General features: G+C 69.3%; 56 protein-coding genes, 3 tRNA genes and 1 rRNA gene (2 of these 60 cut by a window edge). 35 read left to right on the top strand and 25 right to left on the bottom strand.

All coding sequences use genetic code 11. The features are described from left to right. The 3 genes in view from Q0Z83_RS43180 to Q0Z83_RS43170 are tightly spaced (at most 41 nt apart) and all read right to left on the bottom strand, a layout consistent with a single transcriptional unit that may run on beyond the window. Window positions 1-543 carry the start of a polynucleotide kinase-phosphatase gene (locus Q0Z83_RS43180; protein ID WP_317789253.1) on the bottom strand. 1,953 nt of this gene lie to the left of the window's left edge, so only the first 543 of its 2,496 coding nucleotides appear in the window; the start codon lies at window positions 541-543; its stop codon lies off the left edge, out of view. Further along, window positions 540-1,889 (bottom strand): 3' terminal RNA ribose 2'-O-methyltransferase Hen1, encoded by a 1,350-nt coding sequence (locus Q0Z83_RS43175; RefSeq protein ID WP_317789252.1) that lies wholly within the window; start codon window positions 1,887-1,889, stop codon window positions 540-542. Before Q0Z83_RS43175 ends, Q0Z83_RS43180 begins: the two co-directional genes overlap by 4 nt. Window positions 1,890-1,930: 41 nt before the next feature. Further along, window positions 1,931-2,083: a hypothetical protein gene (locus tag Q0Z83_RS43170; RefSeq protein ID WP_317789251.1), complete on the bottom strand. Its 153-nt coding sequence runs from the start codon at window positions 2,081-2,083 to the stop codon at window positions 1,931-1,933. 198 nt (window positions 2,084-2,281) lie between these two features. Here Q0Z83_RS43170 and fbaA point away from each other — a divergent pair, with 198 nt between their 5' ends. Together fbaA and Q0Z83_RS43160 are read left to right on the top strand one after the other, a co-directional pair. Then, complete coding sequence (gene fbaA, locus Q0Z83_RS43165) at window positions 2,282-3,307, top strand: class II fructose-bisphosphate aldolase (protein ID WP_317789249.1); 1,026 nt, start codon at window positions 2,282-2,284, stop codon at window positions 3,305-3,307. Window positions 3,308-3,418: 111 nt separating this feature from the next. Continuing rightward, window positions 3,419-3,940, top strand: coding sequence for a hypothetical protein (locus Q0Z83_RS43160; RefSeq protein ID WP_317789248.1), 522 nt, complete (start codon window positions 3,419-3,421; stop codon window positions 3,938-3,940). A 4-nt stretch (window positions 3,941-3,944) separates the two neighbouring features. Here Q0Z83_RS43160 and Q0Z83_RS43155 read toward each other — a convergent pair whose 3' ends face one another. Continuing rightward, complete coding sequence (locus tag Q0Z83_RS43155; RefSeq protein WP_317789247.1) at window positions 3,945-4,301, bottom strand: hypothetical protein; 357 nt, start codon at window positions 4,299-4,301, stop codon at window positions 3,945-3,947. Window positions 4,302-4,327: 26 nt separating this feature from the next. Next, a complete protein-coding gene (locus tag Q0Z83_RS43150) occupies window positions 4,328-5,515 on the bottom strand; it encodes a hypothetical protein (RefSeq protein WP_317789245.1) in 1,188 nt (395 codons plus the stop codon). 90 nt (window positions 5,516-5,605) lie between these two features. Between Q0Z83_RS43150 and Q0Z83_RS43145 the strand changes: the two genes are divergently transcribed. Continuing rightward, window positions 5,606-6,595 carry an ADP-ribosylglycohydrolase family protein gene (locus Q0Z83_RS43145; RefSeq protein WP_317789243.1) on the top strand — a complete coding sequence of 330 codons (990 nt, stop codon included), beginning with the start codon at window positions 5,606-5,608 and terminating at the stop codon, window positions 6,593-6,595. Window positions 6,596-6,715: 120 nt separating this feature from the next. Continuing rightward, the gene (locus tag Q0Z83_RS43140) at window positions 6,716-7,138 is read left to right on the top strand and encodes a DUF3151 domain-containing protein (RefSeq protein WP_317789242.1); all 423 of its coding nucleotides are present in this window, start codon (window positions 6,716-6,718) and stop codon (window positions 7,136-7,138) included. A gap of 70 nt (window positions 7,139-7,208) precedes the next feature. Here the strand turns inward: Q0Z83_RS43140 and Q0Z83_RS43135 are convergent, their stop codons facing one another. From Q0Z83_RS43135 to Q0Z83_RS43125, 3 genes are all read right to left on the bottom strand, one after another. Next, window positions 7,209-9,275, bottom strand: coding sequence for a MinD/ParA family ATP-binding protein (locus tag Q0Z83_RS43135; RefSeq protein WP_317789241.1), 2,067 nt, complete (start codon window positions 9,273-9,275; stop codon window positions 7,209-7,211). 61 nt (window positions 9,276-9,336) lie between these two features. Further along, window positions 9,337-10,293, bottom strand: coding sequence for a diacylglycerol kinase family protein (locus Q0Z83_RS43130; protein WP_317789240.1), 957 nt, complete (start codon window positions 10,291-10,293; stop codon window positions 9,337-9,339). Further along, window positions 10,293-11,585 carry an adenylosuccinate synthase gene (locus tag Q0Z83_RS43125; RefSeq protein ID WP_317789239.1) on the bottom strand — a complete coding sequence of 431 codons (1,293 nt, stop codon included), beginning with the start codon at window positions 11,583-11,585 and terminating at the stop codon, window positions 10,293-10,295. The genes Q0Z83_RS43130 and Q0Z83_RS43125 overlap by 1 nt, the downstream gene beginning before the upstream one ends. A 91-nt stretch (window positions 11,586-11,676) precedes the next feature. Here Q0Z83_RS43125 and purD point away from each other — a divergent pair, with 91 nt between their 5' ends. Further along, complete coding sequence (gene purD, locus Q0Z83_RS43120; protein ID WP_317789238.1) at window positions 11,677-12,918, top strand: phosphoribosylamine--glycine ligase; 1,242 nt, start codon at window positions 11,677-11,679, stop codon at window positions 12,916-12,918. Here purD and Q0Z83_RS43115 read toward each other — a convergent pair. After that, window positions 12,908-13,486: a hypothetical protein gene (locus Q0Z83_RS43115; protein WP_317789236.1), complete on the bottom strand. Its 579-nt coding sequence runs from the start codon at window positions 13,484-13,486 to the stop codon at window positions 12,908-12,910. The two genes, purD and Q0Z83_RS43115, sit on opposite strands and share 11 nt — an antisense overlap. A gap of 172 nt (window positions 13,487-13,658) precedes the next feature. Here Q0Z83_RS43115 and Q0Z83_RS43110 point away from each other — a divergent pair, with 172 nt between their 5' ends. Both Q0Z83_RS43110 and Q0Z83_RS43105 read left to right on the top strand, forming a co-directional pair. Beyond that, a complete protein-coding gene (locus Q0Z83_RS43110) occupies window positions 13,659-14,810 on the top strand; it encodes a sensor histidine kinase (RefSeq protein WP_317789235.1) in 1,152 nt (383 codons plus the stop codon). Next, window positions 14,807-15,451 (top strand): response regulator, encoded by a 645-nt coding sequence (locus tag Q0Z83_RS43105; protein WP_317789234.1) that lies wholly within the window; start codon window positions 14,807-14,809, stop codon window positions 15,449-15,451. Before Q0Z83_RS43110 ends, Q0Z83_RS43105 begins: the two co-directional genes overlap by 4 nt. A gap of 29 nt (window positions 15,452-15,480) precedes the next feature. Here the strand turns inward: Q0Z83_RS43105 and Q0Z83_RS43100 are convergent, their stop codons facing one another. Beyond that, a complete protein-coding gene (locus tag Q0Z83_RS43100) occupies window positions 15,481-15,933 on the bottom strand; it encodes an SCP2 sterol-binding domain-containing protein (protein ID WP_317789233.1) in 453 nt (150 codons plus the stop codon). A gap of 129 nt (window positions 15,934-16,062) precedes the next feature. Between Q0Z83_RS43100 and Q0Z83_RS43095 the strand changes: the two genes are divergently transcribed. The 3 genes from Q0Z83_RS43095 to purB are packed head-to-tail and all read left to right on the top strand — an operon-like array spanning window position 16,063 to window position 19,252. Then, window positions 16,063-16,593, top strand: coding sequence for an ArsR/SmtB family transcription factor (locus Q0Z83_RS43095; RefSeq protein ID WP_317789231.1), 531 nt, complete (start codon window positions 16,063-16,065; stop codon window positions 16,591-16,593). Further along, window positions 16,590-17,834 carry an MFS transporter gene (locus tag Q0Z83_RS43090; protein WP_317789229.1) on the top strand — a complete coding sequence of 415 codons (1,245 nt, stop codon included), beginning with the start codon at window positions 16,590-16,592 and terminating at the stop codon, window positions 17,832-17,834. Before Q0Z83_RS43095 ends, Q0Z83_RS43090 begins: the two co-directional genes overlap by 4 nt. Next, window positions 17,831-19,252 carry an adenylosuccinate lyase gene (gene purB / locus Q0Z83_RS43085; RefSeq protein WP_317789228.1) on the top strand — a complete coding sequence of 474 codons (1,422 nt, stop codon included), beginning with the start codon at window positions 17,831-17,833 and terminating at the stop codon, window positions 19,250-19,252. The genes Q0Z83_RS43090 and purB overlap by 4 nt, the downstream gene beginning before the upstream one ends. 81 nt (window positions 19,253-19,333) lie before the next feature. Here purB and Q0Z83_RS43080 read toward each other — a convergent pair whose 3' ends face one another. Then, window positions 19,334-20,008, bottom strand: coding sequence for a S1 family peptidase (locus tag Q0Z83_RS43080; RefSeq protein ID WP_378078459.1), 675 nt, complete (start codon window positions 20,006-20,008; stop codon window positions 19,334-19,336). Between the two features lie 234 nt (window positions 20,009-20,242). Between Q0Z83_RS43080 and purS the strand changes: the two genes are divergently transcribed. The 3 genes from purS to purL are packed head-to-tail and all read left to right on the top strand — an operon-like array spanning window position 20,243 to window position 23,669. Next, window positions 20,243-20,497: a phosphoribosylformylglycinamidine synthase subunit PurS gene (purS, locus tag Q0Z83_RS43075; protein WP_317789226.1), complete on the top strand. Its 255-nt coding sequence runs from the start codon at window positions 20,243-20,245 to the stop codon at window positions 20,495-20,497. Next, the gene (gene purQ, locus Q0Z83_RS43070) at window positions 20,494-21,195 is read left to right on the top strand and encodes a phosphoribosylformylglycinamidine synthase subunit PurQ (protein WP_317797287.1); all 702 of its coding nucleotides are present in this window, start codon (window positions 20,494-20,496) and stop codon (window positions 21,193-21,195) included. The genes purS and purQ overlap by 4 nt, the downstream gene beginning before the upstream one ends. Before the next feature lie 32 nt (window positions 21,196-21,227). Next, window positions 21,228-23,669, top strand: coding sequence for a phosphoribosylformylglycinamidine synthase subunit PurL (purL, locus tag Q0Z83_RS43065; protein WP_317797286.1), 2,442 nt, complete (start codon window positions 21,228-21,230; stop codon window positions 23,667-23,669). Between the two features lie 64 nt (window positions 23,670-23,733). On the opposite strand, the gene Q0Z83_RS43060 is transcribed toward purL, so the two are convergent. Beyond that, a complete protein-coding gene (locus Q0Z83_RS43060) occupies window positions 23,734-25,167 on the bottom strand; it encodes a carboxypeptidase-like regulatory domain-containing protein (RefSeq protein ID WP_317789225.1) in 1,434 nt (477 codons plus the stop codon). Window positions 25,168-25,660: 493 nt separating this feature from the next. On the opposite strand from Q0Z83_RS43060, the gene Q0Z83_RS43055 reads away from it, so the two are divergent. The 5 genes from Q0Z83_RS43055 (at window position 25,661) to amcA (ending at window position 30,392) form a co-directional block, all read left to right on the top strand. Then, window positions 25,661-26,020 (top strand): sterol carrier family protein, encoded by a 360-nt coding sequence (locus Q0Z83_RS43055; RefSeq protein WP_317789224.1) that lies wholly within the window; start codon window positions 25,661-25,663, stop codon window positions 26,018-26,020. Window positions 26,021-26,120: 100 nt separating this feature from the next. After that, on the top strand, window positions 26,121-27,731 hold the full coding sequence (gene purF, locus Q0Z83_RS43050; RefSeq protein WP_317789223.1) for an amidophosphoribosyltransferase: 1,611 nt from the start codon (window positions 26,121-26,123) through the stop codon (window positions 27,729-27,731). 36 nt (window positions 27,732-27,767) lie between these two features. Next, on the top strand, window positions 27,768-28,919 hold the full coding sequence (gene purM / locus Q0Z83_RS43045; protein ID WP_317789221.1) for a phosphoribosylformylglycinamidine cyclo-ligase: 1,152 nt from the start codon (window positions 27,768-27,770) through the stop codon (window positions 28,917-28,919). Window positions 28,920-29,092: 173 nt separating this feature from the next. Continuing rightward, the gene (gene amcB, locus Q0Z83_RS43040) at window positions 29,093-30,196 is read left to right on the top strand and encodes a cyclophane-forming radical SAM peptide maturase AmcB (RefSeq protein WP_317797285.1); all 1,104 of its coding nucleotides are present in this window, start codon (window positions 29,093-29,095) and stop codon (window positions 30,194-30,196) included. Next, entirely contained in the window at window positions 30,165-30,392 is a 228-nt protein-coding gene (amcA, locus tag Q0Z83_RS43035; RefSeq protein WP_317789220.1) for a multiple cyclophane-containing RiPP AmcA, read from the top strand. The genes amcB and amcA overlap by 32 nt, the downstream gene beginning before the upstream one ends. A 130-nt stretch (window positions 30,393-30,522) precedes the next feature. Here the strand turns inward: amcA and Q0Z83_RS43030 are convergent, their stop codons facing one another. Both Q0Z83_RS43030 and Q0Z83_RS43025 read right to left on the bottom strand, forming a co-directional pair. Further along, entirely contained in the window at window positions 30,523-30,756 is a 234-nt protein-coding gene (locus tag Q0Z83_RS43030) for a DUF3073 domain-containing protein (protein WP_093620685.1), read from the bottom strand. A gap of 182 nt (window positions 30,757-30,938) precedes the next feature. Next, window positions 30,939-32,003, bottom strand: coding sequence for a Glu/Leu/Phe/Val family dehydrogenase (locus Q0Z83_RS43025; RefSeq protein WP_317789219.1), 1,065 nt, complete (start codon window positions 32,001-32,003; stop codon window positions 30,939-30,941). A 150-nt stretch (window positions 32,004-32,153) separates the two neighbouring features. Between Q0Z83_RS43025 and Q0Z83_RS43020 the strand changes: the two genes are divergently transcribed. Next, entirely contained in the window at window positions 32,154-32,993 is an 840-nt protein-coding gene (locus Q0Z83_RS43020; RefSeq protein WP_317789218.1) for a hypothetical protein, read from the top strand. Between the two features lie 282 nt (window positions 32,994-33,275). Continuing rightward, on the top strand, window positions 33,276-33,485 hold the full coding sequence (locus Q0Z83_RS43015; RefSeq protein ID WP_014687221.1) for a BldC family transcriptional regulator: 210 nt from the start codon (window positions 33,276-33,278) through the stop codon (window positions 33,483-33,485). A gap of 100 nt (window positions 33,486-33,585) precedes the next feature. On the opposite strand, the gene Q0Z83_RS43010 is transcribed toward Q0Z83_RS43015, so the two are convergent. Further along, complete coding sequence (locus Q0Z83_RS43010) at window positions 33,586-33,963, bottom strand: PPOX class F420-dependent oxidoreductase (protein WP_317789210.1); 378 nt, start codon at window positions 33,961-33,963, stop codon at window positions 33,586-33,588. A gap of 18 nt (window positions 33,964-33,981) precedes the next feature. Between Q0Z83_RS43010 and Q0Z83_RS43005 the strand changes: the two genes are divergently transcribed. The 4 genes from Q0Z83_RS43005 to Q0Z83_RS42990 all read left to right on the top strand — a co-directional run bounded on the left by Q0Z83_RS43005 (window position 33,982) and on the right by Q0Z83_RS42990 (window position 37,253). Then, a complete protein-coding gene (locus Q0Z83_RS43005) occupies window positions 33,982-34,758 on the top strand; it encodes a class I SAM-dependent methyltransferase (protein WP_317789208.1) in 777 nt (258 codons plus the stop codon). After that, complete coding sequence (locus tag Q0Z83_RS43000) at window positions 34,755-35,321, top strand: RNA 2'-phosphotransferase (RefSeq protein ID WP_317789207.1); 567 nt, start codon at window positions 34,755-34,757, stop codon at window positions 35,319-35,321. Before Q0Z83_RS43005 ends, Q0Z83_RS43000 begins: the two co-directional genes overlap by 4 nt. Before the next feature lie 82 nt (window positions 35,322-35,403). Continuing rightward, on the top strand, window positions 35,404-35,982 hold the full coding sequence (locus Q0Z83_RS42995) for a hypothetical protein (RefSeq protein WP_317789206.1): 579 nt from the start codon (window positions 35,404-35,406) through the stop codon (window positions 35,980-35,982). After that, window positions 35,979-37,253, top strand: a complete 1,275-nt coding sequence (locus Q0Z83_RS42990) for a PrsW family intramembrane metalloprotease (protein WP_317789204.1) — start codon at window positions 35,979-35,981, stop codon at window positions 37,251-37,253. Before Q0Z83_RS42995 ends, Q0Z83_RS42990 begins: the two co-directional genes overlap by 4 nt. Window positions 37,254-37,258: 5 nt before the next feature. Here the strand turns inward: Q0Z83_RS42990 and Q0Z83_RS42985 are convergent, their stop codons facing one another. Then, window positions 37,259-37,513 carry a hypothetical protein gene (locus Q0Z83_RS42985; protein ID WP_093620677.1) on the bottom strand — a complete coding sequence of 85 codons (255 nt, stop codon included), beginning with the start codon at window positions 37,511-37,513 and terminating at the stop codon, window positions 37,259-37,261. Window positions 37,514-37,712: 199 nt separating this feature from the next. On the opposite strand from Q0Z83_RS42985, the gene Q0Z83_RS42980 reads away from it, so the two are divergent. Next, window positions 37,713-38,063, top strand: coding sequence for a hotdog fold thioesterase (locus Q0Z83_RS42980; RefSeq protein ID WP_317797284.1), 351 nt, complete (start codon window positions 37,713-37,715; stop codon window positions 38,061-38,063). Window positions 38,064-38,113: 50 nt separating this feature from the next. Further along, window positions 38,114-38,503, top strand: a complete 390-nt coding sequence (locus Q0Z83_RS42975) for a hypothetical protein (RefSeq protein ID WP_317789200.1) — start codon at window positions 38,114-38,116, stop codon at window positions 38,501-38,503. A 6-nt stretch (window positions 38,504-38,509) separates the two neighbouring features. Here Q0Z83_RS42975 and Q0Z83_RS42970 read toward each other — a convergent pair whose 3' ends face one another. Then, complete coding sequence (locus Q0Z83_RS42970) at window positions 38,510-38,818, bottom strand: hypothetical protein (RefSeq protein WP_317789198.1); 309 nt, start codon at window positions 38,816-38,818, stop codon at window positions 38,510-38,512. A 130-nt stretch (window positions 38,819-38,948) separates the two neighbouring features. On the opposite strand from Q0Z83_RS42970, the gene Q0Z83_RS42965 reads away from it, so the two are divergent. From Q0Z83_RS42965 to Q0Z83_RS42950, 4 genes are all read left to right on the top strand, one after another. After that, window positions 38,949-39,428 (top strand): permease-like cell division protein FtsX, encoded by a 480-nt coding sequence (locus Q0Z83_RS42965; RefSeq protein WP_317789196.1) that lies wholly within the window; start codon window positions 38,949-38,951, stop codon window positions 39,426-39,428. A 32-nt stretch (window positions 39,429-39,460) separates the two neighbouring features. Continuing rightward, on the top strand, window positions 39,461-40,024 hold the full coding sequence (locus tag Q0Z83_RS42960) for a calcium-binding protein (RefSeq protein ID WP_317789195.1): 564 nt from the start codon (window positions 39,461-39,463) through the stop codon (window positions 40,022-40,024). Between the two features lie 99 nt (window positions 40,025-40,123). Next, the gene (locus Q0Z83_RS42955) at window positions 40,124-41,326 is read left to right on the top strand and encodes a calcium-binding protein (protein ID WP_317789193.1); all 1,203 of its coding nucleotides are present in this window, start codon (window positions 40,124-40,126) and stop codon (window positions 41,324-41,326) included. A 168-nt stretch (window positions 41,327-41,494) separates the two neighbouring features. Beyond that, entirely contained in the window at window positions 41,495-42,589 is a 1,095-nt protein-coding gene (locus Q0Z83_RS42950) for a calcium-binding protein (RefSeq protein WP_317789191.1), read from the top strand. A 58-nt stretch (window positions 42,590-42,647) separates the two neighbouring features. Here the strand turns inward: Q0Z83_RS42950 and Q0Z83_RS42945 are convergent, their stop codons facing one another. From Q0Z83_RS42945 to Q0Z83_RS42910, 8 genes are all read right to left on the bottom strand, one after another. Further along, window positions 42,648-44,051, bottom strand: coding sequence for a hypothetical protein (locus tag Q0Z83_RS42945; protein ID WP_317789189.1), 1,404 nt, complete (start codon window positions 44,049-44,051; stop codon window positions 42,648-42,650). Between the two features lie 720 nt (window positions 44,052-44,771). Continuing rightward, window positions 44,772-44,845, bottom strand: a tRNA-Phe gene (locus Q0Z83_RS42940). 13 nt (window positions 44,846-44,858) lie between these two features. After that, window positions 44,859-44,932, bottom strand: a tRNA-Asp gene (locus Q0Z83_RS42935). A gap of 57 nt (window positions 44,933-44,989) precedes the next feature. Then, window positions 44,990-45,062: transfer RNA gene (locus Q0Z83_RS42930), tRNA-Glu, on the bottom strand. A gap of 171 nt (window positions 45,063-45,233) precedes the next feature. Next, window positions 45,234-46,280, bottom strand: a complete 1,047-nt coding sequence (locus Q0Z83_RS42925) for a MerR family transcriptional regulator (RefSeq protein ID WP_317789187.1) — start codon at window positions 46,278-46,280, stop codon at window positions 45,234-45,236. Then, complete coding sequence (idi, locus tag Q0Z83_RS42920; RefSeq protein ID WP_317789186.1) at window positions 46,270-46,905, bottom strand: isopentenyl-diphosphate Delta-isomerase; 636 nt, start codon at window positions 46,903-46,905, stop codon at window positions 46,270-46,272. Before idi ends, Q0Z83_RS42925 begins: the two co-directional genes overlap by 11 nt. Before the next feature lie 101 nt (window positions 46,906-47,006). Further along, window positions 47,007-48,488, bottom strand: coding sequence for a phytoene desaturase family protein (gene crtI, locus Q0Z83_RS42915; RefSeq protein ID WP_317789185.1), 1,482 nt, complete (start codon window positions 48,486-48,488; stop codon window positions 47,007-47,009). A gap of 25 nt (window positions 48,489-48,513) precedes the next feature. Beyond that, window positions 48,514-49,584, bottom strand: a complete 1,071-nt coding sequence (locus Q0Z83_RS42910; protein ID WP_378078464.1) for a polyprenyl synthetase family protein — start codon at window positions 49,582-49,584, stop codon at window positions 48,514-48,516. Window positions 49,585-49,653: 69 nt separating this feature from the next. Here Q0Z83_RS42910 and Q0Z83_RS42905 point away from each other — a divergent pair, with 69 nt between their 5' ends. From Q0Z83_RS42905 to Q0Z83_RS42885, 5 genes are all read left to right on the top strand, one after another. Beyond that, complete coding sequence (locus Q0Z83_RS42905) at window positions 49,654-50,541, top strand: phytoene/squalene synthase family protein (protein ID WP_317789184.1); 888 nt, start codon at window positions 49,654-49,656, stop codon at window positions 50,539-50,541. Beyond that, window positions 50,541-51,863, top strand: a complete 1,323-nt coding sequence (locus Q0Z83_RS42900; RefSeq protein ID WP_317789182.1) for a cryptochrome/photolyase family protein — start codon at window positions 50,541-50,543, stop codon at window positions 51,861-51,863. The genes Q0Z83_RS42905 and Q0Z83_RS42900 overlap by 1 nt, the downstream gene beginning before the upstream one ends. 226 nt (window positions 51,864-52,089) lie before the next feature. Further along, window positions 52,090-53,439: a dihydrolipoyl dehydrogenase family protein gene (locus Q0Z83_RS42895; protein ID WP_317789181.1), complete on the top strand. Its 1,350-nt coding sequence runs from the start codon at window positions 52,090-52,092 to the stop codon at window positions 53,437-53,439. Window positions 53,440-53,475: 36 nt separating this feature from the next. After that, the gene (locus Q0Z83_RS42890) at window positions 53,476-54,318 is read left to right on the top strand and encodes a Rieske 2Fe-2S domain-containing protein (RefSeq protein WP_317789180.1); all 843 of its coding nucleotides are present in this window, start codon (window positions 53,476-53,478) and stop codon (window positions 54,316-54,318) included. 559 nt (window positions 54,319-54,877) lie between these two features. Continuing rightward, window positions 54,878-55,703: ribosomal RNA gene (locus Q0Z83_RS42885) — 16S ribosomal RNA — on the top strand; it runs 692 nt beyond the window's last position.

Below are 55,703 nucleotides of genomic sequence, written 5' to 3'. Positions count from 1 at the left end.
CGGCCCGTGCTCGTCCTTACGGTCGTTGAAGAGCTTCTCGTAGCGGATCTCGGCCGCCGCGATCTCGTCCACCCCGCGCAGTACGTGGATCTTGCGGAAGCCCTCCTTGGCCAGCTGGTTGAGAGAACGCCGCAGGTCACGGTGCATCCGGGTGAGGACCTGACGGCCGAAGGTGCGGTCCTCGCGCGCCTCGGTGCGCTCCCAGGCCAGCGACTCCGGCACGTCCAGGACGATCGCCACCGGCAGCACGTCGTGCTCGCGGGCCACCTTGACCAGGCCCGCACGGGCGTGCGACTGCAGGTTGGTGGCGTCGACCACGGTGAGCCGGCCGGCCGCGAGCCGCTTGCCCGCCACGTAGTGCAGCACCTCGAAGGCGTCGGCCGAGGCGGACTGGTCGTTCTCGTCGTCGGCGACCAGACCACGGAAGAAGTCCGAGGACAGCACCTGGGTCGGCTTCCAATGGGTACGGGCGAAGGTCGACTTGCCGGAGCCGGAGATGCCGACCAGGGTCACCAGCGACAGCTCGGGAACATCGATGATCATGCGGACACCTCCAGGATCCGGAAGAGGGCGAGCTGGGTCGGGGCACCGGTGGTCTCGTCGGCCGCACCGACGCCACGGATGGTGACCGAGTAGCCGTGCGCCGCGGCGACCCGCGAGGCCCAATCGGCGAACTCGGCCCGTGTCCACTCGAAGCGGTGGTCCGAGTGACGCATCCCGGTCAGGCCCTCGTAGTGCACGTTGTACTCGACGTTCGGCGTGGTCACGATCACCGAACGGGGCTTCGCGTGCCCGAAGACGGCCGTCTCCAACGCGGGCAGCCGGGGCAGGTCGACGTGTTCGATGACCTCCATCAGCACCGCCGCGTCGAAGCCGCGCAGCCGATCGTCACGGTAGGTGAGCGCGGTCTGGATCAGCTTGACCCGGTCACCCAGTCGTTCGATCTTGAGTTTGCGGGCCGCCTGTTCCAGCGTGCGGGTGGCCACGTCGGCACCGACGATCTCGGTGAAGGCCCGGTTCTTGACCAGCGCCGCGAGCAGGGCGCCCGGGCCGCAGCCCAGGTCGAGCACCCGGGACGCGCCCACCTCGGCCAGAGCGTCCAGCACCGCGTCCCGGCGCTGCTCGGCCAGCGGCGCCCGGCGGGTCACCGGCAGCTCGGCCTCCTCCTCGGTGACCGGCTGGTCCGCCTCCAGCAGCTGGAGGGCGGTCGTGGCCAGGGACTTCCGGTGCGCCAGGTAGCGGCGGGCGATCAGCACCCTCTCCGGGTGCGCGGCCAACCAGCCCTCACCGGAACGCAGCAGCTTCTCGATCTCGTCCGGGGCGACCCAGTAGTGCTTGCCGTCGTCCAGGACCGGAAGCAGCACGTACAGGTGGTTGAGCGCGTCGGCGACCCGTACCTCGCCGGTCAGTCGCAGGTCGACGTAACGGCTGTCGCCACCGATCTCCGGCTCGAACGGGATCGGCGTGGCCGTCACCGACCAACCGAGCGGGGCGAACAGACGGGTCACCAGGGCCGGCGTGCCACGTAGCACCGGCACCCGGATCTCCAGCGGAATCGGCACGGCGGCCAGCTCGGGGCGGTCCTTCGAGGCGCCCCGCAGCGCGGTCCGGAAGACCTTGGCCAGGGCGCTCGACAACAGGCTGGAGGCGGCGTACGGCCGGTCGTTGACGTACTGGCTCAACTCGAAGGCGTCCCGCTGCGCGCGCAACAGTCGAGGGTCGACGTCCAGCAGCAGCGCGGCGGTGCAGCGGTCGTCGTCGGCCTCGGGGTAGAGGACGTACGCCGTACCCGTCGGCACGCTGAAGGAATGCACCTTGCCGGGGTGCTTGACCAGCAGATAGCCCAGATCGGTGGCGGGCCGATGGGTGGTCGTCAGAGTGAGCAGCACCCGTCGATCGTGACAGCGGGTGCGTTTTCCGGCGATCGAATTCAGCGGTAGTCGTCGTCGAACTCGACGATCCGGTCCTGCTCGGCGGACTCCTGCTCATCCGCGTCGTCCTGCCAGCCGGGCACGGTCGTCGCCTGCTCGGCTGCGTCGACCTCGGGCGTCTCAAGGTCGATCTCGTTCATCGGATACGTCATCCTCGACTCCCTTCCACTCGGCGTGTTCGCCTCCATGGTGCGACTTAATCCGGACCGATGCCACGCAAACGGGCATGCGTCGGTGCGGATTTCGAGGCGGTTTCCACTACGCACCGCAACTGCGGAATACTTGCGTCCTGGAGGACAGCGCGGTCCTGCCCTCTCGCAGCCCGTGAAAATGAGCAAGGAGCGCACCCGATGCCTATCGCTTCTCCCGAGGTCTACGCCGAGATGATCGATCGCGCCAAGGCCGGCGCGTTCGCCTACCCGGCGATCAATGTGACGTCCTCGCAGACCCTCAACGCGGCCCTCCAGGGCTTCGCCGAGGCCGGCAGCGACGGCATCATCCAGATCTCGACCGGCGGTGCCGAGTATGTGTCCGGCCCGACCATCAAGGACAAGGTCGTCGGCGCGGTGGCGCTGGCCGAGTTCGCCCACCACGTCGCCAAGCAGTATTCGGTGAACATCGCGCTGCACACCGACCACTGCCCGAAGAACCACCTCGACGGCTTCGTCCGCCCGCTGATCGACATCTCGGCGGAGCGTGTGGCCAAGGGCCAGGCGCCGCTGTTCCAGTCGCACATGTGGGACGGCTCGGCCGTGCCGCTCGACGAGAACCTTCAGATCGCCGAGGAGCTGCTGGCCAAGACCGCGGCTGCCAAGATCATCCTCGAGATCGAGGTCGGCGTCGTCGGCGGCGAGGAGGACGGCGTCTCCGCCGCGATCGACGACAAGCTCTACTCCACCGTCGAGGACGGCCTGGCCACCGCCGCCGCCCTGGGCCTGGGTGAGAAGGGCCGCTACCTGACCGCCCTCACCTTCGGCAACGTGCACGGCGTCTACAAGCCGGGCAACGTCAAGCTCCGTCCGGAGATCCTCAAGGAGATCCAGGACGCGATCGGCGCCAAGTACGGCAAGGAGAAGCCGCTCGACCTGGTCTTCCACGGCGGCTCCGGTTCGCTGCTGTCGGAGATCCACGGCGCTCTGGACTACGGCGTGGTGAAGATGAACATCGACACCGACACGCAGTACGCGTTCTCGCGCCCGGTGGCCGACCACTTCTTCCGCAACTACGACGGCGTGCTGAAGGTGGACGGCGAGGTCGGCAACAAGAAGGCCTACGACCCGCGCGCCTGGGGCAAGCTGGCGGAGAACGGTCTCGCCAAGCGGGTCGTCGAGGCTGCCGAGCACCTCCGCTCGGCCGGTACCTCTCTCGGCAAGTAAGCACTCGATCCAGCGGTGACGGCCGGCCCCCTTCGTGGGGACCGGCCGTTGTCGTCTTGCGGGGTCACACAGAGGCGCGGGTACCATCGACCGATCAAGATCGGCGGGACGGTGGACGTGCTCGGAATCGAGGGCTGGAAACCCGAGTGGCATCACGATGCCGAGGCCCTCGCCGCCACCCATCGACACATGTTCGTGCGGCTCATCGGCAAGAAACTGCGATCAAGTCGGCTGATGTGGGATGTCGCCGAGCGAGGCTGGTTCGCCGACGGTCCGGTGATCCTCGACTTCGGACTCAGTCGCGTCGAGATCACTCACCGTAAATTCGATGAGTGTGCGATCACCTGGGACCAGATCGACACGACCCTCCCGGTGGACCTTTACGAGCACTTCGACTGGCGGTCCGACCCGCACGCCGCGCTGCGCAACGCCCGGGGCCGGCCGCTCCGGGCGGTCAACGTCATCGAGCGGACCACTCCGGCCGACTGGCGGCCCCGGGTGCTGCACGCCGTCGAGTTCCTGTTCGACGGCGCGCGCCTCGCGATCTACAACGCCATGGACGAGAACGGCATCACCGACGTCCCCGAAGGCGACCTACCGGCGGCACATTGGCGCCGTGTGCACGTGGCCTAGCGGATCAGTAGCCGCCGCCACCGCCGCTGTCCCCACTACCCGAGAACGAGCTGCCGCTGTCGCCGCCGCCCCAGGACGAACCGCCGCTGTCGCCGCCACCCCACCAGCTGCCCCCGCTGTCGGAGGACGACGACGAGTCCGACGAGCTCGACGAGTCCCAGGTGCCGCTGCTCCCGTCGGAGTGGTGGTACGTCGAGCCACCGGCCACCCACGCGCCGCCACTACGCGACCGGCCCTTGCCATAGCGGCCCTCGTGGTAGGCGGCCCTGGTGTTATGCCTGATCAGCTTCACGACGAACACCACGGCGAACAACGCGACGACCAGGCCCAGGATCACCGGGACGAACAACAAGGCTTCCATGGCAGCAGTGTGCGGTAGCCGCGCCACTACTGCGAGAGAGCGGCCATCGCTTCGTCCAGGGAGTCGGTGACCACGATCAGATCGGACTGGTCGCCCTGGGGCGAACGGGCCAGCAACGGCCCCAGCAGATCGGTCACCGGCAGCCGCGACCAGTGCTCCACGCCGAGGAACACGTACGCCCCGGACGGGCCGTCGGTGGCATAGAACGTCTTCGTCGCGGCCTGGAAGATCTCCTGCACCGTGCCGGCCCAGCCGGGCGCGAACACGATCCCGCCCCGGGCCAGTCGCAGGATCGAGTCCTCCCGTACCGCGTTGGAGAAGTACTTCCCGATCTGCCCGGCGAACAGATTGGCCGGCTCGTGGCCGTACAACCATGTGGGTAGAGCCAGACCGCCGTGCCGGAGCCGCCCGGCGACGTCGAGGGCGGGCAGCGGATGCGCGGCCCGGACCGACAGCGCGGCCGCCGTGTACGGCTCGTGGTCCATGAAGTGCGGCGCCACCGAGAGCCGGTCGATCGCGGTGGCGAGCTCGGCCTCGTCGAACGAGGCGAAGTAGGCGCCCAGGTTGGCCGCCTCCATCACCCCGGGCCCGCCGCCGGTCACGATCAACCGGTCGGCGGCGGCCAGGCGACGGGCCAGGGTCGCCACCATGCGGTACGGCTCCGAGCCCCGCGGCGCCGCGTGCCCGCCCATGATCCCGATCGCACCACGGGTGCCGTGCACGGTCGCCCACTCGTTGAGCGCCTTGCCGAGTGCGTTGTCGACCCCGGCGTCGTGCAACCGCTGGGCGAGCGCCTCCCGGATGTCCGGAACCGCGCCACCGTGTGCCACGAAATGCTGGTAGACGACTGTGTCGTACATCCCGGAAAAGCCCCTGTCGGCGAAGCCGGCGGAAAGATCCTCGGGTGTGTAGAGCAGCGCCGGATGGGTCGGATAGGGCCGTTCGTCGAACGGCGGGACCACGTGCGCCCCGCGCAGGATCAGGTCGGACTCCACCTCGTGACCGGCCAGATGGCAGCCGACGAACATGGTGTCGCGCACATCCACCCCGGTCAGATCGGGCGGGTCGCGGTCCAGTCGCAGGCCCAGGACGCAGAGGCCGGCCAGGGTGTTCTTGGCCAGGTGCACGTCCAGCTCGGCTCGGGTCTCGATCTCGTCGGCGGTCGCGTCGAAGGGCGCGTCCCCGCCGAGTACTGGTTGCAGGGGATCGGGCATGGTGTCCATCTTGCTCGCCTTGCTCGCCCTTTGTTGCTCGCCCTTCGCTCGAACCGAGCGAGTCGTTGACCGACTCCCTAGAGTTGGCGCATGCGTGCTGCGACGGGTTCACTTCTCGGTCTGGCCTACGGCGACTCGCTCGGGAAACCGACCGAATTCCAGGAGTACGAGACGATCGTCGCCCGGTACGGTCCCGGCGGTCCCCGGCAGCTCGTCGGGGAGCCGGCGCTCGTCACCGACGACACCCAGATGGCGCTCGCCGTCGGTGAATCGCTGCGCGAAGCCGGCGCGATCACTCCCGCAGCGCTCGAACCGGTGCTGCGCCGCCGCTTCCTGGAATGGGCGGCCAGCCCGGAGAACGACCGGGCACCCGGCATGACGTGTCTGCGTGCGATCGGGAACCTCGCCGACGGACGGCCCTGGATCCAGGCCACCCAGTCCGGGTCGAAAGGGTGCGGGGCGAACATGCGGGTCACCCCGGTCGGCCTGCTGCCCGGGCTCACCGACGACCAGCGGTCCGGGGCGGCGCAGTTCCAGGCCGCACTGACGCACGGGCATCCGACCGGGCTGGCGGCCAGCGAGCTCACGGCGTACGCCGTCTTCTGGCTCCGCGGTGGTCTCGCACCGTCGGACCTGCTCGCGGCATTGCGGGAACGCTGTGCCGAGCAGCGCAAGGTCTATCGAGGTGACTGGCTCGGCGAGCTGTGGCACCGCCCGGCGATGACCTCGCCCGAGGAGTTCATCGCCCTGGGCTGGGACGAGTGCGCCGCCGCCCTCGACCGGGTGGCCGCTGCGCTGTCCGGGAGCGATCACAGTGGCGACCCCTGCCTGCGGACCGGCGCCGGGTGGATCGCCGAGGAGGCGCTGGCCACCGCTCTCTACGTCTACCTGATCTCGCCGGACGAGCCGGTCGCCGTTCTCGGCCGGGGAGCCGCCTCCTCCGGCGATTCCGACTCGATCGCCTGCCTGGCCGGTGCGTTCGCCGGTGCGGCCCTGGGCCTGACGGCCTGGCCAGCCGATTGGCAGACCCAGATCGAGTACGCCGACCGCCTCTTCCGCCTGGGCACCGCCTGGGACTGAGCACGATCCGGGCCGGCCTCCAGAGCTGTCGCACGCCCGTTTCGGCAGCCCTGGGGGCCGGCCGGAACTTAAACGTGGTGGCGGCGGAATGAACGCGGCCCGGACGGGTTGAATGGGGGCATGCAGAACCTCCTTCCCGAGCCGCCCGCCACCCGACTGCCCGCCGACGCCGAAGCCGACAAGGCCCTGGCCGAAGCCGCCGCATCGGGCTCCGAGCAGGCCTTCAAGGCGGTCGCCGCCAGATTCCCCGCCTACAGCGCCGCCTGGGCGCCGCTGGCCGCCGCCGCGTTGGCCGCTGACGAGCCGGTGACCGCTTATGCCTATGCCCGTACCGGATACCACCGCGGTCTGGACGCGCTGCGCCGCAACGGTTGGAAGGGTCACGGCCCGGTCCCGTGGGCGCACGAGCCGAACCAGGGTTTCCTGCGCTGCCTGCACGCCCTGTCGCAGGCGGCGGCGTCGATCGGCGAGGCGGACGAGGCGGCCCGCTGCGCCCAGTTCCTCCGCGACAGCGACCCGGCCGCCGCCGACGCCCTGACGTGACGACCGCACCGCCCCGCGTCGATCTTGTGAGGTTCTGCAACCTCACAAGATCGGCCGGGGTGGCCGGATGTCACAGGCCGTCGGCCACCGCTGCGGCGATCTTGAGCCAGGCGTCCTTCGTGTTGCCGGAGAGTTCGCCGTAGCGGATCGGTTCACCCGAGTCGATCAGCCGCTCGTACGGGGCCACCAGCACCGCCCTGGTTCGGGCCGCGAAGTGCTGTTGGATCCACTGGAGGTCGATGTCCTTGCGGGTGGGCGGCATCGTGACAATCGTCACCGCCTGACGGACGAGCCGTCGGCGCCCGCTCTGCTCCAGATGGTCGAGAGCCCGGGCCGCCGTCTCGGCCGAGTCGTTACGGGCCGACATGGTGATCACCAGCTGGTCGGTGGCGTCCATCGCGGCCTGCCAGTTCTCCGCGCGGACGTTGTTCCCGGTGTCCACGAAGATCAGCTTGTAGAACCGGCTCACCACATCGCGGATCTCGGCGAACGACGCCGCGGTCAGCATCTCACCGGCGGTCGCCGATTCGTCCGAGGCGAGCACGTCGAACATGCCCTCGCCCTGGGCCCGGACATATTGCGACAGGTCACCGACACGACCCTGCGCACCTTGGAAGAGATGCAGATCACGCATCATGTCGCGGACCGTCCGAGCATGGAAATCCTGCTGCGCCCGCATCCCGAGGGTGCCCTGGGTCTCGTTGTTGTCCCAGGCCAGGACGTATCCACCGCGCTTCTGCCCGAATGTCATCGCCAGCAGAAGAACGGCCACCGTCTTGCCGGCACCGCCCTTGGGGTTGACCACGGTCACCTGCCGCAGCCCACCGAAGTTGCGGCGAACCATCTCGACGTCCTGCTTGTACTCCAGCTCACGCTGCCCCGGAGCCAGCTTGACCAGCCCGAACATGCCCTTCTGAAGCACCGCCCGAGCACCCATCGTGGCACTCTGCTGGGAGGGCCGGGCCAGCCGCCGCCGCGCGAACTCCTCGGCGGTCGGCGTGCCGTCCACCATCCAGTTCAGCTCCTGGAACGGATCCACCTCACCGCCTGACGCCTGTTCTGTCCCGGTTTGTTGGGCATCGGGCGTGTGCGCTTGCGGCCAGGCCTGCCCGCCATCGTGGGGCGCGGCGTGCGCGTTCGGCCAGCTCTCAGCGGCGCCTTGCGGACGGTCGGTGGGCGCGGCGTGCGCGTTGGGCCAGCCGTCAGTGGCGCCTTGCGGGCGGTCGGTGGGCGCGGCGTGCGCGTTCGGCGGCGTCGCCGGGGCGGCATCCGGTGGTTGCGGATGGGGCTGCGCCTGCGGGGGTACGGCTGTCGCGTTCCCGGACGACCTGAGGTCGACGGACGGTTGAGCGGAAACGGGTCGAGTGACCGGCTGCTGATCGCCGAGCCGCTGGTCACCGGGCGACGGGAAAGTCGGCCGTTGGTCGACCGGTTGTGGAAAGGCGCTCTGCTGGCCAGTCGGTTGCGGGAAGGGGCCCTGCTGATCAGTCGGTTGCGGATGGGTGCCCTGTCGGCTGGTCGGCGAGGGGAAAGCACCCTGCTGGTCGACTGCCTGCGGAACGCCGGGCCGCTGGTCGACCGGCGATGTGAAGACGTCCTGCTGCGGAATCGCCTGGTGCGGGCGGTCCGGCTCCGAGGCGACCGGCTGCGGCGCGGCCGGGGTCGGCCGGTGCAGGGGCTGCGCCCACGGCGAGTCGGCCGTGCTGTGCCCCTCCGGCTGCCCGAAAGGCGCGGCCGGCGGACCGGACTGAGAACCGCCCGGCGGGCCGGACTGCGGAACCGGCTGCGGGCCCGGATCCGGGACCGGCGGCGGGCCCGAATGCGGGACCGGCGGCGGGCCCGAATGCGGAACCGGCGGCGGGCCGGGCTGCGGAAACGGCTGCGGGTGGGCGGGTGAATCCGTGGACCGCTGGCCGGGCACGTGCACCCCGGGTGGCAGTGGCGGACCGTCGGCCGGCCGGAACACGCCCGGCTCGACCTGGACCATCCCGACCGGTGGCACCCGATCAGTCAGTGGCACGGCACGGCCGTGCACCGGCGTCTCGGGCTCGTCGGCCCAGAACGGCTCCACGTCCCGGGCCGGGGTCGAACCCTCGGCGCCGGGGACGTAGACACGGTCGGCGTTCTCGTCCGCCACGGATGAGACCTCCGGTATCACGAAATCTTGGCTCAGCTGCCCGTCCAGAGTTGCACGGACCTCAGCCCGCGTACACCGCCCAGGCGCCCGGCTCGGTCCACCAGGATCGCTTGCGGCTGGTCGAACCCGCCACCCCGTCGTCGAGGAACTGCAGGTCACCCTCACGTGGCAGGACGGACACGGCGCGACCGCGGACCCGGCGCACCTCCACCCGTACCCGCGTGCCCTTGAACAGCTTTTTGACGACGACCGGGACCGCCACCGCCACCTCGACCCGGCCGTCGGTCGGATCGCCGTCGGCGAGCAGCCGGAGGCCGTCGAACTCGGCGTAGCCGGCGCCGTTGCCGATCGCACAGGCCAGCACCGGCTCCGCGCCGTCGGTGAGCACCGCGTCGTCGACCTCGACTCGACCGCGCCACGGCACGGCCCGCCCGTTGTCGTCGGAACCGCCGAGCAACGCCCCGTCGAGCGTCACCGAGCCACCGTCGTTGCGTAGCAGGTCCAGCCGTCGGACTGTGCCGTTCATCACGGCCGCCGCGACGGCTTCCGGCGTCCGGGGTAGGCCGAGCTGGGCCGCCAGGTCCTCGGTGTTGCCCGGGTCGAGCGGCAGGATCGCAACCGGCGGCAGGTCCGGCACGGTCCGCCCGGCGACCAGATCGGCGGGCCGCTTGCTGGGCGGCGGGGCGTACCGCCGAACCAGCCGGCGCATCACGGCGCGCAGCTGGCCGTCGGTCGCGGTCGCCACCACGAGGCGCACCTTGGTGTCCGGGTCGGGCCAGGTCAGGCCGTCCGGCCGGGTCGGGCCGTCGAACCGGGCGAGGACCGCGTCGATCTCCTGGTCGGAGCCGGCCAGCACGGTCTCCACCAGCGCCCCGGCCGCGCGGAGAGCGTCCGCGCAGGCCAGGACCGGGGTACGGGGTGTGGCGCAGACGGCGTTGCAGCCGCCGCAGCCCGAGTCACCGGAGCCGCAGGAATCGCCCGAGCCCTCGGCCAGGCTCAGGAGAACGACGTCATACATCAGACCCCGCCGAGCACCGAGTGCCGCTCGATGACCGCTTCGCGGCCGGGGCCGACGCCGACGATCGAGATCCGTGCGCCGATCCGGGCCTCGACGAACTCGACGAAGTCCTGCGCCTCCTGGGGCAGGTCCTCGAACTTGCGGCAGCCGGAGATGTCCTGCTTCCAACCGGGCAGCGTCTCGAAGATCGGCTGCGCGTGGTGGAAGTCGGTCTGGTTGACCGGCATCTCGTCGTGGCGGACGCCGTTGACCTCGTAGGCCACGCAGACCGGGATCTCGTCGAGCCCGTCGTAGTTGTCGAGCTTGGTCATGGCGAAGTCGGTGACCCCGTTGATCCGCTGCGCGTAGCGGCCGATCACCAGGTCGAGCCAGCCGATCCGGCGCGGGCGGCCGGTGGTGGTGCCGTACTCGTGGCCGACCTCGCGCAGATAGTCGCCGAACTTGTCGTGCAGCTCGGTCGGGAACGGGCCCTCACCGACGCGGGTGGTGAACGCCTTGAGCACCGCGACCACCCGGTCGATCCGGGTCGGCGGGATGCCGGAGCCGGTGCAGGCGCCGCCCGCAGTCGCGTTCGAGCTGGTCACGAACGGGTAGGTGCCGTGGTCGACGTCGAGCAGGGTGGCCTGGCCGGCCTCGCAGAGCACGACCTTGCCGTCGTCGATCGCGTTCGACAGCTCCAGGGCGGTGTCCGCCACGTACGGCCGCAGCCGCTCGACGTACGACAGCAGCTCCTGGACGACGTCGTCGACCTTCGCCCCGGTCCGGTTGTAGATCTTCGACAGCACCTGGTTCTTGAAGCCCAGCGCCGCCGTGACCTTCTGCCGCAGGATCGACTCGTCGAAGAGGTCCTGCACCCGGATGCCTATCCGGTTCATCTTGTCGGCGTAGGTCGGGCCGATGCCGCGACCGGTGGTGCCGATCCGGCGGGAGCCGAGGAAACGCTCGGTGACCTTGTCGAGGGTGCGGTTGTAGGAGGCGATCACGTGCGCGTTGGCGCTGATCCGCAGGCGGGACGTGTCGATGCCGCGGGCCTCCAGCCCGTCGATCTCCTGGAACAGCACGTTGAGGTCGACGACGACGCCGTTGCCGATCACCGGTACGACCCCCGGGGAGAGGATCCCGCTCGGGAGGAGGTGGAGCGCGTACTTCTCGCCGTCGATGACGACGGTGTGGCCCGCGTTGTTGCCACCGTTGAACTTGACCACGTAGTCGAGCCGGTCACCCAGCAGATCCGTGGCCTTACCCTTGCCCTCGTCGCCCCACTGGGCGCCGACCAACACGATCACCGGCACTTTTAGATATGCCTTTCCCCAAGGTCGTACCTGGAGGAGTCCGGGTACTGCGAAAGTTTACGCGACGCCACCGCAGGTAGGATGGGCCGTCGTGCGCGTACTTCTGATCGGCTCCGGTGGGCGCGAGCACGCGCTTGCCGTCGGGCTCTCCGCCGACCCGTCCGTCGACTTCCTGGCCGCGGCGCCGGGTAACCCGGGCATCGCCCAGCTCGCTGAGCTGCACGACGTGAAGGCCACCGATCCGGCCGCCGTCGCCGCGCTCGCCGTCGAGCTGAGTGCCGACCTCGTGGTGATCGGCCCGGAGGCCCCGCTGGTGGCCGGTGTCGCCGACGCGGTCCGGGCCAAGGGCATCGCCTGTTTCGGCCCGTCCGCGGCGGCCGCGCGCCTGGAGGGCTCCAAGGCGTTCGCCAACGAGGTGATGGCCGCCGCCGGTGTGCCCACCGCCCGTTCGTTCGACTGCACCACGGTCGCCGAGGCCCGGGCCGCGCTGGAGGAGCTCGGTGCGCCCTACGTGGTGAAGAACGACGGCCTGGCCGCCGGCAAGGGCGTGGTGGTGACCGACGACCTCGACGAGGCGCTGATCCACGCCGAGGCGTGCGGCAAGGTCGTCATCGAGGAGTTCCTGCCCGGCCCCGAGGTGTCGCTCTTCGTGGTCACCGACGGCACCGCGGTCGCCCCGCTGATGCCGGCGCAGGACTTCAAGCGTCTGCTCGACGGTGACGAGGGGCCGAACACCGGCGGCATGGGCGCCTACGCCCCGCTCGACTGGGCACCGGCCGACCTGACCGAGCGGGTGCTGCGGGAGACCGTCGAGCCGACGCTGGCCGAGATGCGCCGACGGGGTACGCCGTTCGCCGGCCTGCTCTACGTCGGCTTGGCGCTCACCCCCGACGGCCCGAAGGTGATCGAGTTCAACGCCCGCTTCGGTGACCCGGAGACCCAGGTGGTGCTGGCACTGCTGGAGACCCCGCTGGCCGGTCTGCTGAATGCCGCGGCCACCGGCACACTGGCCGAGCACGCCCCGCTGAGCTGGAAGTCCGGCTCGGCCATCACGGTCGTCGTGGCCAGTCACAACTACCCGGGTGTGCCTCGGACCGGTGATGTCATCGAGGGTGCCGAGCGGCCCGGCGTGATCCACGCCGGTACCGCCCGCAACGCCGAGGGCGCGCTGGTCTCCGCCGGTGGCCGGGTGCTCAGCGTGACCGCTTCCGGCGCCGATCTGACGGGTGCCCGCGAGGCCGCCTACGCCCTGGTCGACGGGATCCGACTGGACGGCGCCCAGTACCGGACCGACATCGCCCTGCGTGCCGTCGAGGGTCGCATCACGCTGTGACGATCGGCCGTGTGGCGTCCTGCAGCAGCGTGATCGAGAACCACAGGACGCCCGCGGCCCCGGCCACCAGCCCACCCAGGTAGAGCGCCTCGGGCACGACGGCCCGCAAGGCCGCCGCACTCAGCCCCGGCACGTAGAGGGCCAGAGCCGCCCGGGGCAGCATCCCGGCCCGCCACGACGCGACGCCGAAGAGCACCACCCCGATCAGGAACGTCAAGGCGACCACCAGGAAGTACGGTCGTCCCGGCCCGGTGAGCACGGCCTCCCGGGTCGCCGCGTCCTGATATTGCAGGACCGCGTGGGTGAGGAACTCGATCGCGAAGAGCCCGCTCAGTCCGAGGTGGTGCAGCACGAACCCGGCCAGCCCGAGCCGGCCCGCCTCCCGTCGTTGGCGCAGGTAGAGCGCGGTCAGGGTGAGCAGCAGGAGTGCCGAGGCGGGCGGCGCCAGAGCATGGGTGAAGGCGTTCTCCGGCAGGAGTCCGGCACGCCGGGCGACGGCGACCAGGGTGAGGAACCCGCCGACGAGGCCGGTGAGGGCTGCGAGGCGGTAGAGCATCCGATCGGACATGGTGACTCCTTGGTCGGGTGGATGCCGACCACCGTGGCCGGGCCGCCCGGGACCGGGACAGTGCCGCCCGGCCAGGAGTCTCCGGGGTGGGCGGTCATCCGGCACATGACCTGTGGCCAGACATCGACGCCGGCGCTGGTCCAGGCTCGTGGCGGTCACCTAGCGTGGCGGCATGGCTGTGGATGCTCCGCCGCTGCGCTGGATGGCCTCGCTCCTCTACACCGCCGTCATGCTCACCGGTCTCTACTACGTCGGCGCCGGCCTGGCCCCGGACTGGTCGCGCGTCGAGCTGGCCGTCTACCTCGGCGGCCTGATCGCGCTGCTCGTGGTCGAACAGGTGGACTGGCGGCGGCCCCGCACGCGGCGATGGTCGATGGCCATGCTGCTGATCCGGATCGTGCTGCTGGAGACGGTGTACGCGGCGGACGGCGCGGGATTCTCGCGGGCCCTCTTCGTGCTGGTGCCGTTCTTCGCGTACTTCTGGCTGGGCCGCGCCGCCGGTATCGGGCTGGCGACGTTCTACCTGGTGATGGCGCTGACCCGGGCCACCACGGTCAGCGGCGGCCGGTCCGACCCCGCGGTCGTCTCCGAACTGTTCATGCTCTTCATCGGCCTGGTCCTGGCGGTGGCCACGGCTGCCGTCGCGGTCGAGCAGAACCGAAGCCGGTTACAGGCGGAACGACTGGTGACGGAGTTGACCGCGACACAGGAGCGGGTCGCCGAGCTGAGCGCCGCGAGCGAACGGAACCGGCTGGCCCGGGACATCCACGACAGCGTCGGCCACCATCTGACCGCGATCAGCGTGCAGTTGGCGAAGGCGGAGGCGTTCCGGGAACGGGATCCGGAGGCCGCGGACCGCGCGGTCGCTGACGCGCGGCGGGCGGCGAGCCGTGCCCTCCAGGAGGTACGCGAGTCGGTCGGTGCCCTTCGAGCCGAGCCGTTCTCCCTGGTCACCGCCCTGTACGCGCTGGTCGAGGGGTTGGACGACCCGGATTTCCGGGTGGTCCTCGACCTGGGTGACACCGAACTCGAACAGGGCGGGGCGGGTACGGAGGCGCTCTACCGGGTCGCCCAGGAAGCGCTGACCAACGCCCGCCGCCACGCCGACGCCGACCTGGTGCGGGTGGCGGTCCGCGGCGCCGGGGCCGAGGCGGTGCTGGAGGTCGAGGACAACGGGCGCGGGTTCGAGCCGGAGAGCACGTCCGGTGGCGGGCTGAGCGGGATGCGGGATCGGCTGGCGGCGCTGGGCGGCAGCGTGCGGGTGGAGTCCCGGCCGGGTCACGGAACCCGGATCGTGGCGAGTGTCCCGGCGGTGGCCCGGTGACCGAGCAGCCGGTCCGGGTGCTGGTCGCCGACGATCAGGCCCTGATCCGGGAGGGCATCGCCTCGCTGCTGAGCATCGAACCGGGTATCGAGGTGGTCGGCACGGCGGCCGACGGTCGGGCCGCGGTCGAGCTGGCTCTGGCCACCGTCCCGGACGTGGTGCTGATGGACGTCCGAATGCCGGTCCTGGACGGTCTGCGGGCCGCCGAGCTGTTGCGCGAACGACTGCCGGCCTGCCGGGTGCTGATGCTGACCACCTTCGACGACGAGGAATACGTCGTCCGGGCGCTGCGGGCCGGAACCGGCGGTTACCTGCTCAAGGACCTACCCCCGAAAGACCTGGCCCAGGCGGTACGGCTGGCCCGCGCCGGCGTCGACCAGCACGACAGCGCGGTGCTCCAGCGGCTGGTCACGGCTCTGGACCGGGGCGCGGTGACGGCGACGCCCCGGGTCGACCTGACCGACCGGGAGCGGGCCGTGCTGCGGCTGATCGCCCGGGGTGCCACCAACCGGGAGATCGCCGCGCAGCTCTACGTGAGTGAGGGGACGGTCAAGAATCACGTCTCGAACATCCTGGCCCGGCTCGGCCTACGGGACCGGACCCAGGCCGCCATCTACGCCCGCGACCACGGCTTTCTCTGACGCGGTCAGTCGTACCGCCGCGGGGTCGATCAGCCCTTGGGGATGTCGAACAGCTTGGGGATGCTGGTGGCGAGGGTGACGTCGCCCTTGGTCTTGATCTTGCCGGTCATGAACAGCATCACCGGGTTGCCGGTGCCGGAGACGATCTTGAGGAAGGTCAGTCCGTCCATCGTCATCGCGAGCTTCGGTTCGCGGATCGGGGTGCTGGTCACCGTGCACGTCGCGTTTTCGATCACGGTCTCGTAGGTGTCCGAGGTGTCCTCGGGGCCGCCCGAGATGATCCAGTGGATGACGGTGGCGGTGTCGCCGGCCCGGTCCGCGCGGAAGAGCCCCGGCATCCGGTTGAAAACCTCGTCGAGGATCTTGGTGCGCCTCTCCGAGGCCATCACCTCGGAGATCTTGGCGTCCGGGGTGGACTTGACGAGCTGCGTGAACTCCTTCGGACCGATCGACGCAAGCGACTCGGGGCTGAAGTCAGTCATCAGGGTTCCTCTCGGAGTTCGCCGGTTTACTCGCCGGTAACTTTAGCGAGAATGCCGCGTGTTCGTGCAGTGTGCCACTCCCAAATAACCATTGGACAGTGGGGGCGGTGCGTCCTTAGACTGCCCAACATGTCTTTGGGAGATGGTGAGACGGCCGCGTTGCGAGCGCTGGCCCACCCGGTCCGGTTGCAGATCATGTCGCTGCTGACCGGTGCGGAGATGACCGCGGCCGAGGTCGCCCGCGAGCTCGGGCTCACCCACGCCAACGCCAGCTACCACCTCCGCAATCTTCTCTCCGGCGGGCTGATCGTGGTGGCCGGCGAGGAGAAGATCCGCGGAGGCGTGGCCAAGAGATACCGGTACGACTTACACCGCGAGCCCCGTACGCCCTGGTCCGACGAGCAACGCCGGGCCGAACTCGCCTCGCTCGCCCACGAGCTGATCCGGCGCAGCTCGGACGCCCGCTTCGTCGAGGGTGCGGGTCTTTTCGCCGACGGTGACTTCTGGGTCGAGCCCGACGTCTGGCTGAGCATCCGCGACCGGATCTCGGCGGCCGTCGACGACCTGCACCGGGCGGCCCGGCCGCCACGCACTCCCGGCACCGTCCGCACCAGCACCACGGTCGGCATGTTCCAGGTGCGAGAGGAGGAGGCGGAGTGAACGCGCTCGCGCCGCTGCGGCACATCCCGTACCGATTCCTGCTCGCCGGACGCACCGTCAACGCGCTGGGCAACTCGTTCGCGCCGATCGCCCTCGCCTTCGCCGTCCTCGACCTGACCGGCTCCGCCGGCGACCTGGGCCTCGTCGTCGGTGCCCGCACCCTCGCCAACGTGTTGTTCCTGCTGTTCGGCGGGGTGCTGGCCGACCGGCTGCCGCGGCATCTGCTGATGGTCGGGTCGAACGCCGCCGCGGCGGCGACCCAGGCCGCGGTCGCCGTCCTGGTGCTGACCGGCACCGCGACGATCCCGCTGCTGATCGCCCTCTCGGTGGTCAACGGGGTGACCGCCGCGGTGGCGCTTCCGGCCAGCGCGGCGCTGCTGCCGCTGACCGTGCCCGAGGGGGTACGCCTGCAGGCCATCGCCGTCAGCCGGATCGCACTGAACGGCGCGATGGTCCTCGGCTCCCCGCTCGCCGGGGTGGTGGTCGCGGCGACCGGGCCCGGTGTCGGGATCGCCGTCGACGCGGCCGCGTTCGTCGTCGCCGGGCTCTGTTTCGCGCTGATCCGGGTCACCATGCCGGTCCGGTCCGGCGAGCGCTCGAAGGTGTTCGCCGACCTGCGGACCGGGTGGTCGGAATTCCGGTCCCGCACCTGGCTGTGGGTGGTGGTGGCCGGCTTCTCGCTGCTCAACGCGGCCTGGTCCGGTGGGCTCTACGTGCTCGGGCCGGTGGTGGCCGACCAGACCATCGGCCGGCCGGCCTGGGGCCTGGTGCTCGCCGCCGAGACGGCCGGGATGATCCTCGGCGGGCTGCTGGCCATCCGCCTGAAGCTGCGCCGGCTGCTCCTCGTCGGAGTGGTGAGCTGTTTCGGGATGGCGCTGCCGCTGTTCGTGCTGGGCGGCCATCCACAGCTCTGGGCGCTGTTCCTGGCCATGTTCGTGACCGGGTTGACGCTCGAACAGTTCGGGGTCGCCTGGGAGACCACGATGCAGGAGCACGTGCCCGCCGACCGGCTGGCCCGGGTCTACTCGTACGACATGGTCGGCTCTTTCGCCGCGATCCCGGTGGGGCAGGTGGCGATCGGGCCGATCGCCGAGGTGGTCGGGCCGCGGGCGGCGTTGATCGGAGCCGGTGTGGTGGCCGTGGTCGCGGTGCTGGGCATGCTGGCCAGCCGTGACGTACGCACCCTGCGTCACCGGCTGCCGGAGGACGAACCGCGGCCCGTGACAGAATCGGTGCCGTGACCATCCCGAACGTGCTCGCCGCCCGGTACGCCTCCGCCGACCTCGTCACCCTCTGGTCCCCGGAGGAGAAGATCCGGATGGAGCGCAAGCTCTGGCTCGCGGTCCTCAAGGCTCAGCGTGACCTCGGCGTCGACGTTCCGGAGGGCGCGGTCGAGGCGTATGAGGCGGTGCTCGACCGGGTCGACCTGGAGTCGATCGCCCAGCGCGAGCGGGTCACCCGGCACGACGTGAAGGCCCGCATCGAGGAGTTCAGCGAGCTGGCCGGGTTCGAGCAGATCCACAAGGGCATGACGTCGCGCGACCTCACCGAGAATGTCGAGCAGCTTCAGATCCGGGCCTCGCTCGAGCTGGTCCGCGGCCGGGTGGTGGCCACCCTGGCTCGGCTGACCACGCTCGCCGTCGAGCACTCCGACCTGGTGATGACCGGCCGGTCGCACAACGTCGCGGCGCAGGCCACCACGCTGGGTAAGCGGTTCGCGTCGGCGGCCGAGGAGTTGCTGATCGCCTACGAGCGGCTGGACGACCTGATCGGCCGCTACCCGCTGCGCGGCATCAAGGGCCCGGTCGGCACCGCGGCCGACCAGCTCGACCTCTTCGACGGCGTCTCCGACAAGGTGGCGAGCCTGGAGCAGCGGGTCGCCGAGCACCTGGGGTTCAAGCGGGTGCTGTCCAGCGTCGGCCAGGTCTATCCGCGGTCGCTCGACTTCGACGTGGTCTCGGCGCTCGCCCAGGTCGTCGCCGGTCCGTCGTCGCTGGCCACCACGATCCGGCTGATGGTCGGCCAGGAGCTGGTCACCGAGGGCTTCAAGCCGGGGCAGGTCGGCTCGTCGGCGATGCCGCACAAGATGAACACTCGCTCGTCGGAGCGGGTCAACGGCCTCGCGGTGATCGTCCGGGGCTACCTGTCGATGGTCGGCGAGTTGGCCGGCGACCAGTGGAACGAGGGCGACGTCTCCTGCTCGGTGGTGCGCCGGGTGGCTCTGCCGGATGCGTTCTTCGCCACTGACGGCCTGTTCCAGACGTTCCTCACCGTGCTCGACGAGTTCGGGGCGTACCCGGCGGTGATCGGCCGTGAGCTGGACCGTTTCCTGCCCTTCCTGGCCACCACGAAGGTGCTGGTCGCGGCGGTGCGCAAGGGTGTCGGCCGGGAGGTCGCGCACGAGGTGATCAAGGAGCACGCGGTCGGCGTGGCGCTGGCCATGCGGGAGAAGGGTGTGGCGGTCAACGACCTCTTCGACCGCCTTGCGGCCGACGAGCGGCTGCAGCTCTCCCGGGGCGAGATCGACACGCTGGTCGCGGACCGGGCCGCCTTCGTCGGCGCGGCGCCGGCGCAGGTGCGTGCGGTCGCCGATCGGGTCGCTGAGATCGTGGCCCAGCATCCGTCAGCGGCGGCGTACGCACCCGCGCCGATCCTCTAGCTCCTGAGGCGCCTGGCTTGGCTCCCTGAAGTGCCTTGCTTCTCAGAGGTGCCTTGCTTTCTCTCAGGTGCCTGGCTTTTTTCAGACGCCCGCGATCGACGTGATCCACGCCCGGTTGTAGGCGACGCTGCCGTAGTACTGGCGGCTCGTGCCGTCCGCGGTCGACGCGACACCCACCTGGGCGCCGTTGTAGACCTGCGGGCCGCCCGAGTCGCCGCGCCAGGCGTTGCCGTTGATCCGGGTGCTGCCGATCGCCCGGCCGCCGTAGGCGTCGGTCTGGTTGGTCGAGGTGACCTGCACCGTGGCGGTCTTCAGGGTCGGTGACGCCGAGCAGCCCGAGTAGCAGGTCATGCCCCACCCGTAGATGCTGTTGGTCGAGCCGACCGGCGGGTACGCGCTGGACAGCGGCATGTACGAGGTGCTGACCGAGCTGCTCAGGCGCAGCAGGGCCAGGTCGTAGCGGGTCGACGAGGACGCGACGGTCCGGGTGACACCGCCGGAGGCGTAGGTGACGCTGCCGACGCGTACCGACATGGTGCCGCTCACGCAGTGCCGCGCGGTGAGCACGTAGTTGGCCGAGATGATCGTGCCGGAGCAGGTGAAACTGCCGTTACTGAAGACGGCGGCGGCCCACGGCGCCGACGAGACGGTGCCACCTCCGATGATGCTGGGGACGGCCGGTTCGGCCTGGGCGGCGGTGGGGGCGATCAGGGCCGCGACCGTGCCGGCGACGGCAGCCAGGAGTCGAATGCGCACGTCGAGATCTCCTTCTGGGGAACGTTAATAGAAATCGACGAATGCAAACTAAGACGCTTCCAGGCCCCCGGCCCAGAGTCCAATTGATACATATCACTGGGTGATGGCTGCGGGGCGGACACGCAAGCCCTGCTCAAAGACGCTCGCGTCGGGCTGCCGACACCGGCCCCCGGCTGGTCCGCGGGGTCCACCGGGTAGGCTTCGCCTGCTTACACCTATCAGTCAGGAGTGCCCGTGGCTCGCGTCGTGGTCGACGTCATGCTCAAGCCGGAGATCCTGGACCCGCAGGGTCAAGCGGTGGCGAATGCGCTGCCCCGGCTCGGCGTCACCGATGTCTCTTCTGTCCGCATCGGCCGCCGGATCGAGATCGATTTCACTGGGGAGCCCGACCTTGACCGGGCCCGTGAGATCGCCGACAAGCTGCTCGCCAACCCGGTGATCGAGGACTTCGAGATCCGCGTCGAGGGCGCCGCGGCGGAGGTCGCCTGACCATGCGGATCGGTGTGGTCACCTTCCCGGGTTCGCTGGATGACGGGGACGCCGCCCGCGCCGCCCGGATCGCCGGAGCCGAGGCCGTCCGCCTCTGGCACGGCGACCCGGACCTGCACGGCGTCGACGCGGTCGTCCTCCCGGGCGGGTTCTCGTATGGCGACTATCTGCGCTGCGGCGCCATCGCCCGGTTCGCGCCGGTGATGGAGTCCATCATCGATGCGGCGCGGGGCGGTCTGCCCGTGCTCGGCATCTGCAACGGCTTCCAGGTCCTGTGCGAGGCACATCTGCTGCCCGGCGCCCTGACCCGAAACCAGCACCTGCACTTCCGCAACCGTGACCAGTGGCTCAAGGTCGAGTCGACCGGCACCGCCTGGACCAACGGCTTCACCCCGGGCCAGGAGATCCTGATCCCGGTGAAGAACGGTGAGGGCTGCTTCGTCGCCGACACCAAGACCCTCGACGCGCTGGAGGCCGAGGGCCGGGTCATCGCCCGTTACATCAAGGGCAACCCGAACGGCTCGCAGCGCGACATCGCGGGAATCACCAACGAGGCCGGCAACGTCGTCGGCATCATGCCGCACCCGGAACACGCCGTGGAGGCGCTGACCGGCCCGTCGCTCGACGGCCTCGGCTTCTTCACCTCAGTCCTGCGCAGCCTGGCGAAGGACGGTCAGCTCGCAGGGGGACAAAAGTGACGACGCAGCAGAGTGGCTTCGCTGCGACAGACGTGCTCGCCACCGGCTCCGACGAGCCGGACACCGTCGAGCGGGCGGAGAAGTCCCCGGAGGAGCTCCAGCCCTACGCCGACCTCGGGCTGAAGGACGACGAGTACGCCAAGATCCGCGAGATCCTGGGCCGCCGGCCCACCGCGTCCGAGCTGGCGATGTACTCGATCATGTGGAGCGAGCACTGCTCGTACAAGTCGAGCAAGGTGCACCTCAAGCAGTTCAGTGAGAAGGCGCCGCAGAACACCCGGATGCTGGCGGGCATCGGGGAGAACGCCGGTGTGGTGCAGATCTCCGACAAGATCGCGGTCACCTTCAAGGTCGAGTCGCACAACCACCCCAGTTACGTCGAGCCGTACCAGGGCGCGGCGACCGGTGTCGGCGGCATCGTCCGCGACATCCTGGCGATGGGCGCCCGGCCGATCGCGGTGATGGACCCGCTGCGCTTCGGTGCGCACGACCACCCCGACACCGCCCGGGTCCTGCCCGGTGTGGTCGCCGGCATCGGTGGCTACGGCAACTGCCTGGGCCTGCCCAACATCGGCGGCGAGATCGTCTTCGACCCGTGTTACCAGGGCAACCCGCTGGTCAACGCGCTCAGCATCGGTGTGCTGCCGGTCGAGCGCCTCCAGAAGAAGGAGGCCACCGGCACCGGCAACATCGTCGTGCTGCTCGGTGCGCGGACCGGCCGGGACGGCATCGGCGGTGTCTCCGTGCTGGCGTCGGCCACCTTCGACGAGGAGGCCGAGCAGCGCCGCCCGTCGGTGCAGGTCGGCGACCCGTTCATGGAGAAACTGCTGATCGAGAGCTGCCTGGAGCTGTACGACGCCGGTCTCGTCTCCGGCATCCAGGACCTCGGCGGCGCCGGCCTCACCTGTGCGCTCACCGAGACGGCCGCCGCGGCCGGCACCGGCATGCGCGTCTGGCTGGAGCGGGTCCCGCTGCGTGAGGCCTCGATGTCGCCGACCGAGATCCTGGCCAGCGAGTCGCAGGAGCGCATGCTCCTGATCGTCACGCCGGAAAACCTCGACGCGGTGCTCAAGGTCGCCGAGAAGTGGGGTGTCTGGGCCACCGCCATCGGCGAGGTCACCGCGGCCTCCGCTGACGGCACCCCGGGCCGTCTGCACATCACCTGGAACGATCACGTCGTCGTCGACGTACCGCCGGGTTCGCTCGCCGACGACGGCCCGGTCTACAACCGGCCGATCCGTGAGCCGAACGATGTGATGCTGCTCCAGGCCGACCGGGCCGAGACGCTGCCGCGTCCGTCGACCGGCGACGCGCTGCGGGAGACCGTGCTGCGGATGGCCGCGTCGCCGAACCTGTGCGACAAGACCTGGGTCACCGAGCAGTACGACAGGTACGTGCTGGGCAACACGATCCTGGCCCAGCCGGAGGACTCCGGCGTGCTCCGGATCGACGAGGAGACCGGCCTCGGGGTGGCGCTCTCCGTCGACGGGAACGGGCGGTTCGCACGCCTCGACCCGTACGAGGGGGCCAAGCTCGCGCTCGCCGAGGCGTACCGGAACGTGGCCGTCACCGGCGCCGAGCCGGTCGCGGTCACCGACTGCCTCAACTTCGGCTCGCCCGAGGACCCGCACGTGATGTGGCAGTTCGCCGAGGCCTGCCGGGCCCTCGCCGACGGCTGCCTGGAGCTCGGCACCCCGGTGACCGGCGGCAACGTCAGCTTCTACAACCAGACCGGCGCCGCGGCGATCCACCCCACCCCGGTGGTCGGCGTGCTCGGTGTCTTCGACGACGTGGCCCGCCGCGTCCCGATGGGCTTCCCGCGTCCGGCCAAGGCCGGCGGCGACCTGCTCTTCCTGCTCGGTGAGACCCGTGTGGAGCTCTCCGGCTCGGAGTGGGCCTGGGTGACCCACGGCCACCTCGGCGGCCGCCCGCCGAAGGTCGACCTCGCCGCCGAGCAGGCGCTCGCCAAGGTGATGGCGCAGGCTTCGAAGTCCGGTCTGGTCAGCGCCGCGCACGACCTCTCCGACGGCGGGCTGGCCCAGGTGCTCGTGGAGAGCACCCTGCGCCACGGCGTCGGCGCGAAGGTGGCCTTCCCGGAGGACGGTAACTCGCCGTTCGTCCACCTGTTCAGCGAGTCGGCCGGGCGTGCCCTGGTCGCCGTGCCGCGCGGCCATGACAAGGCGTTCCTCGCCCTGGTGGCCGAGCACGGTGTGCCGGTCACCCCGCTCGGCACCACCTCCGAGGAGGCGGCGCTCCAGGTGGAGGGTCAGTTCACCATCCCGCTGGAGGAGCTGCGGACGGCGTGGTCGGCGACGCTGCGCGACCTGTTCGGCGGTCCCGCCGAGATGGCCGCCCCGACCGTCGCTTCGGCTGCCACCGAGGAGTCCGCGCCGGTGACGTCCGGCGAGGTCCGCTCGGTGACGCTGGAGCTCAGCCCGCAGGCACCGGGTGGCCCGATCGAGCCGCCCGCCTGATAGGCACCGCATGGAGAAAGGCCCCGCGCGGATCCGCGCGGGGCCTTTTCACTACTTCAGAACCTCAGTTGTCGTCCCAGTCGCGGTTGGGGCGCTGACCGTAGTTGCCGCCACCCTGCTGCGGGGGCTGCTGCTGCGGGTAGCCGTTGCCGTAGTTGCCACCCTGCTGGGGATAACCGCCCTGCTGGTGCTGGTCGTACCCACCCTGGTCGTAACCACCGCCGTAGTTGCCACCCTGCTGGTAGCCGCCCTGGTCGTACCCGCCCTGCTGGTCGTAGCCGCCCTGCTGGTGCTGGTCGTACCCGCCCTGGTCGTAGCCGCCCTGCTGGTCGTACCCGCCCTGGTCGTAACCACCCTGGCCACCGCCGTACTGACCGCCACCGTAGTTTCCGCCGCCCTGCTCGGGCTGGTAGAGGTTGGTGTGCTCGTCGTACCGCTGGGGCTGTTCCGGCTGGTACAGGTTGGTGTGCTCGTCGTAGCGCTGCTGGCCGCCGCCGTCGTTGTAGCCGCCGCCCTGCGCCGAACCGTACGCGTCACCCTGCTGGCCGTAGGTCTGCGTGGCGCCGCCGTACTGGCCGCCGCCGTAGTTCCCACCACCCTGCTGCTGGTCGTCCCACTGGTTGCCGCCGCCGTACTGGCCACCCGACGGCAGCGGAGCACCGTACGGGTCGGGGAACTCGTCCTCGACCGGCGTCCGGTGGACCATCGTGGGCGCGTCGCCGAGCCCGCCGGCCATCCCCGCGGGCCGCACGCCCATGCCGCCGGGGGCGACCATCGTGGCGTCGTTGCGACCGGCGCCGACCGGAGCGGCCACCCGGGTGGCGTCGAAGCCACCGCCGACCTGAGCCGGGACCTGACCGATACCGGTGTCCGAGGCGAGTTCTTCGGCCTTCTTACGCCGCATCAGGACCAGCACCATGACGGCGATACCGGCCGCCACGAGCACGCCGCCCATGACGATCAGCAGCCAGCTGCTGCCGCCGTCGTCCGAGGCGTTGGAGGCTTGCTGGGTGTCGTCGCCGATCTTGTTGACGCCGGCGTCGCCCTCTTCGGCCTCGTCCTCGGTGGCTTCGTCGGTCGGCGCGGTCGTGGCCGAGGCGCTCGCGGACGGCGTCGCCGAGGTTGCGGCGGCCGACTTCTTGATCGTCAGCGGGACGGTCACGGTCCGCCCGGCCGCGCCCTGCACGGTCGCGTCGGCGGCCTCGTAGCCGGCCTTGGCCGCGGCGACCTGGATCTGGCCGACCGCGATCGGCTGCGAGTCGGACGAGTTGAACGTGTACCCGCCGTTGCCGTCGGTGGTGGTCGTGTAGGTGTGGCCCTGGCTGTCCTTCATGATCACCTGGACGCCGGAGACGCGGTCACCCGAGTCGTCCTTGATCCGGCCGGAGACCTGCCGCACGGTGGTCGGCGCCGCCGGACCCTCGACCTGGATGGTCTCCTCGGCCGAGCCGGTACCGGCCTGGTCCGTCGGATCCTTGGCCGTGATCGTGATCGTCATCGGCTGTGTCTGACCGGCGGCCACTGTCGGCGCGGTCAGGGTGGCCTGGTACTTCTTCGGCTCGGCACCGATCGGGTCGCCGGGCCGGCAGCCGCTGTTGCACCGGCCGGCGCTGGTGGTGACGTCCGTGTCGATCCGAGTGGCGGTTGAGGCCCCTGGGTTACTTACGGTGTATGAAATGGTTACAGTAGAGCCCGACGAGACCGTACGCTCGATAGAGTCGATCGTTACAGTCGGGGTCACAGCCTGAGCAGCCGTTGGGATGCCGACCACCAGCCCTGCGACCAGTGCCAGGAACGCACCGGCCTGGGCCGTCCGGGCACGTAGGTGCGTTGTCACGTCCACCGCCTTCCGGTCGCGCGGTCCCCGGTTCCTTCGATGTCCGGTGGATCCCGCGACGTGTACACCGTCGGCAACTATGCCTTGTCATACGTCACTCGCGCGACCCAGGGCGGTGTGCCGTTCTCCTCAAGTCGGGTCGTATCGTCCCGACATGTCTCCTGCGCACAGTAAATCCGAGTCGGTGGCCGAGGCGTTGGATGCGGTCGACCGGGGTGTCGAGCCCGACCGTCCGGTGCTGCGTGATGCGGTGCGAGCACTGCTGACCGAGTTGTCCGTTCGGGCGCCTGGCCGTTCGGTGGAGGTGCGGATTCCTCCTTTCGGTGCGATTCAGTGCGTCGCCGGTCCGCGGCACACGCGTGGCACACCGCCCAATGTGGTCGAAACGGATCCGATGACGTGGCTGCTCGTGGCCACCGGCCGCCTTCCCTGGGACGAGGCGGTGCGTGACGGACGTCTCCGAGCGAGCGGTGTACGTACTGATCTCACCGACTACCTGCCACTTCTCGGCTGACGAGCCCGGGTGCCCTTCCCGTGGGCTCGCGTACACTGGTCGGTCGGACGGACCAGCGAGTTCGCGGTCCGTGCAGACCCCGACATGAGGGAGCGAGCAGGTGCCCCGAGGCGACGGCCTACTGACCGACGATCTCGACCCCCAGGAGCGCGGCCCCCAGGATGCCTGCGGCGTCTTCGGCGTCTGGGCCCCCGAGGAGGAGGTTGCCAAACTCACGTATTTCGGGCTCTACGCACTTCAGCACCGGGGGCAGGAAGCCGCCGGCATTGCGGTGAGTGACGGGTCCGGCGTGGTGGTCTACAAGGACATCGGCCTGGTCTCCCAGGTGTTCGACGAGCCGACGCTGGCGAGCCTCCGCGGCCACCTCGCGATCGGCCACGCGCGCTATTCCACGACCGGTGGCTCCAACTGGGAAAATGCGCAGCCCACGATCCGTGCCACTCCGGCCGGCACGACGATCGCGCTGGCCCACAACGGCAACCTGGTCAACACGGCCGAGCTGGCCAAGGAGGTCGCCGACCGCGGCCTCGAGGTCGGCGACTCCACGTCCGACACCGCGCTGGTCACCACGCTGCTCGCCGGCCGTCCCGATCTCTCGGTCGAGGCCGCCGCGCTGGAGCTGCTGCCGACCCTGCGGGGTGCCTTCAGCTTCGTCTTCATGGACGAGCACACCCTCTACGCCGCCCGTGACGCGCAGGGCGTCCGCCCGTTGGTGCTGGGCCGGATGGAGCGTGGCTGGGTGGTCGCCAGTGAGACGGCCGCGCTGGACATCACCGGCGCCAGCTTCGTCCGCGAGGTCGAGCCCGGCGAGATAATCGCCATCGACGAGCACGGCCTGCGGTCCAGCCGCTTCGCCGCGCCCGAGCCCAAGGGCTGCCTCTTCGAGTATGTGTATCTCGCTCGTCCGGACACCACGATCGCCGGCCGCAACATCTATTCGGCCCGGGTCGAGGTGGGCCGCAAACTCGCCAAGGAGCACCCGGTCGAGGCCGACCTGGTGATCGGTGTGCCGGAGTCGGGCATCCCGGCCGCGATCGGTTACGCGGAGGCCTCCGGTATTCCGTACAGCGCCGGTTTCATGAAGAACGCCTATGTGGGCCGCACCTTCATCCAGCCGTCGCAGACCATCCGTCAGCTCGGCATCCGGCTGAAGCTGAACCCACTGCGCGAGGTGGTCCGCGGCAAGCGGATCGTGGTGATCGACGACTCGATCGTCCGCGGTAACACCCAGCGCGCCCAGATCCGCATGCTGCGGGAGGCCGGCGCGCTCGAGATCCACGTCCGGATCTCGTCGCCGCCGGTGAAGTGGCCGTGTTTCTACGGCATCGACTTCGCGACCCGGGCCGAGCTGATCGCCAACGGTCTGGAGATCGACGGGATCCGCCGTTCGATCGGCGCCGACAGCCTGGGTTATGTTTCGCTCGACGGTCTGGTCCAGGCGACCGAGCAGCCGAAGTCGCGGCTCTGCATGGCGTGCTTCGACGGGGAGTACCCGATCGAGCTGCCGGCCGGCGATCTGATCGGCAAGCACGTCCTGGAGGGTGTCGGCCGCCGGGCGAAGATGCCCGGTGCCTCCCCGGAGGCCGCCAGTGCCGCCGTCGCCGAGCTCGAGAGCGACTACGAGGCTCGCGAGTTCGCAAAGGACGACCGGGCGGCATCGGAGCCGCTGGTCGCCAGCCCCGGCGGCGCGACCGCGCTGCACCACCCGTGATTCTTTCAGTTACACAGAACCGCTAAGGGGAGAACCGTGACGCACGTGTCCGAGCGCAACAGTGCCGGATCCAACGGCGCCGAGGGAGGCGACCGTCAGCCCTGGACGGCCGGCTCAGGCCGCGGTCCGCGCAAGCGCTCGGCCACGTACGCGGAAGCGGGTGTCTCGATCCACGCCGGTGACCGTGCCGTCGAGCTGCTCAAGGCGAAGGTGAAGAAGACCTCCCGGCCCGAGGTGATCGGCGACCTGGGTGGCTTCTCCGGCCTGTTCCGGCTGAACACCGCGAAGTACAAGAGCCCGATCCTGGCGTCGTCCACCGACGGCGTGGGCACCAAGCTGGTGATCGCCCAGCAGCTCGACATCCACGACACGATCGGCATCGACCTGGTCGCCATGGTCGTCGACGACCTGGTGGCGTGTGGCGCCGAGCCGCTGTTCCTGCTCGACTACATCGCCTGCGGCGAGGTCGTCCCGGACAAGGTGGCCGAGATCGGCGCCGGGATCGCGGACGGCTGCCGGTACGCCGGTTGTGCCCTGCTCGGCGGTGAGACGGCGGAGCACCCGGGTGTGCTGCGTCCGGACGAGTACGACGTGTCCGCCACCGGTGTCGGTGTGGTCGAGGAGAGCGAGATCCTCGGCAAGGAGCGGGTCGAGCTGGGCGACGCGGTCATCGCGATGCGCTCCTCCGGCCTGCACTCGAACGGCTACTCGCTGGTCCGGCACGTGCTGCTCGGCGCCGGCCGGATGCGCCTGGACACCGTGGTCGACGACTTCGGCACCCAGCGCACCCTGGGCGAGGAACTGCTCACCCCCACCAAGATCTACGCCAAGGACTGCCTGGGCCTGATCGAGGAGACCGACGTCCGGGCGTTCTCGCACGTCACCGGCGGCGGCATCCCCGGCAACCTGAACCGGGTGCTCCCCACCAACATGGACGCGATCGTGGACCGCTCCACGTGGCGCCCGCAGCCGATCTTCGACCTGATCCAGGCCAAGGGCCGGATCGAGGACTCGGAGATGGAGGCCACCTTCAACATGGGTGTCGGCATGTTCGCGGTCGTCTCATCCGACGACGCGGACCGGGCGATGGCCTACCTGACCGGCCGTGGTGTCGAGGCCTGGCAGGTCGGCGAGGTCGTCGAGGGCTCCGGCGACGTGCAGATGATGGGGTCGTACACCCGGGGCTGACCGGAAAGTGATTCTGGTTGGCAATAGTCCCAACGTGAAATGATCCGCGTGTGTCGATGTCCGGCACATGCGGATCTTTCGCATGGACTGTGGAGCGCGAGGCCTAGCCTGACCTGAGTCACGAGGTGCCGGAAACGGGAGTGTGCGGGGACATGACGGTTGCGTGGAGCGGGATGCGGGGCATCTCGGCAGAACCCGGCTACGTCGTCATGCAGCCCACTACGCTCTGCAATCTCGCGTGCGGGTACTGCTACCTGCCGTTGCGCCGGGAGAATTTGAAGATGCCGGTCGCGGTGGCCGAGGCGGTCGCTGCGGGTGTGGCCGGCTTCGCCCGTACCGGAAGATTCTCGGTGGTGTGGCACGGCGGTGAGCCGCTCGCCGCGGGCCGGGCCCATCTGGCCGCGTTGTTCGCGCCGTTCGGCGCGGGCGTGGAGCACCACGTGCAGACCAACGCGACGCTGATCGACGACGAGTGGTGCGAGTTCTTCGTCGAGCACGATGTCCGGGTCAGCGTCAGCGTGGACGGCCCGCGTGGCCGCAACGGCGACCGGGTGGACCGGGCCGGTAAGCCCGCCTACGACCTGATCGTGCGCGGGATCGAGCGGCTCCGGGCGCACGGCATCCCGTTCTCCACCCTGTGTGTGGTCGGTGATCCGCGGCCCGGGGTCGCCACCGAGCTGTACGACTACTTCCTCGGTCTCGGCTGCGAGGTGCTCGGCATCAACGTCGAGGAGCAGGAGGGCGTCAACACCCGACTCAACTGCCACGACCCGGCCGCGGTGAGCGCCTTCTGGGCCGAGCTGGTGACCGCCTGGCGCCGTGACCCACGGATCCACCTGCGTGAGGTGGAGTGGTCGCTGAGGTATGCGTCAGCGGTTCTGGAGGGCCGGGCGGACGATCTGCTGCCCCGCCGGCTGGACCCGATCCCGACGATCGCTCACGACGGCACAGTCGTGCTGCTCTCGCCCGAGCTGGCCGGTTTCCACGACCCGCGGTACGGCGACTTCTCCAGCGGCAACGTGCTGACCACACCGCTGCCGGAGATCCTGGCCGGGGCGGAGGACACGCTGTGGATCCGCGAGTTCCTGACCGGGATCGAGGCATGCCGGAGCAGCTGCCCTTACTTCGGCTTCTGCGGTGGAGCACACGCCGCCAACCGGTACTTCGAACACGGCAGGTTCGACGTGACCGAGACGAACCACTGCCGGAACAGCAAGATTCGCCTATTGGAGGGAGTGCTGGACCATGCCCGAGATCACGAAGCCACGGCTGTCTGACGACGTGGAGACGGATCCGGTGACGGCACGGGTGCACGACACCCGGGCCGGGCTGGCCGCGCTCATCGCGGAGGCGGAAGAGGCCAGGCAACAGCGCGCTGAGGAGTCACCAGAGAGCGGCGGCTCGGCGGTGTGCGCCTGGAACCACTTCGAAAACATTCCTACGTTCTACAACTGGAACAACCGCCCACGCTGAAGATCGACGCGGCTCGGTTGAAGCCCACGCGGACGAACCGCGTGGGCTTCAGTCGTTCAACCGTAGGAATCGTCACCCCGTGACACACGGGAGCACGCGGGTGAGTCCGCGTGCTCTGTGGAAAACGGGGTCAGCTCCGCCTTGAAGGCGACCAGGAGTCCTGGTCACCCCAGGTGTCCTGGTCTTCCGCAGCGTCGTCCTCGTCATCGTCGACGAACTCATCGTTGTCGTCGTCGAAATGACGGTCCGATTGGCGGGTTCCCGCCAATTCGCGCTGCAAGGCGGTGAGGTCGGTGTTCGGGGAGTGGTACTTCAACTCCCGGGCCACCTTCGTCTGCTTGGCCTTAGCACGGCCGCGCCCCATGGCTCGACCCCCTCGCACAGAATTCGGGGCAGCCCGAAGGCTGGGCCCCGATGACGTCAGGCATCTCTCGTGGGTCTTACGGTACATGGACGATGCCTAGTTCGGCACCTCGGGTTGCGTGTGACACTGCCGCGCGTCGCGGTTGACCTTCTCCAGCGGCGCGCGGCAGTGATTTCAGCGCCTCAGCCGAGGTAGATCGAACGCAGCCGGCCGACCTCCGCCATCCGCCTCTCGGCGAGCCGGTCGGCCGCGACCGCCGGCGGCACACCCTCGTCGACGGCGAGCTGGAGCAGGCGCCGGGTGGTCTCGAAGATCCCGGTGGCCCGCAGCTTGGCCCGGTCGAAGTTGAAGCCGTGGATCTCGTCGGCGACCTGGATGACGCCGCCCGCGTTCACCACGTAGTCCGGGGTGTAGAGGATGCCGCGGTCCACCAGGACCTTGCTGATGTCCGCGTGGGCGAGTTGATTGTTGGCGCCGCCGGTCACCACCTTGGCGCGCAGCACCGGCACCGTGTCGTCGTTCAGCGCGCCGCCGAGGGCGCAGGGCGCGTAGACGTCGATGTCGGAGGTGATCAGGGTCTGGGTGTCCGGCACCAGCGTGATCTGCGGGTAGGTGGTGCGGGCCCACGTCAGCGCCGCCTCGTTCACGTCGGTGGCGACCACCGTCGCGCCGTCGTCGAGCAGGTGACCGGCCAGATACTTGCCGACCTTGCCCAGACCGGCGACACCGACCGTACGGCCGGCGAGCGACGGGGTGCCCCAGGTGTGCTCGGCCGCGGCTCGCATGCCCTGGAAGACGCCCCAGGCGGTGAGGACCGAGGAGTCACCGGCACCGCCGTGCTCGACACTGCGGCCGGTCGCATACCTCGTCTCGCGGGCGACCACGTCCATGTCCTGCACGTAGGTGCCGACGTCGCAGGCGGTGTAGTAGCGGCCGCGCAACGAGTCGACGAACCGGCCGTACGCCCGGAGGAGGGCCTCGCTCTTGAGTTTTGCCGGGTCGCCCCAGATGACCGCTTTGCCGCCGCCCAGGTCGAGCCCGGCCATGGCGTTCTTGTAGGCCATGCCGCGGGACAGCTTCAGGACGTCGGCGAGGGCGGCTGCCTCACTCTCGTACGGGTAGAAGCGCGTGCCGCCGAGCGCGGGGCCGAGAGCGGTCGAGTAGATACCGATGATCGCCTTCAGTCCGGTGTCCCGGTCCTGGCAGAAGACGACCTGTTCGTGCCCGTCGGTGTCGAACACGTCCATCGTGGGTTCTCCTGATCTCTGCGTAGGCCTTCGTGGGGCCATGATCCCGGCGGGGTGAGCCGGTTACGCCGAGCGTAGTCGTGCGAATAGCGCGCTGATTACGTCGCGCCGGGAAGTTCCAGTCGGCCGGATTCATGAAAGGATCGCGCCGTGCCGTCACTGTTCGCGTCGTACCTACGGGTTTACGAGCCACTGACCGCCTTCGACCGGGAGCGTCAGGTCTTCTGGCGTGAGTACGCGCGCGAGGGCCGCGATCTGGGCCTGGTCGAGGGCCCCGCACGGCAGCGCACCGCCGTGCTCGAAGCACTGGGCGCCGGGTGGACCCGACTGCCCGACCTGCCGGACGAGGCCTATGTGCTGGAGTGGGACGGCGCGGTGCTGGTCTGTCCGTGGAACCTGCGCCTGCGGGTCGCCGAGGCCGCGTTGAACGCCCGGGACGGGGTGCCCGCCGTGCTCGCCGACGCGTTCGTCCCGCCGGTGTTGGCCGGGCAGGCGAAAGCGGTCGTGGAGGACTGGCGCAGCGGCGCGAAGGTCCTCGAACAGGGTGTGCCGCGGGTGCACGAGCAGACCGCCACATGGGGTGTCCCGTTGCGCTGGTTCGCGTTCGTCGATCTGGACGAGCGGGAGATCGCGCTGTCCGGCCGGCGCAAGGTCCTGCGGTACCGCACCGAGATCTCCAAGGCCCGGCGGCGGGCGCACCGGGCGGTCTCGGTGCTGCGCAAGTCGCTCGGCGACGCGCCGATCACCGAGGCGGTCGAGGAGGGTACGCGCTGGCTGGAGGAGTTCCATCCGCGGTCGGTGGTGGAGCTGGACTACGGCGGTCTCGTCAACCTCCTCCCGGAGGACAGCCTGACCGAGGACGATTCCCCCGGACTGGTGGCAGCCGGACTTTCCGCACTTTCTCGCGGTGACGCAGAGTCAGCAAGTGAGGCTTACGAGAAGTTGGTGGCGCGTTGGCGCGTCGTCCAACTTCTCGAGCGATGCAATTGACCTGCGGAAATGGGACAGACGCCTACTTTTCTCGGCCCGCGGGAGCGCTCCCGAAGCGAACACTCTTCGTAATCGCCGGTCCCCTAAGCGTGATAATCGGGCTAAACGAGACACTATCTGGCGTATAAAACGCGCAAAAATCGGGCATGCTTCATCCGTCTATCTGGGGACGTTCGTCCGTTCGGCCCATGTCGGACATCGGGGACTAGCCGGACCATGAGAGACGCACCGGCCGGCGGGACCCCGGCCGATGTTTTTTAGGCACCTGTGGAGGAGTGACCGATGGCATCGCGTACGCACGATCCTGAGCCGCTACTAACGCCGGCCGAGGTGGCGTCGATGTTCCGAGTCGACCCGAAGACCGTTACTCGGTGGGCCAAGGCGGGCAAGCTCAGCGCTATTCGCACGCTGGGTGGCCACCGTCGCTACCGGGAGTCGGAGGTCCGCGCCCTGCTGCAGGGGCAGATCCCCACGCAGCGCCAGGGCGACTGACCGAGTCGACCGAGAACACGTCGCAAGGGGCGAACGCTGGGGAAGGCGATCGCCCCTTCTTCGTAGAAATGAAAAGCGCCGGCAGACGCCGGCGCTTCTTCTATTCCGTCACCAGTACGGCGACTGTTCCGTCGGTGCCCCGGCGCAATCGGCTGCCGAGCATGGTGAGCCGCCCGATCATCCCGTACTTCTTCTTGATGCCGTCGCCGACGCGGACCCGATCGGCGTGGTCGCCGATCCGCGCGGTCGCCTCGATCGGCTCGCCGCCGGTGGGGTTGCCCCGCATGTCGCAGGCCGCGACGGTGACCCGGCCGCTGTTGCGGATGCGCTTGAGCTTGCCGCTGCCGGCCACCGTCCAGAAGCCCAGGCCGGTGCCGTCCGGCACGACCCAGAGCGGTGTCGCGACCGCCCGGCCGTCTCGGCGGAATGTGGTGAGAAGGACGTATTTCTCCGAGCCGAGTTGCTCCAATGCGGTCATGCTTGAAGAGTATTGACCATGACACAGCCGGCGATCGGTGACGCCTTCGGAGAGATGATCCGCGACGCGTACGCGGTGCACACCGGGGTCGGGAGGCGGCCACTGGCGGGCGGCCGATACCCGCGGCCGGTGATCGAGGTGATCGAGCGCGAGGACGGCCTGATCAACGGCGCACCGGCCGCCCACTACCTGGCCGAGCCGGACGAGTGGCGATCCTTCGACCACCGGGCGGTACGGCTGTGCCGCGGCCGGGTGCTCGACATCGGGGTGGGCGCCGGCCGGATCGCGATCGAGCTCCAGCGCCGGGGGATCGCGGTGACCGGGCTGGACACGTCGGCCGGCGCGATCGAGGTGTCCCGGGACCGGGGGCTGCGGGACACCGTCCTGGCCACGGTCGACGAGTTCTCCCGGGCCAGCGTCCGGTACGACACGTTCCTACTGCTCGGCAACAACCTCGGGCTGCTGGAGAGCGCGGAGCGGGCGCCCGCCTTCCTGGCCGCGCTGGCCCGACTGGCGGCGCCCGGGGCGCGGATCGTGGCCCAGGGCGCGGACCCGTACGGGACGACGGACCCACTGCACGTGAGCTATCACGAGAACAACCGGGCTCGTGGTCGGCTGGGTGGGCAGTTGCGGCTGCGGCTGCGCTACCGGGAGATCGCAACCGGCTGGTTCGACTACCTGAACTGCTCCGTCGGTGAGCTGGAGTCCCTGCTGGCGGGCACTTCCTGGCGGCTGAAATCGATCGACGAGCAGGACCGGCCGTATTACGTTGCGGTCATGGAGTACACCGGATGACAGTTCTCAGCCGGGATCAGGTCCGCATGAGTAAGCGGATGTCCCTGGTCCTGCGACACCGGCCCGAGGTGGCCGGCCTCACCCTCGACGCGAACGGATGGGTGCCGGTCGCCGAGTTGCTGACCGCCCTCGGCATGAGCCGCACCGACCTGGACCTCGTGGTCGCGAACAACGACAAGTCACGGTTCGCCGTGCAGACCGGCCCGGACGGCATCGAGCGCATCCGCGCCAGCCAGGGCCACTCCCGGCGGGTCGCCGTCGATCTCGACCTACCGGCCGCCACCCCGCCCGCCGAGCTGTTCCACGGGACACCGCGGGCCAACCTCGACGCGATCCTGCGGGAGGGGCTTCGTCCACGCAGCCGGCACCACGTACACCTGTCGGTTGATCTGTCGACCGCGGTGACCGTCGGTCGCCGCCGCTCGCCGGACGTGGTGGTGTTCAGCGTGGCCGCGGGGGTGATGGTGGCGGAGGGGCACATCTTCCACCGCAGTGACAACGGGGTATGGCTGACCGCTGTCGTACCGTCACAGCATCTTTCGGTAAAACGGACAAATACGTAATCTGCCAGGTCGCCCCTCCATCCACTGTGGCCGGTCAGCGGTTCTCCGGACAGCGGCGGGTAACCGCCGTTAACTTGGACGGATGGGGAGGGTCACTCGGCGTCATCTCACCGACCTTCCCGGCACCCTCGGTCTGCCCGTCGCACTAGCGGTGGCATCGATCTTGGCCGTTCTCGCCTTCGGTCTCCCCGTGCTGGACCGGGCCGTACCGGCCGAGCGAGCCGTCGCGTCCGGGCCCTACCGGGTGGGCGCCGGGGTCACCGTGGTGCCCCCACCCGGGGCCGTGCTCGACGTGACCGGCACCCGGCCCGGCAGTGACCGCGGAACCGTCCTGTTCCGCCTCGGCCCGGTGCGCTACGCGATAGACGTCGAGCCGTTCGACGGTGATCTGACCGCGGCCGCCGTCCGGCTCCGGCAGCGCATCACCGGCATCAACGGTCACCGGATCACCGGCACCCAACTCGCGGTCTCCACAGCCGGTGGATTCGCCGGGGTGCAGGGCGGCTACACCACGGGTGAACGGGACGGTCGGTATGCCGTCTTCGTCGCCGACGGACTCACCATCGAGGTCATGGTCAGCGGAGACGACAACGACCTCGGGCCGGCCCTACCGGCGATCGACGCCAGCACCCGCACCCTGCGCTACGAGACCGGTAAATGAGCGAGCCGGTCCGGCCCGGGACGCCTCGGGTGGTCGTGCTCGCCCGGCAGCCCGCCTTCTGGGTGGTGATCGCGCTGCTGGTCGCCGGCGCGGTGCGGATCGCCCAGATCACTGCGATCTTCATGGACAGCTTTCCGATCGCGACGATCACCGCGATCGTGTTGTTCGGGCTTCTGGCCGTACCCTTCTGGCTCTTCCTCGATGAACTGGATTTTCTGGAACGGGAACCGCCGAGCCTGCGTGTCCTCGCGTTCGCGTGGGGTGGCCTGGTCGCCACCAGCGTCTCCATCCCGGGCAGCACCGCCCTGGACAACCTGATCGCCAAACTCGGCTCTCCCGACCTGGCCGCCGAATGGGGTGCCGCCCTGGCCGGGCCCACGGTCGAGGAGATCGCCAAGACGCTCGGCGTGGTCGCCATCGTGCTGATCGCCCGCGCCCAGGTGAACAGCGTGCTCGACGGCATCGTCTACGGCGCTCTCGTGGGGCTCGGGTTCCAGATCGTCGAGGACGTGGTGTTCGCCGTCGGAGCGGTGCAGCAGGCCGGCGAGGGTGACCGCATCCAGCCGGTGATCGTCACGTTCCTGGTGCGCGGCTTCCTGGCCGGCGTGTGGAGTCACACCCTGTTCGGCGCGCTGGCCGGGGCCGGCATCGGATACCTGGTGGTCAACCGAGATCGGAGCCGGGCCCGCCGGCTGACGGTGGCCGCCCTGGCCCTGTTCGCGGCCTGGGCGTCGCACTCGCTGTGGAACTCGCCGCTGTTCCGGGAGAGTCTCGGCGACAGTGCGGTGGCCCTGCTCGCGGTACTGCTCTTCAAGGGCCTGCCACCGCTACTGCTGGTCCTCTACCTGGTGCGGCGGGCGCACGATCGGGAGGCGGCCTACTACGTGGCCATTCTGGCCACGGTCCGGGATCCGGACCTGATCACCGAGGGCGAGCTGCGGGTTCTCGGTTCGCACTCCCGGCGGGGTGCGGCTCGGCGGCACGCTGCGGCTAGCGCGGGGCACAAAGCCCGGGCAGCGGTACGGCGACTCCAGCGCGCCCAGGCCGGCTTGGCCGTCGAGTTGAGCCGGGCCGAAGCCGACGTGCCGGACGACGCCACCGAGGCCCGGGCCGTGGAGGTCCGGGAACACCGCGTCGCCCTCGCCGCCCTCGGACATCCGGAGGCGGTCGAGGGCGTGCGGTCCTGGCGGCACACCGCCTCCACCATCGGAACCGCGGTGGTCGCCATCGCGGTCCTCTGGGTGACCCTGTCCGCCCTCGGGGGTGGCTGAGCTTCTCAGACCGTCCCGGCAGGCGGCAGGCCGCCGTCGCCGTCGACGATCAGGTCCGGGGTGCCGTCCTCGTCCAGGTCGACCATGGTCACGTCGACCTTGCCGTCGCCGTCGGTGTCGAACTGGTAGAGGTCCGGCTTGCCGTCACCGTCGGTGTCCGAGACCCAGACATCGGTACGGCCGTCGCCGTTCGCGTCGTTCTTCAGCAGGTCGACACGGTCGTCACCGCGCGTCTCGATGACCTCCTGCGGCTCGCTCATACTGCTTCCTCTCGTCGGCCGGAGGGTCCGGCGGTGTGCCCGTCAGTACCCAACGGATCAATCGAACAGTCCCCGATGCTGTGATGGTTGTCGCTGGTGCCGCTCCTGAACGGGCGTAAGGTACGCCGACGTGGATATCGCTGAGGACGGCAAGCAACACCTGTTCACCAGCGGTGGCGGTGGTGCGCTCGCAGAACGTATGGGTATCGAGATCACTGAGGCCACCGCCGAACGGGTCGTAGGAATCATGCCCGTCGAAGGCAACACCCAGCCGTACGGGTTGTTGCACGGCGGAGCCTCCTGCGTGCTCGCCGAGACCCTCGGTTCGGTCGGCGCGGTCCTGCACGGGCAGACCGTCGATCGTCCGTTCGCGGTAGGCGTCGACATCAACGCCACTCACCACAAGGCGGCCCGCTCGGGACTGGTGACCGGAATCGCAGTCCCGGTGCACCGGGGTCGTGCGGTCGCCACCTACGAGGTCGTCATCACCGATGAGACGGGCGACCGGGTGTGCACGGCCAGGATCACCTGCCTGCTCAGGGGTGCCTGAATTCCCACGTCCGGGTGCGTTCCTTGACCGCCCGACGTACCTTTTGCAACGTGACCGACGTACCACAGCACGCATTCGACGACGCCGCGCAGGTTCTGCAGTGTGCGCTCAGCGGCGACACCGCGGCTGTGGCCGACACCTTCGACGCGGTCGTCGATCGTGACGGTGTGGTCGGCGCGTGGGACGTCGCGTGGTGCCTCGCGGCGACCATGGTCGGCCAGTTCCCCCCGGGTGGGGCGTGGACCCTGGAGTTCCCGGGGATCGACGATGCGCGATATGACAAGCGCTGGGTGGCCCGGTTCGTCAGTGCCTATGTCAACGGCGACTTCCCGACCGGTGAGGCGCTCTTCGGAGCCGCGATAGCCGACGGCACGCTGCCCGACTGCCTGCTCGCCCTGGCCGGGTCGACGGTCGCGACTCTGCGCCACCGGGCGGCGTGAACCCGGTTACTTGCTCTTCAGGTAGAGGGCTTTCGCATACTGCGCGGCGGCCGCGTTGTTGTACATCGACGCCTGCGACATGAAGAACTCATTGTCGGCGATCGCCCGGGACGCCTGTGACGTCCCCGCCCAGCGGATGTCCGCCTCCGCCTCGGAGAGCCCGCGCGCCTTGAACTGCCGGCGCATCGCCACCCGGCCGGCGCGGAACGCCTCGGCCGCCTCCTCCGCGTGTTTCATACAGGAGAGGGCCTTCTCGCTGAGCGCCTCGGCCAGGGTGTAGGCCGCGTTCTCCGCATCATTCGCAAAGCCGTTCACGCCGACGCCTCCTTGCGTCCGTGGGTGTGACCGATCCCGACAACTCTGTAGCAACCGGCGACCGCCTACAAGGCCCTCCGTGACGGGTGTGGACAACCGCATCACCGTCCGTTGATATAGCTTGCGGATCATGAGTGATCCACAGCCGACAGACGACTTATCCGGCCGGCGTTGGCTGCGACTACTGGCCGTCGTCGCGGCCGCGCTGGTGCTCGGCTCCATCGCCTCGACCACGGCGATGCTTCTCGCCGGCTGGCGATATGTTCCGGAACGGGAGTTCACCGTCGCGGTCGTCATGCAACCGGACGCGGACACCACCCAGCGCGAGGCGGTGCAGCGCCGGCTCGGTGAACTGCCGGCCGTCGACGGGGTTCGGTTGCAGACGCGGGAGCAGGCGTACGAGAAACTCCGCCAGCGAGTGGCCGGCGATCCCACCCAGATGGAGGGAATCGAGGCCGCCACGATGCCGGAGTCACTGCATCTGACCACTGTGGGCCGAGACTTCGACTGCGGGCCGCTCCCGTTGATCCGGAAGATGAGCGGCGTCGACCGGATCCGGGTGGTGATGCGTCCCGACGGCAGCCGCCCCGGAGCCGAACTCGGGTGTTGAACGCTCGCAAGTCTTCGAACGGGGGTTCCACGATGAATGTGAAGCACCTTTCCGCGCTCGGCGCCACCGCGGTGGCGGCCGCCTCCACCGTGTTCTTCGCGTCGCCGGCCCAGGCCGCCTCGGCCGGTCTGGCGGCCGCGGGCAAGAGCACCGTCAGCTTCCGCGCCCTGATGGGCCGGACCAACCGAGTCACCGTCACCATCTCCGGCCGGACCGTCACCCTCACCGACCGGGTCGCGATCAGGGCCGGCACCGGCTGCCGTTCGGTCAGCCGGACCAGGGTGCGATGCACCACCAGTCAGGCCACCAGGACGATCAAGGTGGCGCTCGGCGATCGGAACGACTACGTCCGCAACTACACCGGTGTCTTCATGCTGGCCAGCGGCTCCGCAGGCAATGACACCCTGATCGGCGGGTCCGGCATCGACCAGCTTCAGGGCGGTCCCGGCAACGACCGGCTGTACGGCGGCAGGGGCCGGGACGAACTGTTCGGCGATTCCGGTGCGGACCACATCGTCGGAGTCAGGGGGTACGACTACATCGCTCCATTGAGTGATGCAGATCACTCGATATTGGGGCGAACGTCGGAACGGTAGCGTTCTAGCATCGTGGCAGCGTGGCCGGACCCACCGTTCGGCCCGTCTGCTTCGAACGGGGATTTCACTGTGGCACTGGTCAATCGTCGAACCCTGTCCATGATCGGAGCTACCGCGGTCGCGGTCGCTACGTCCTCACTCTTCCTCGCCAACCCGGCGCAGGCGGCCGGCGCAGGCCTGGCCAAGGTGGTCGGCACCAACAAGGTTCAGTTCCAGGCACTCGTCGGCAAGTCGAACTCGCTGACCATCACCATCTCCGGGCGTACCGTCACGCTCGACGACAAGGTGGCGATCAAGGCCGGCAAGGGCTGCAAGGCCGTCAAGGGCGACAAGACCAAGGTCAAGTGCACGACGTCGAAGAAGACGGCGCAGATCACGGCCGCCCTGGGCGACAAGAACGACTACATCAACAACAAGACCTCGGTCTTCCTGCTCGTCTTCGGTGGCAGCGGCAACGACACCCTCGTCGGCGGTCCCGGGCGTGACCAGCTGCAGGGCTCCTACGGCGTCGACAAGCTGTACGGCAACGGCGGCAACGACACCCTGTTCGGCGAGTCCGACGGCGACTACCTCTACGGCGGCTACGGCAACGACTACGCCGACGGCGGTTACGGCCTCGACCGGGTGTGGGGCCAGGCCGGCAACGACACCATCTTCGGTGACAGCGGTTACGACGTGCTCTCCGGCGGCGACGGCGTCGACAAGATCGACGGTGAGACCGGCAACGACACCATCTACGGTGACAACGGCAACGACCAGCTCGAGGGCGGTGCCGGCAACGACACCATCTCGGGCGCGGCCGGGGCCGACCTCATCGACGGCGGTGCCGACAACGACACCATCTACGCCGGCAGCGGTCAGTACGTCGGCTCCGACAACCAGACCTACGGTGACGAGAGCTACGGCGGTGCCGGCAACGACACCATCTACGGCCAGGGCGACTACGACTACATCAACGGTGAGGACGGCGTCGACACCGTGAGCGGTGGCGCCGGACGGGACTGGGTCGAGGGCGGCTTCGGCAACGACCGGGTCTACGGCAGCGAGAACGACGATGTGGTGATCGGCGAGTTCACCGACAAGAACTGGGAGCTCGTCGAGGACCCGAACGCCGTCGACTACGCGGACGGCGGCACCAACGACGCCCTCGGTGACGTCTGCGTCGTGACCGCTCTGTCCACTGCGGTCAACTGCGAGCCGCAGTCCGGGACCGCGGGTGCCAAGGCCGCCGGTCGTACGGCCGTCCCGGTGCCCGCCGGTGCGTTCGGAGACGTGGTCAAGAACGCGAAGGCGCGTCGGTAATACCGCAACAGTTCATCGACAGAGCCCGGCTGCTTCGGCGGCCGGGCTTTTTCGTGTCCGAAAGTGACTCACATCATCCGTTCGGCTGGTGACGTCGAAACGGTAGCGTTCTACGATCATCGCCACGGTCGGCCTGTTTCGCGCCTACCTCGACACGGGGGAATCAACATGTTCCTGCTCAACCGTCGGACCCTGGCCGCTGTCGGCGTCACCGCCGCCGCGATGGGCTCCACCGCGCTCTTCTCCGCCCCGGCGCTGGCCGCCGCGCCCGCCGGCACCGCGCAGGTCGCCGGGACCGGCACGGTCGAGTTCACGGCGCTGGCGGGCAAGGCCAACGGCCTCACCATCACCATCGCCGACCAGACCGTCACCCTCGACGACCTGGTCGCGATCAAGCCGGGTGCCGGCTGCACCGCGGTCGCGGGCGACGCCACCAAGGTCACCTGCATCACGACCGGCGTGACCACCGCGATCAACGTGAACCTCGGCGACCTGAACGACTGGGTCAAGAACCAGACCGCGGTCCGCCTGTCCGCCAACGGTGGCGCCGGCAACGACACCATCTACGGCGGCTCGAACGCCGACCGGCTGGACGGCGCGTCGGGCAACGACACCATCTACGGTGGCGCGGGCAACGACTCCGTCTGGGGCCAGGCCGGCAACGACACGATCTACGGCTACAGCGGCAACGACAGCATCTCCGCGGGCGACGGCAACGACCGGGTCTTCGGCCAGGACGGCAACGACACCATCTACGGTGGCAACGGCGTCGACCTGCTCAACGGCGGCAACGGGATCGACAAGATCGCCGGCCAGGCCGGTAACGACAAGATCTACGCCGGTGCCGGCGAGGACGCCGACTACAACGGCGACACCGTCTGGGGCGGCGCGGGCAACGACACCATCTACGGTGAGGGCGGCGCCGACGAGATCTACGGCGGCACCGGCAACGACACCGTCTCCGGTGGCGCCGGCTCCGACGCCCTGATCGGCGAGTCCGGCAACGACACCCTCAGCGGCGGCGCCGGTGAGGACCTCCTGGTCGGCGAGAAGATCAACAGCAAGGTCCTGCCGGTCGGCAGCGCCAAGGCCAAGGACAAGCTGTACGGCGGTTCCAGCGTTGACCTGTGCATCGCGCTCAAGGGCGCCAAGTACTCCGGCTGTGAGTACAAGAAGTGGTCGGACTACCTGAACAGCTTCGGCGCGAGCAGCCTCGCCGCCAAGCCGTCGGCCCTCGAGGTTCGCCTGGCCCGCATCGCCTGATCGTCACCCACGTCTGAACGGCCCGGCCATCTGGCCGGGCCGTTCGTGTATCCCGGGTTCAGCTCGGGAACGAGTCCGGATCGACGTCGGACGAGCTGGCGTTGCCACCCAGCCGCACCTTCAGGCTGAGCTCCCAGATCGTGTACTGGCGTGAGGTGGTGGTGAACTTGAAGCTCGAGTCGAACTTGCTGAACTGGCAGTTACGGGTGAAACGCTTACCGTCCCAGTCGGCGCCGGAGGACATGAAGACCTGGTAGGTGCCGTCCTTGATACGGCCGGTGGTGACCTTCTTCTGTCCTCGGATGTAGACCGAGACGGCAGGCTTCTTGGAGCCGTTCTTCACCAGGTTGATCACGGTGTCCACATTGTTGCCGTTGTCCACCTTCAGCTCGCCGCTGCCACCCGTCGTACGGGTCAGGTAGCTGCCGTTGGCCTTGCGACGGTTCTGATCCTTGGTCGCCGCCGGAAGGAACGAACCGAACCGGTATTTCGCAGCCGGATCGGCGGCGCCCAGAGCGGTGATCGCGGACCGCAGGTCGGCCGCGCCACCGGCCCGGCTGAGCGCCGCGCTGGCCGACCCACCGGTGCAGACGCTACGGCTGTCCGCGGCGCTGGACACCTCGCTCAGGTCGCTCTCCAGGGCGGAGAGCGCGGAGACCAGGTCACGGTGCGCCGCACTGACCGATTCCGGCGCGGTCAACGCGGACAGCGTGGACGTCTGCGTGCTCACCGTCTGGGCCAGGGCGTCGGCTGCACTCGACACCGCCCGCGGCGAAGTGGCCGACCGCAACTTGCCGACAGCGGCGGACAGCTGCTTGTTCGCCTCGTCGAGCGACGCCTGGAAGTCGGCCGGATCGAGCGGTGCCGCCGTGGGAGCCGCGGTCTCGGTCGGCTGCGTCGCCGTCGTGGTGGAGGTGGTGGTCGTGTCACCGGTGCCGCTCGTGGTGTCGGCGTCGCTCTCCCGGAACAGGGTCGGCACCAGACAGATCCCGGCGACGAGGGCGACACCCACGGCGCCGGCGACGACCCGGGCGCGGGTGCCGAACCGGCGTGGCGGAGGCGAGGCGAAGCCGGACTGGACATAACCGGGCTGGGCATAACCAGGCTGGGCCTGACCGGGCTGGGGATAGCCGGGCGGGGCATAGCCGGGCTGGGCCGGACCGGGCGAGGGGTAGCCGGGCCCGTACGGCGGCGCCGGAGGGAACGGGCCGGCGGGAGGCACCCGGATGGCCACGGAGACGGTTCGGGTGGAGGTCACACCGGTGGCCGGATCGACCCAGGGCAGGTCGACGTTCTGCACCATGCCGTCCTGGGCGCCGGGCGGAAAATAAATCATGACGGGCGACCCGTCCGGCGGCATGGCGATCGTCTTGGCCACGCCACTGGCGGCCTCGGCCGCACTCAACTCGACGACGACATCTGCGGGCCTATCGGCGAAACTACCCCCCGTATTCACGTCCATCCCTAGAGTATTGGAGGGCCGCGCAAGTAAGTCCATCCACGCTTTTGATCCAGAACATCGAGAGGCGCAACTCGGGCAACAGCCGCTACACCCTCTGCGGCGAACCGCCGGCTACCGAGCGGCCCGGATCGCCCGAGACTCCGAAGTGCTCCACCGACCCGGAGAAGGTTCGTTCCGATCGCGGGTGAGCTACCGGGAAGGTCAGGCGCCGTCCTCGGCACGTTCGATGATCACCGTGTACGCGATTCAGATGAGGTGTGCCAGGGCTCCAGCGTTCGCATCGTCAGGTGCGCGCTGTCCTTCGCTCCGGTTATCCAGTGGCTCCCGCCGGCGATGCGGGCCGCATCATGCGCCGTATCGGCCAGGTCCTCCAACGATGCGGGGTCAGGACGCAGCAGAACGGATAAGCCCCAGGAGTCTGGACGCCGTGCGTTCCGCTTCGCGGCTTGCCACCGATTGGGACCCTCCCGGCGGCGGGCGTGGCCGTGCCGGTTGTCCCGCACCGATGGGTAGTTGTGGCGCACGTCATTCTTCTGGGCGATGACCGACTACGGCGCGAGGCGGGGGACAGCGTGCACCGACCGTGCCACTCGGGATGGCGATCATCGGTGAGCCGCGGTGAGTAAAGGCCGACCTCACCCGGTGCCGATCCCGGAAAAGACGAAGCCCTCAACCGCGATTTCGCAGGTGAGGGCTTGCGTACCGAGTTTCGGTGATTTGTGGCCAGGGGCGGGGTCGAACCGCCGACCTTCCGATTTTCAGTCGGACGCTCGTACCAACTGAGCTACCTGGCCGTGAACTTACTTGCGGTCCTGACGGGACTTGAACCCGCGACCTCCGCCTTGACAGGGCGGCGAGCACTCCAACTGCTCCACAGGACCTTGCTATGTAACTGTCTTGCTTGGCTCGCCAGTGGCTTGCGACCACTAACTTACCAGTACCCCCAACGGGATTCGAACCCGTGCTACCGCCTTGAAAGGGCGGCGTCCTAGGCCACTAGACGATGAGGGCAACTTCCGCCATCATTGCACATCGCGCTGGCTGCGCGATCGGCAACGCTTGGTGGTTTCTAGCCCCAACCGCGCCCCCCGCTTGAGGCATGCAAAGCATATGCGATGCCTGTACTGATCTTCAAATCGGTATCCCCCTTTCTTGCAAAATCCCCTCTGACCTGGGCAAACGTCAGGCGTTCGCGGCGGAGGCCACCCGGACCGCCTCGGCCAGGCCGCTCAGCGGGGTCACCAGAGGGGGCAGATCGGCGATCGGCCAGCCCGGTCCGGCGGCCGCGACCACGAGTGGCGGGTGCGGCAGGGACAGCAGATGCTCCAGCTGGGTCACGTCGCCGGTGCCGGGCAGCTGCGACCACAGGACCACCACGGCCGGCCCGGTACGGTCCACCGCGTCCAGCAACGCCCGGGACGGCACTCGAGCCCCCAGGAGGCGGCTGGGTACCCCGTTCTCGGCCAGTGCGGCCGCCAGCGCCTCCAACGGCAGGGTGTGCTGCTCCTCGTCGGCCGCGGCGAGCAGGACCCGCGGGTCGAGGTCCCGGGCGGGGCGGGGCACGATGCTGAGCGCCTCGGTGACCGAACGGGACAGCAGGTGCTCGACCTCGACGAACCGTTCGGTGGCCTCGTACCGTTCACCGATCCCGATCAGCACCGGCATCATCACGTCGTTCCAGGCGGAGATCACGCCGCGATGGGTGACCGCCGACTCCAGGATGTAGCGCATCGACGGCGCGTCCAGCCGCATCGCCGCCCGGGCCAGGCCCCGAGCGGCCGGATCGGCTCGGGGGCCGAGCGCGATGGTCTGCCCACCGCCGGCCCGACCGTCACCGGGTCGCACGTCCGGGATCAGTGCGCCCGACTCGACGAGCGACAGGATCGATTCCCGCGCGGCCGCCGCGGCGGCTCGAAGCACGGGCTCGTCCGAATCCGCGGGAGCGACCGCTCCGGCGAAGGAAGCCGGGCTGTCCGGATTCGGCTCAGGGGCGGCCGGATCGGGCGAGCGCCGCGCCCACGCCGCCGCCTCCGCCGGGGCCACCCCCTGCGCGGTGAGCCGCTGCATGACCTGCAGGCGGACCATGTCCTCGACGGTGTACCGCCGATGATGACCGGGCTCGTGCCGGCTGGGCCCGAGACCGTACCGCTGATGCCAGGTGCGCAGCGTGGTCACCGCGACGCCGAGGCGGCGTGCGGCGGCTCCGGCGCTCAGGCCGTCATTTGCCACCCGACCGCTCCGCTGCCGATTCGGTCGATGCGACTGAGGTCCGCGGGTCGAGGTGGTCGGCCAGGCGGCGGGTCACACCTTCCAACCAGGGTGCGTACGCCGTGGGCGCCGCCTCGACCTCCCGCAGGATCGTGTCGACCGTCACCCACCGAAGTTTCGTGACCTCCTGTGGATCGGGTCGGAACTCCGTGTCGGCCGGGACGTCGCCGAGCAGGACGTGGTCGTATTCCCGCTCGACCCGCCCGGTGACCGGATCCTCCGCGAAGTACACGTAGACGCCGACCTCGCGGAGTGCCACGGCCGAGACGTCGAGTTCCTCGCGGAGCCGCCGCCCGGCCGAGACGGTGACCTCCTCGCCCGGGACCGGGTGTCCGCAGCAGGTGTTACCCCAGCGCAGCGGGAAACGGGTCTTCACCGCGGCCCGCTGTTGCAGCAGCACCCGCCCGTCGGGCCGGCGCAGGAAGACCGAGAACGCGCGATGCAGCATCCCGGGTGCCTCGTGCGCGTCGCGAACCGTCGCGGTGCCGGCGAAATCCCCGGTCCCATCGACGAGCTCGACGAGCTCGCCCTCCCGGGCCGAAGCCGAGACGGACGAAGCCGAGGCCGACACGTGAGAAGCCGGCACGGGAGAAGCCGAGACCGACGGAGAAGAAGCGGGGGACGATGTGGAGGAGATCGACGGGGAGACCGGGCAGGATGCGTTGCCCGCACGCGGCGCGGGAGCGGTCATGCGGAACCTCCGGTGATCCGGTCGGCGGCCAGCTTCCCGGAGATCAGAACCATCGGCACACCCACCCCGGGCTGGGTGCCGGAACCGGTGAAGACGACGTTGGGCAGGGTCGGGTGCAGGTTGGACGGACGGAACGGCCCGGTCTGGGCGAACGTGTGCGCGGCCGCGAACGGCGTGCCGGCAGCCATCCCGTCGTCGGCCCAGTCGGCCGGCGTGATGATCCGTTGCACCTCGACCCCGTCCCGGAACCCGACATACCCGCGCCCTTCGAGGACCCGGAGCAGCTCGTCGGCGTAGCGCCGGTCCATGCCGCCGCGCCAGTCGATCGGCCCGGTCTCGAGGTTGGGCGTGGGGGCGAGCACGTAGTAGGTCTGCCGGCCGTCGGGTGCCGCCGTCGAGTCGGTGTGGGTGGGGTTCGTCACCAGCAGGGACGGATCGCTCATCAGGAGACCCTTGTTGATGATCTCGTCGAAAGTGCCCTTCCACGCCGTACCGAAATGGATGTTGTGGTGGGCGATCTTGGAATAAGCCTGGCTGGAACCGATGTGCAGGACCACGCACGACGGTGAGTAGCGAAGTCGCCGGAGGCGGCGAGCCGGGAGGAGGTCGCGGTAGGCGACCGGCAGGTCCGGGTTGAGGACGACGACGTCGGCCGGGATGTGCTCGCCGTCGGCGGTGACGACGCCGGTGGCGCGGCCGTTCGAGGTGAGCACCCGGTCGACCGTGGTGTCGTAGCGGAACGTGACCCCGTGTTTCTCGGCCGCCCCGGCCAGCGCCTTCGGCACCGCGTGCATGCCGCCCTTGGGGAAGTAGACCCCGGCGACCGAGTCGAGGTAGGCGATGACGGCGTAGATGGCGAGCGCGTCGTGCGGGGCCAGACCGGCGTACATCGCCTGGAACGAGAAGATCCGCTGGGTACGGGGATCACGGAAATACTGGTCGATCTTGGGCTGGAGTCGCCGGAACGCGCCGAGTCCGAGGAGCTTCAACAGGTTGAGGTTCATCAGGTCGACCGGGGTGTCGAGGTTCCGGTCGATGAAGTGGTCGCGCTCGAGCTGCCACAACCGCCTGGTGAAGTCGACGAACCGCAGGTAGCCGTCGGCTTCGCGGGCGCCGCAGACTCGGGCGATCTCCGCCGCCATCCGGGTGGTGTCGGTACGCACGTCGAGCGTGGACCCGTCCGGGTAGTAGGCCCGGTACGCCGGGTCGAGCGGGCTCAGTTCGAGCCAGTCGCTCAGGTTCTCGCCGACCGCGTTGAGGGGTTCGGCGATCAGTTCGGGCATGGTGAGCACGGTCGGACCGGTGTCGAAGTCGTACCCGCCGACGGACAACCGGCCGGCCCGTCCGCCGGGCACCGGCTCCCGCTCGACGACGGTGACCTGCCGGCCGGCCGCGGCCAGGTGCAGGGCGCAGGCGAGACCGCCGAGCCCGGCACCGACGATGACGACCCGGTCGGTGGGTCCGGTCACTATTCGCACGTCACGGCTCCAAAAGTAGGTTTCATCATGCCGGTCGGTGCGTGGCCGCGGTGGCCAGCTCGATCAGGGCGGCGCGGGCGTCGGTGCGGACCGGGGCCTCGGCTATGGCCGCGACACCGGCGTCGACTCGGGACCGGATCATCTCCTCGACCTGGGCGGGTGCCCCGGTGGCCGCGATGATCTCGGCCTGCCGGGTGATGTCGGCCGCTTCGAACTCGTCGAGTTGCGCGTCGGTGGCCAGTTGCCGAGCCAGCATGAGCAGGGTGGTGGGCTTGCCGGTGCGCAGGTCGTCGCCTGCGGGTTTGCCGGTGATCCTCGGGTCGCCGTAGACACCGAGCAGGTCGTCGCGCAGTTGGAAGGCCTCCCCGACGGCGAGACCGTAGATCCGGTACGCCTCCTCGAGAGCGGCGTGACCGCCGGCCGCCAGGGCCAGCCCGAACCCGAGCGGCCACTGCACCGTGTAACTGGCCGTCTTGTGCCGGGCCACGAGTAGCGCCCGCTCCACCGACCAGGCCGCCGGGTCGGTCTCGCCGAGCACGTCGAGGTACTGCCCGGCGACCGCCTCCACCCGCATCCGGTCGTAACGGGTGCGCACATCGAGGAGGGTGGTGGGCGGCAGCGCGGTCCGGGCGAGCAACTGGTCGGCCCAGACCAGGCACAGGTCACCGACCAGGATGGCGGCCGAGTCACCGAACCGCTCGCCGTGCTGGGCGGCGAACAGCCGGTGTGCGGTGGGCCGGCCGCGCCGGGTGGCGGACCGGTCCATCAGGTCGTCGTGGACCAGCGCGAACGTGTGCATGAGTTCAAGTGCGCCGAGAGCGGGTAAGACGCCCTCGACCGGTTCGTGGGATCCGACGACGCCGCGCCAGCCCCAGTAGGCGAAGGTCGGTCGAATGCGCTTGCCTCCGGCCATGACCAGGTCGCGGGTGGTCCGGGCGAACCCGCCGAGAGCGGGGTCGACGGTATCGAGGGAGGCGATCTGGCAGGCGAGGAAGTCGGCCAGCGTGCCCTCGACGGCGCCGATCAGCGCTCGGTGCGAGACCGGCTGGCGAGGGATCGCTTCGAGACGATTTCCCTCGAGGGTGTGATTGGCCACGCTCAGTACCGTACCCTAACTTTCTGAAGTTGCGTCGATTCGTGCGTCGATTTAGCCGGAGGTCCCGGAGTGGAAACCGATCTGGCAGCTGCCTACGAGCGCTGCCGCGAACTGCACCGTGAGCACGGGCGGACGTACTACCTGGCGACCCGGTTGCTACCGGCGTGGAAGCGGCGACATGTCCACGCCCTCTATGGATTCACCCGATATGCGGACGAAATCGTCGACCGAACCGAGTCCCGGCCCTCTGCCGAGCGGGCTGCCCTGCTCACCGCATGGTCAAACCAGTTCCTCGACGGGCTCCGCGGCGAACCCACCGACGATGAACTCCTGCCGGCCGTCCTGCACACCATCGCGGTCTTCGACCTCGACCTCGAAGACTTCGAGAAGTTCCTGCGCAGCATGACGATGGACATCACCGTCACGAGCTACCGCACCTACGACGACCTGCTCGACTACATGGAGGGCTCGGCCGCCGTCATCGGCACCATGATGCTGCCCATCCTCGGTTCCTCCGACCCGGCCGCCGCCCGCGAACCGGCCCGCCAGCTCGGCTTCGCCTTCCAGCTCACCAACTTCATCCGGGACGTCGCCGAAGACCTCGAACGCGGCCGCGTCTACCTGCCCGAAGACCACCTCGCCGAGTTCGGCGTCACCCGCGCGATCCTGGACGAGGGCGTCGCCACGCCCGCGGTCAAGGCACTGATCAAGGCCGAGGTCGCCCGAGCCCGCGAGCACTACGCCCTCGCCGCGCCCGGCATCCCGCTGCTCGAGAACGCCTCGCAGGCCTGCATGCGCACCGCGTTCCAGCTCTACGGCGGCATCCTCGACCAGATCGAGGCGATCGACTACGACGTCTTCGGCCGCCGCGCCACCGTCCCCAACCACCGCCGGGCCGCCGTCGCCGTGCGTAGCCTCCTCACCCGGCCCGGCACCCCGGTCCAACTGGCGGCGTGATGGGTACCGCGGTGGTCCTGCTCACCCGGGACCTGCGTGTACACGACAACCCGGCACTCGCCGCAGCCTGCGCCGCGGACCGGACCGTCCCCCTCTACGTCCTCGACCCGAAACTCGCCGGCCTCTCCCCGAACCGCACCCGCTTCCTTCACCAAAGCCTCGTCGACCTGCGCGAACAGCTCCGCAACAGGGGCGGCGACCTGATCGTCCGGGAGGGCGACCCGGTCGCCGAGACGATCCGCGTCGCCCGCGACACCGGCGCCGAGACGATCAACCTGGCCGCCGACGTCAGCGGATACGCCCGCCGCCGCGAACAGCGCCTCCGGACCGAGAGCGAACGCCACCGCATCGGCCTCGAACTCCACCCCGGCGTCACCGTCGTCGAACCCGGCGCGGTCCGCCCGGGCGGCGGCGGCGAGTCCTACAAGGTCTTCACGCCCTACTTCCGCTCCTGGTCAGCGGCCACCTGGCGACGACAGGCGCCGACACCGAAACAGATCGACCTCCCGAACGGCGTCACCATCGGCCGCCTGCCCGGCCTCCCGGCCGGCGAATCACCGCACGCCTGCGAAGGTGGCGAGACCGCGGCGCGACACCGGCTCACCACGTGGATGCGACAGGACATCGAGGGGTACGGCGAAGCGCACGACGATCTACCCGGCGACGGCACGAGCCGACTCAGCCCGTACCTCCGCTGGGGTTGCCTCTCCCCACTCGCTCTCGCCGAGGCGGCCCGCGAACGTGGCGCCGACGCCTTCGTCCGCCAGCTCTGCTGGCGCGATTTCTACTACCAGGTCACCCGGGCCTTCCCGACACTCTCCACCGAGGCGATGCGCCCGGCCGCCGACCGTGACTGGCGCCACGACGACGACGCCCTCCAACACTGGAAAGACGGGCTCACCGGCGTGCCGATCGTCGACGCCGGCATGCGCCAATTGCGCGAAGAGGGCTGGATGCACAACCGTGCCCGGCTGATCACCGCGGCCTTCCTCACCAAACACCTCGGCATCGACTGGCGGCCCGGCGTCGCCTGGTTCTTCCGCTGGCTCCTCGACGGAGACGTACCGAACAACTCGGGCAACTGGCAGTGGACCGCCGGCACCGGCAACGACACCCGGCCCTACCGGCGCTTCAACCCGATCCGCCAAGCGCTCCGATTCGACCCCGAAGGCGTGTACGTTCGTCGTTACGTACCTGAGTTGAAGGGGATCGACGGCGCCGCCGTGCACCAGCCGTGGCGTCTCCCCGAGTCGGAATTCCGCAGCCTCGACTACCCCGGCCCGCTCGAATCACACCGGGACGAAGCGGTCTGGCTGCGATAACGGGACCCGCCGGCGGTTGCGTCCGTCAAACCTTCTTCCGGCGGGTCTTTCAAACACCGACTTTTGAACACCGATGGGCGGCCATGAGAATGGTGAGCGCCAGCCAACGCTCGCCATCGCCCCCTCATGGCCGCCGCTTCCTCGGTGTTACCCGCTTCCGCGAAGGTTCTGAATCGGCCACCGCACCGCCCACATGAGGAAACCCATCGGTGGTTAGCTGACACCCATGGACGACGTGCGGAACGTGGACGTGGTGGTCATCGGACTCGGCGTGGGCGGCGAGGAGGCCGCCGGACGACTCGCCGCCGCCGGACTCGACGTGATCGGGGTGGAACACAACCTGGTCGGCGGCGAATGCCCGTACTGGGGATGCATCCCGACCAAGATGATGGTCCGGGCCGGATCCGCGCTCGCCGAAGCCCGCCGCATCCCCGGTCTCGCCGGCGCCGCCACCGTCGAACCCGACTGGGCGCCCGTCGCCCGCCGGATCCGCGAGCAGGCCACCGACGACTGGAACGACAAGGTCGCCGTCGACAGGTTCACGAGTAAGGGCGGGACTTTCGTGCGCGGCCGGGCCACCATCACCGGTCCCGGCCGGGTCAAGGTCGGCGAGCAGGAGTACGCCGCCTCGCGCGCCCTGGTCGTCGCCACCGGCACGGTCGCCGTCATCCCGCCGATCGACGGTCTCGCCGGCACCCCGTACTGGACCAACCGGGAAGCCGTCGAGGCCACCACCCTGCCCGAGTCGCTCGTCATCCTCGGTGGTGGTGCCATCGGCTGCGAGTTCGCCCAGGTCTTCGCCCGCTTCGGGGTCCAGGTCACGATCATCGAGGGGTCCGACCGGATCCTCGCCATGGAGGAACCCGAGTCCTCCGAAGTCGCCGCCTCGGTGATCGGCGCCACCATCCGTACCGGAGTCCGTGCCACGAACGTCTCCCACGACGGCGGCTTCACCGTCCAACTCTCCGACGGCAGCTCCGTCTCCGGCGAGAAGCTCCTCGTCGCCACCGGACGCGCCGCCCGCCTCGGTGATCTCGGCCTGGACCGCATCGGACTCGACCCGACCACCCGCTTCCTGACCACCGACGACCGGATGCGCGCCGCCGACCGGGTGTGGGCGGTCGGCGACGTGACAGGCAACGGCGCCTTCACCCATATGGCCATGTACGAGGCCGACATCGCCGTCCGCGACATCCTCGGCCAGGGCGGACCGGGTGCCGACTACCGCGCCCGACCCCGCGTCACCTTCATCGACCCGGAGATCGGTGCGGTCGGACTCACCGCTGCTCAAGCACGTTCCTCGCTGACGAACGTGCGCGTCGGGCACGTTCCCCTCGGTCACACCTCACGCGGCTTCGTACACGGGCCCGGCAACGAGGGCTTCATCAAAGTCGTCGCCGACATGGACCGGGGTGTGCTGGTCGGCGCCACCACCGCGGGACCGGCCGGCGGCGAGATGATCGGGGCGCTCGCCGTCGCCGTCCACGCCGAGGTGCCGATCACCACCTTGCAGAGCCAGATCTGGGCGTACCCGACCTTCCACCGCGGCATCGGCGACGCGCTCAAGGCTCTCTGAACGTTTGGGCCGGATCCGGGTGGGCACCGCCACTACATGTTGCGGCAGGCACTCACCCGGATCGAACAGGCCGACGCCCTCGACGGCGCCAGCGACAAACTGCAGGCCGCGGTCTCGTCCGCGGTCCGGCCGCGCACCCTGCGCGACGTATTGCACGGGAGCCGGCTGGGGCATCCACTCCACCCGGTGCTCGTCCAGGTGCCGATCGGGGCCTTCCTCTCCGCCGCGGTCCTCGACCTCCGCCCGTCCCGGTCGAACGCCTCGACCGCCCTCATCGGGGTCGGTCTGGCCGGGGTGCTGCCGGCCGCGGTGGCCGGTTGGGTCGACTGGTCGGAGATGACCCGGGACCGGCGGCGGGTCGGGCTCGTCCACGCCGCCACCAATCTGGTGGCCACCGGGCTCTATGCCGGCTCCCTGATCGCCCGGCTCACCGGGCGATCGAAATCGGGGCGGGCGTTGGCTTTCGCGGGCCTTTCGGTTGCGGGTGCCGGTGCCTTTCTGGGAGGGCATCTGTCGTACGCCCAAGGCGGCGGGACCAGTCATGCGGCGCCCGAGGTCGCCCGTGTGCCGGAGGAATGGACCGTGGCCGGGTCGCTCGCCTCCCTGCCCGAGGGGAAGCCCGCGGCACGGCGGGTCGGCGACACCGCGGTGCTGCTCTTCCGCCAGGGCGACCAGGTGAGTGCCCTGATCGACAGGTGCTCGCACGAGGGCGGGCCGCTCAGCGAAGGGTCGGTCGTCGACGGGTGTGTGGTCTGCCCGTGGCACGGGAGCACCTTCCGGATCAACGACGGGGCGGTGATCCACGGGCCGGCCGGGAATGATCAGCCGACCCTGCCGGTCCGCGTGCGCGACGGGATGGTCGAGGTGCGCCGCCCCTGAGCGTCTTGCGCGCCTTCGCTTGTGGCCTTCTGTCCTCCCCTTCCCTGCTTCTGTCTTCCTCCCTGCTTCTGTCTTCCTCCCTGGCGGATGAGTTCCTTGAGGAGCGCACACCCACGTTGACCTGCGGAAACGACTAAGGGTGACCCCCGATTTGGAGCGCCAGAAACCAGCGGGTAATGTTTTGGGAGCCGCCAGGGAGACGGGCGAGCGAGCGGGACCTGAACTTTGGGGCCCGGCCGGCCGTCCTGACGGAAAACCTTCGAACTTCGGATCACGGCCCAGCCGTGCGCCTGAGCGCGGAGATACTAGGGCAGATCGGGACCAACCGGGAGAAACCGGTTGACAACACCGAGAAGGCCTAGTAAAGTAGAGCGAGTGCCCCGGAGGGCGGGCCGCGAAAGCGGTTCGGTTTAAGGTGTGCGGTTGTTCTTTGAGAACTCAACAGGGTGCTTGATAAGCCAGTGCCAATTATGGCAATACCCCGGCTTGTCGTTTAGGCGATAAGTGGGAGATTCCTTTGGCAACATTTTTGTTGCCGGGATGAGTTTTTCAACAGATTTTGTTGGAGAGTTTGATCCTGGCTCAGGACGAACGCTGGCGGCGTGCTTAACACATGCAAGTCGAGCGGAAAGGCCCTTCGGGGTACTCGAGCGGCGAACGGGTGAGTAACACGTGAGTAACCTGCCCTGGACTTTGGGATAACCCTCGGAAACGGGGGCTAATACCGAATACGACACTCTACCGCATGGTGTGGGTGTGGAAAGTTTTTTCGGTCTGGGATGGACTCGCGGCCTATCAGCTTGTTGGTGGGGTAATGGCCTACCAAGGCGACGACGGGTAGCCGGCCTGAGAGGGCGACCGGCCACACTGGGACTGAGACACGGCCCAGACTCCTACGGGAGGCAGCAGTGGGGAATATTGCACAATGGGCGGAAGCCTGATGCAGCGACGCCGCGTGAGGGATGACGGCCTTCGGGTTGTAAACCTCTTTCAGCAGGGACGAAGCGCAAGTGACGGTACCTGCAGAAGAAGCGCCGGCCAACTACGTGCCAGCAGCCGCGGTAAGACGTAGGGCGCGAGCGTTGTCCGGATTTATTGGGCGTAAAGAGCTCGTAGGCGGCTTGTCGCGTCGAATGTGAAATCTCAGGGCTCAACTCTGACATTGCATTCGATACGGGCAGGCTAGAGTTCGGTAGGGGAGACTGGAATTCCTGGTGTAGCGGTGAAATGCGCAGATATCAGGAGGAACACCGGTGGCGAAGGCGGGTCTCTGGGCCGATACTGACGCTGAGGAGCGAAAGCGTGGGGAGCGAACAGGATTAGATACCCTGGTAGTCCACGCTGTAAACGTTGGGCGCTAGGTGTGGGGACCCTCTCCGGGTTTC

The sequence above is a fragment of the Actinoplanes sichuanensis genome, from assembly GCF_033097365.1.
In the GTDB taxonomy this organism is placed as follows: Bacteria; Actinomycetota; Actinomycetes; order Mycobacteriales; family Micromonosporaceae; genus Actinoplanes; species Actinoplanes sichuanensis.
This window is presented reverse-complemented; position numbering and strand designations above follow the sequence as displayed.

Coding starts and splice junctions, on each gene's coding strand:
- Q0Z83_RS43170 (WP_317789251.1), bottom strand. CDS start 2,083: ATGACGTATCCGATGAACGAGATCGACCTTGAGACGCCCGAGGTCGAC.
- fbaA (WP_317789249.1), top strand. CDS start 2,282: ATGCCTATCGCTTCTCCCGAGGTCTACGCCGAGATGATCGATCGCGCC.
- Q0Z83_RS43155 (WP_317789247.1), bottom strand. CDS start 4,301: ATGGAAGCCTTGTTGTTCGTCCCGGTGATCCTGGGCCTGGTCGTCGCG.
- Q0Z83_RS43150 (WP_317789245.1), bottom strand. CDS start 5,515: ATGCCCGATCCCCTGCAACCAGTACTCGGCGGGGACGCGCCCTTCGAC.
- Q0Z83_RS43145 (WP_317789243.1), top strand. CDS start 5,606: ATGCGTGCTGCGACGGGTTCACTTCTCGGTCTGGCCTACGGCGACTCG.
- Q0Z83_RS43140 (WP_317789242.1), top strand. CDS start 6,716: ATGCAGAACCTCCTTCCCGAGCCGCCCGCCACCCGACTGCCCGCCGAC.
- Q0Z83_RS43130 (WP_317789240.1), bottom strand. CDS start 10,293: ATGTATGACGTCGTTCTCCTGAGCCTGGCCGAGGGCTCGGGCGATTCC.
- Q0Z83_RS43115 (WP_317789236.1), bottom strand. CDS start 13,486: ATGTCCGATCGGATGCTCTACCGCCTCGCAGCCCTCACCGGCCTCGTC.
- Q0Z83_RS43110 (WP_317789235.1), top strand. CDS start 13,659: ATGGCTGTGGATGCTCCGCCGCTGCGCTGGATGGCCTCGCTCCTCTAC.
- Q0Z83_RS43100 (WP_317789233.1), bottom strand. CDS start 15,933: ATGACTGACTTCAGCCCCGAGTCGCTTGCGTCGATCGGTCCGAAGGAG.
- Q0Z83_RS43095 (WP_317789231.1), top strand. CDS start 16,063: ATGTCTTTGGGAGATGGTGAGACGGCCGCGTTGCGAGCGCTGGCCCAC.
- Q0Z83_RS43060 (WP_317789225.1), bottom strand. CDS start 25,167: ATGACGATCACGATCACGGCCAAGGATCCGACGGACCAGGCCGGTACC.
- Q0Z83_RS43055 (WP_317789224.1), top strand. CDS start 25,661: ATGTCTCCTGCGCACAGTAAATCCGAGTCGGTGGCCGAGGCGTTGGAT.
- amcB (WP_317797285.1), top strand. CDS start 29,093: ATGCGGGGCATCTCGGCAGAACCCGGCTACGTCGTCATGCAGCCCACT.
- amcA (WP_317789220.1), top strand. CDS start 30,165: ATGCCCGAGATCACGAAGCCACGGCTGTCTGACGACGTGGAGACGGAT.
- Q0Z83_RS43030 (WP_093620685.1), bottom strand. CDS start 30,756: ATGGGGCGCGGCCGTGCTAAGGCCAAGCAGACGAAGGTGGCCCGGGAG.
- Q0Z83_RS43025 (WP_317789219.1), bottom strand. CDS start 32,003: ATGGACGTGTTCGACACCGACGGGCACGAACAGGTCGTCTTCTGCCAG.
- Q0Z83_RS43015 (WP_014687221.1), top strand. CDS start 33,276: ATGGCATCGCGTACGCACGATCCTGAGCCGCTACTAACGCCGGCCGAG.
- Q0Z83_RS43010 (WP_317789210.1), bottom strand. CDS start 33,963: ATGACCGCATTGGAGCAACTCGGCTCGGAGAAATACGTCCTTCTCACC.
- Q0Z83_RS43005 (WP_317789208.1), top strand. CDS start 33,982: ATGACACAGCCGGCGATCGGTGACGCCTTCGGAGAGATGATCCGCGAC.
- Q0Z83_RS43000 (WP_317789207.1), top strand. CDS start 34,755: ATGACAGTTCTCAGCCGGGATCAGGTCCGCATGAGTAAGCGGATGTCC.
- Q0Z83_RS42995 (WP_317789206.1), top strand. CDS start 35,404: ATGGGGAGGGTCACTCGGCGTCATCTCACCGACCTTCCCGGCACCCTC.
- Q0Z83_RS42990 (WP_317789204.1), top strand. CDS start 35,979: ATGAGCGAGCCGGTCCGGCCCGGGACGCCTCGGGTGGTCGTGCTCGCC.
- Q0Z83_RS42985 (WP_093620677.1), bottom strand. CDS start 37,513: ATGAGCGAGCCGCAGGAGGTCATCGAGACGCGCGGTGACGACCGTGTC.
- Q0Z83_RS42980 (WP_317797284.1), top strand. CDS start 37,713: ATGGGTATCGAGATCACTGAGGCCACCGCCGAACGGGTCGTAGGAATC.
- Q0Z83_RS42965 (WP_317789196.1), top strand. CDS start 38,949: ATGAGTGATCCACAGCCGACAGACGACTTATCCGGCCGGCGTTGGCTG.
- Q0Z83_RS42960 (WP_317789195.1), top strand. CDS start 39,461: ATGAATGTGAAGCACCTTTCCGCGCTCGGCGCCACCGCGGTGGCGGCC.
- Q0Z83_RS42955 (WP_317789193.1), top strand. CDS start 40,124: ATGATCGGAGCTACCGCGGTCGCGGTCGCTACGTCCTCACTCTTCCTC.
- Q0Z83_RS42950 (WP_317789191.1), top strand. CDS start 41,495: ATGTTCCTGCTCAACCGTCGGACCCTGGCCGCTGTCGGCGTCACCGCC.
- Q0Z83_RS42945 (WP_317789189.1), bottom strand. CDS start 44,051: ATGGACGTGAATACGGGGGGTAGTTTCGCCGATAGGCCCGCAGATGTC.
- Q0Z83_RS42900 (WP_317789182.1), top strand. CDS start 50,541: ATGGGTACCGCGGTGGTCCTGCTCACCCGGGACCTGCGTGTACACGAC.
- Q0Z83_RS42895 (WP_317789181.1), top strand. CDS start 52,090: ATGGACGACGTGCGGAACGTGGACGTGGTGGTCATCGGACTCGGCGTG.
- Q0Z83_RS42890 (WP_317789180.1), top strand. CDS start 53,476: ATGTTGCGGCAGGCACTCACCCGGATCGAACAGGCCGACGCCCTCGAC.